Annotated in this window: 57 protein-coding genes and 1 riboswitch (2 of these 58 only partly in view); of the genes, 30 read left to right on the top strand and 27 right to left on the bottom strand. The window is 54.9% G+C overall.

Features of this window, described 5'->3' with window-relative positions:
* The 6 genes from hscB to sseB form a co-directional block, all read left to right on the top strand.
* Positions 1-6, top strand: the final stretch of a protein-coding gene (hscB, locus tag FDP13_RS07605) for a co-chaperone HscB (RefSeq protein ID WP_012768857.1). The gene continues 513 nt to the left of window position 1, outside the view; the window shows 6 of its 519 coding nt (coding positions 514-519); the start codon falls outside the window, past its left edge; the stop codon is at positions 4-6.
* A 74-nt stretch (positions 7-80) separates the two neighbouring features.
* A complete protein-coding gene (gene hscA, locus FDP13_RS07610) occupies positions 81-1,931 on the top strand; it encodes a Fe-S protein assembly chaperone HscA (RefSeq protein WP_012768858.1) in 1,851 nt (616 codons plus the stop codon).
* A 1-nt stretch (position 1,932) separates the two neighbouring features.
* A complete protein-coding gene (gene fdx / locus FDP13_RS07615) occupies positions 1,933-2,268 on the top strand; it encodes an ISC system 2Fe-2S type ferredoxin (protein ID WP_012768859.1) in 336 nt (111 codons plus the stop codon).
* Positions 2,269-2,279: 11 nt separating this feature from the next.
* Complete coding sequence (gene iscX, locus FDP13_RS07620) at positions 2,280-2,480, top strand: Fe-S cluster assembly protein IscX (RefSeq protein WP_012768860.1); 201 nt, start codon at positions 2,280-2,282, stop codon at positions 2,478-2,480.
* Between the two features lie 100 nt (positions 2,481-2,580).
* Complete coding sequence (pepB, locus tag FDP13_RS07625; protein WP_143839131.1) at positions 2,581-3,876, top strand: aminopeptidase PepB; 1,296 nt, start codon at positions 2,581-2,583, stop codon at positions 3,874-3,876.
* A 92-nt stretch (positions 3,877-3,968) separates the two neighbouring features.
* Positions 3,969-4,763, top strand: a complete 795-nt coding sequence (sseB, locus tag FDP13_RS07630) for an enhanced serine sensitivity protein SseB (protein ID WP_143839132.1) — start codon at positions 3,969-3,971, stop codon at positions 4,761-4,763.
* A gap of 116 nt (positions 4,764-4,879) precedes the next feature.
* Here the strand turns inward: sseB and sseA are convergent, their stop codons facing one another.
* Positions 4,880-5,734: a 3-mercaptopyruvate sulfurtransferase gene (sseA, locus tag FDP13_RS07635; RefSeq protein WP_143839133.1), complete on the bottom strand. Its 855-nt coding sequence runs from the start codon at positions 5,732-5,734 to the stop codon at positions 4,880-4,882.
* Between the two features lie 405 nt (positions 5,735-6,139).
* Here sseA and ndk point away from each other — a divergent pair, with 405 nt between their 5' ends.
* The 10 genes from ndk to FDP13_RS07685 all read left to right on the top strand — a co-directional run bounded on the left by ndk (position 6,140) and on the right by FDP13_RS07685 (position 16,251).
* On the top strand, positions 6,140-6,571 hold the full coding sequence (gene ndk / locus FDP13_RS07640; protein ID WP_012768864.1) for a nucleoside-diphosphate kinase: 432 nt from the start codon (positions 6,140-6,142) through the stop codon (positions 6,569-6,571).
* Positions 6,572-6,739: 168 nt separating this feature from the next.
* Positions 6,740-7,918, top strand: coding sequence for a bifunctional tRNA (adenosine(37)-C2)-methyltransferase TrmG/ribosomal RNA large subunit methyltransferase RlmN (locus FDP13_RS07645; RefSeq protein WP_012768865.1), 1,179 nt, complete (start codon positions 6,740-6,742; stop codon positions 7,916-7,918).
* A 202-nt stretch (positions 7,919-8,120) separates the two neighbouring features.
* A complete protein-coding gene (gene pilW / locus FDP13_RS07650; protein WP_012768866.1) occupies positions 8,121-8,876 on the top strand; it encodes a type IV pilus biogenesis/stability protein PilW in 756 nt (251 codons plus the stop codon).
* Entirely contained in the window at positions 8,866-9,843 is a 978-nt protein-coding gene (rodZ, locus tag FDP13_RS07655) for a cytoskeleton protein RodZ (protein ID WP_143839134.1), read from the top strand. The genes pilW and rodZ overlap by 11 nt, the downstream gene beginning before the upstream one ends.
* A 36-nt stretch (positions 9,844-9,879) precedes the next feature.
* The gene (ispG, locus tag FDP13_RS07660; RefSeq protein ID WP_012768868.1) at positions 9,880-11,001 is read left to right on the top strand and encodes a flavodoxin-dependent (E)-4-hydroxy-3-methylbut-2-enyl-diphosphate synthase; all 1,122 of its coding nucleotides are present in this window, start codon (positions 9,880-9,882) and stop codon (positions 10,999-11,001) included.
* Positions 11,002-11,153: 152 nt separating this feature from the next.
* On the top strand, positions 11,154-12,428 hold the full coding sequence (gene hisS, locus FDP13_RS07665) for a histidine--tRNA ligase (RefSeq protein WP_012768869.1): 1,275 nt from the start codon (positions 11,154-11,156) through the stop codon (positions 12,426-12,428).
* 13 nt (positions 12,429-12,441) lie between these two features.
* Positions 12,442-13,062, top strand: a complete 621-nt coding sequence (locus FDP13_RS07670) for a YfgM family protein (protein ID WP_143839135.1) — start codon at positions 12,442-12,444, stop codon at positions 13,060-13,062.
* A 10-nt stretch (positions 13,063-13,072) separates the two neighbouring features.
* Positions 13,073-14,254, top strand: coding sequence for an outer membrane protein assembly factor BamB (gene bamB, locus FDP13_RS07675; RefSeq protein WP_012768871.1), 1,182 nt, complete (start codon positions 13,073-13,075; stop codon positions 14,252-14,254).
* Between the two features lie 140 nt (positions 14,255-14,394).
* Positions 14,395-15,888 (top strand): ribosome biogenesis GTPase Der, encoded by a 1,494-nt coding sequence (gene der / locus FDP13_RS07680; RefSeq protein ID WP_143839136.1) that lies wholly within the window; start codon positions 14,395-14,397, stop codon positions 15,886-15,888.
* Positions 15,889-15,972: 84 nt separating this feature from the next.
* Positions 15,973-16,251 carry a zinc ribbon domain-containing protein gene (locus FDP13_RS07685; RefSeq protein ID WP_012768873.1) on the top strand — a complete coding sequence of 93 codons (279 nt, stop codon included), beginning with the start codon at positions 15,973-15,975 and terminating at the stop codon, positions 16,249-16,251.
* A gap of 3 nt (positions 16,252-16,254) precedes the next feature.
* On the opposite strand, the gene FDP13_RS07690 is transcribed toward FDP13_RS07685, so the two are convergent.
* From FDP13_RS07690 to xseA, 3 genes are all read right to left on the bottom strand, one after another.
* A complete protein-coding gene (locus FDP13_RS07690; protein ID WP_012768874.1) occupies positions 16,255-16,623 on the bottom strand; it encodes a protealysin inhibitor emfourin in 369 nt (122 codons plus the stop codon).
* On the bottom strand, positions 16,604-17,653 hold the full coding sequence (locus tag FDP13_RS07695) for a M4 family metallopeptidase (RefSeq protein ID WP_012768875.1): 1,050 nt from the start codon (positions 17,651-17,653) through the stop codon (positions 16,604-16,606). Before FDP13_RS07695 ends, FDP13_RS07690 begins: the two co-directional genes overlap by 20 nt.
* 89 nt (positions 17,654-17,742) lie before the next feature.
* A complete protein-coding gene (gene xseA / locus FDP13_RS07700; RefSeq protein WP_143839137.1) occupies positions 17,743-19,128 on the bottom strand; it encodes an exodeoxyribonuclease VII large subunit in 1,386 nt (461 codons plus the stop codon).
* A gap of 171 nt (positions 19,129-19,299) precedes the next feature.
* Between xseA and guaB the strand changes: the two genes are divergently transcribed.
* Together guaB and guaA are read left to right on the top strand one after the other, a co-directional pair.
* Entirely contained in the window at positions 19,300-20,763 is a 1,464-nt protein-coding gene (guaB, locus tag FDP13_RS07705; RefSeq protein WP_143839138.1) for an IMP dehydrogenase, read from the top strand.
* An 87-nt stretch (positions 20,764-20,850) separates the two neighbouring features.
* On the top strand, positions 20,851-22,428 hold the full coding sequence (gene guaA, locus FDP13_RS07710; protein ID WP_012768878.1) for a glutamine-hydrolyzing GMP synthase: 1,578 nt from the start codon (positions 20,851-20,853) through the stop codon (positions 22,426-22,428).
* Positions 22,429-22,823: 395 nt separating this feature from the next.
* On the opposite strand, the gene FDP13_RS07715 is transcribed toward guaA, so the two are convergent.
* A complete protein-coding gene (locus FDP13_RS07715) occupies positions 22,824-23,471 on the bottom strand; it encodes a TetR/AcrR family transcriptional regulator (protein WP_033576862.1) in 648 nt (215 codons plus the stop codon).
* Positions 23,472-23,841: 370 nt separating this feature from the next.
* Here FDP13_RS07715 and FDP13_RS07720 point away from each other — a divergent pair, with 370 nt between their 5' ends.
* The gene (locus tag FDP13_RS07720; RefSeq protein WP_143839139.1) at positions 23,842-24,735 is read left to right on the top strand and encodes an NAD(P)/FAD-dependent oxidoreductase; all 894 of its coding nucleotides are present in this window, start codon (positions 23,842-23,844) and stop codon (positions 24,733-24,735) included.
* A gap of 96 nt (positions 24,736-24,831) precedes the next feature.
* Entirely contained in the window at positions 24,832-25,209 is a 378-nt protein-coding gene (locus FDP13_RS07725) for an antibiotic biosynthesis monooxygenase (protein ID WP_033576865.1), read from the top strand.
* Positions 25,210-25,483: 274 nt separating this feature from the next.
* Here the strand turns inward: FDP13_RS07725 and FDP13_RS07730 are convergent, their stop codons facing one another.
* Positions 25,484-25,870 (bottom strand): thioesterase family protein, encoded by a 387-nt coding sequence (locus tag FDP13_RS07730; RefSeq protein WP_027711325.1) that lies wholly within the window; start codon positions 25,868-25,870, stop codon positions 25,484-25,486.
* 288 nt (positions 25,871-26,158) lie between these two features.
* Positions 26,159-26,572 carry a helix-turn-helix domain-containing protein gene (locus tag FDP13_RS07735; protein ID WP_027711326.1) on the bottom strand — a complete coding sequence of 138 codons (414 nt, stop codon included), beginning with the start codon at positions 26,570-26,572 and terminating at the stop codon, positions 26,159-26,161.
* A gap of 89 nt (positions 26,573-26,661) precedes the next feature.
* Between FDP13_RS07735 and FDP13_RS07740 the strand changes: the two genes are divergently transcribed.
* Positions 26,662-27,522, top strand: coding sequence for an SDR family oxidoreductase (locus FDP13_RS07740; protein ID WP_033576866.1), 861 nt, complete (start codon positions 26,662-26,664; stop codon positions 27,520-27,522).
* A gap of 136 nt (positions 27,523-27,658) precedes the next feature.
* Here the strand turns inward: FDP13_RS07740 and FDP13_RS07745 are convergent, their stop codons facing one another.
* The 8 genes from FDP13_RS07745 to FDP13_RS07780 all read right to left on the bottom strand — a co-directional run bounded on the left by FDP13_RS07745 (position 27,659) and on the right by FDP13_RS07780 (position 34,998).
* Entirely contained in the window at positions 27,659-28,294 is a 636-nt protein-coding gene (locus FDP13_RS07745; RefSeq protein WP_012768917.1) for a carbonic anhydrase, read from the bottom strand.
* A gap of 138 nt (positions 28,295-28,432) precedes the next feature.
* Entirely contained in the window at positions 28,433-29,392 is a 960-nt protein-coding gene (locus tag FDP13_RS07750; RefSeq protein ID WP_143839140.1) for a DUF523 and DUF1722 domain-containing protein, read from the bottom strand.
* Between the two features lie 148 nt (positions 29,393-29,540).
* Positions 29,541-30,761 carry a cyclopropane-fatty-acyl-phospholipid synthase family protein gene (locus FDP13_RS07755; protein WP_143839141.1) on the bottom strand — a complete coding sequence of 407 codons (1,221 nt, stop codon included), beginning with the start codon at positions 30,759-30,761 and terminating at the stop codon, positions 29,541-29,543.
* Complete coding sequence (locus tag FDP13_RS07760; protein WP_012768920.1) at positions 30,758-31,501, bottom strand: DUF1365 domain-containing protein; 744 nt, start codon at positions 31,499-31,501, stop codon at positions 30,758-30,760. Before FDP13_RS07760 ends, FDP13_RS07755 begins: the two co-directional genes overlap by 4 nt.
* Complete coding sequence (locus FDP13_RS07765) at positions 31,494-32,756, bottom strand: NAD(P)/FAD-dependent oxidoreductase (protein WP_143839142.1); 1,263 nt, start codon at positions 32,754-32,756, stop codon at positions 31,494-31,496. Before FDP13_RS07765 ends, FDP13_RS07760 begins: the two co-directional genes overlap by 8 nt.
* Positions 32,753-33,472: an SDR family NAD(P)-dependent oxidoreductase gene (locus tag FDP13_RS07770; protein ID WP_143839143.1), complete on the bottom strand. Its 720-nt coding sequence runs from the start codon at positions 33,470-33,472 to the stop codon at positions 32,753-32,755. Before FDP13_RS07770 ends, FDP13_RS07765 begins: the two co-directional genes overlap by 4 nt.
* On the bottom strand, positions 33,469-33,903 hold the full coding sequence (locus tag FDP13_RS07775; protein WP_143839144.1) for a nuclear transport factor 2 family protein: 435 nt from the start codon (positions 33,901-33,903) through the stop codon (positions 33,469-33,471). The genes FDP13_RS07770 and FDP13_RS07775 overlap by 4 nt, the downstream gene beginning before the upstream one ends.
* A gap of 366 nt (positions 33,904-34,269) precedes the next feature.
* Complete coding sequence (locus tag FDP13_RS07780) at positions 34,270-34,998, bottom strand: MerR family transcriptional regulator (RefSeq protein ID WP_012768924.1); 729 nt, start codon at positions 34,996-34,998, stop codon at positions 34,270-34,272.
* 247 nt (positions 34,999-35,245) lie between these two features.
* Between FDP13_RS07780 and FDP13_RS07785 the strand changes: the two genes are divergently transcribed.
* The 5 genes from FDP13_RS07785 (at position 35,246) to FDP13_RS07805 (ending at position 39,634) form a co-directional block, all read left to right on the top strand.
* Entirely contained in the window at positions 35,246-36,025 is a 780-nt protein-coding gene (locus FDP13_RS07785) for a DUF3750 domain-containing protein (RefSeq protein WP_143839145.1), read from the top strand.
* Positions 36,026-36,306: 281 nt separating this feature from the next.
* Positions 36,307-37,026: a DUF969 domain-containing protein gene (locus FDP13_RS07790; RefSeq protein WP_033577439.1), complete on the top strand. Its 720-nt coding sequence runs from the start codon at positions 36,307-36,309 to the stop codon at positions 37,024-37,026.
* Entirely contained in the window at positions 37,023-38,009 is a 987-nt protein-coding gene (locus FDP13_RS07795; protein WP_012768927.1) for a DUF979 domain-containing protein, read from the top strand. The genes FDP13_RS07790 and FDP13_RS07795 overlap by 4 nt, the downstream gene beginning before the upstream one ends.
* Before the next feature lie 52 nt (positions 38,010-38,061).
* Positions 38,062-39,081 (top strand): DUF2891 domain-containing protein, encoded by a 1,020-nt coding sequence (locus FDP13_RS07800; RefSeq protein WP_143839146.1) that lies wholly within the window; start codon positions 38,062-38,064, stop codon positions 39,079-39,081.
* Positions 39,082-39,241: 160 nt separating this feature from the next.
* Positions 39,242-39,634: a VOC family protein gene (locus FDP13_RS07805; RefSeq protein ID WP_012768929.1), complete on the top strand. Its 393-nt coding sequence runs from the start codon at positions 39,242-39,244 to the stop codon at positions 39,632-39,634.
* Positions 39,635-39,650: 16 nt separating this feature from the next.
* Here the strand turns inward: FDP13_RS07805 and FDP13_RS07810 are convergent, their stop codons facing one another.
* From FDP13_RS07810 to FDP13_RS07825, 4 genes are read right to left on the bottom strand one after another with little or no spacing between them, the layout of a single operon-like run.
* Positions 39,651-40,319 (bottom strand): amino acid ABC transporter permease, encoded by a 669-nt coding sequence (locus tag FDP13_RS07810; RefSeq protein WP_143839147.1) that lies wholly within the window; start codon positions 40,317-40,319, stop codon positions 39,651-39,653.
* 1 nt (position 40,320) lies between these two features.
* Positions 40,321-41,046, bottom strand: a complete 726-nt coding sequence (locus FDP13_RS07815; RefSeq protein WP_012768931.1) for an amino acid ABC transporter ATP-binding protein — start codon at positions 41,044-41,046, stop codon at positions 40,321-40,323.
* A complete protein-coding gene (locus FDP13_RS07820; RefSeq protein ID WP_143839148.1) occupies positions 41,024-41,725 on the bottom strand; it encodes an amino acid ABC transporter permease in 702 nt (233 codons plus the stop codon). Before FDP13_RS07820 ends, FDP13_RS07815 begins: the two co-directional genes overlap by 23 nt.
* Before the next feature lie 6 nt (positions 41,726-41,731).
* Positions 41,732-42,490, bottom strand: coding sequence for a transporter substrate-binding domain-containing protein (locus FDP13_RS07825; RefSeq protein WP_143839149.1), 759 nt, complete (start codon positions 42,488-42,490; stop codon positions 41,732-41,734).
* 742 nt (positions 42,491-43,232) lie between these two features.
* Positions 43,233-43,329: riboswitch (TPP riboswitch) on the top strand.
* Positions 43,330-43,363: 34 nt separating this feature from the next.
* Between FDP13_RS07825 and thiM the strand changes: the two genes are divergently transcribed.
* The 3 genes from thiM to FDP13_RS07840 all read left to right on the top strand — a co-directional run bounded on the left by thiM (position 43,364) and on the right by FDP13_RS07840 (position 46,246).
* The gene (gene thiM, locus FDP13_RS07830; protein WP_033577942.1) at positions 43,364-44,158 is read left to right on the top strand and encodes a hydroxyethylthiazole kinase; all 795 of its coding nucleotides are present in this window, start codon (positions 43,364-43,366) and stop codon (positions 44,156-44,158) included.
* Positions 44,155-44,958 carry a bifunctional hydroxymethylpyrimidine kinase/phosphomethylpyrimidine kinase gene (thiD, locus tag FDP13_RS07835; RefSeq protein WP_143839150.1) on the top strand — a complete coding sequence of 268 codons (804 nt, stop codon included), beginning with the start codon at positions 44,155-44,157 and terminating at the stop codon, positions 44,956-44,958. The genes thiM and thiD overlap by 4 nt, the downstream gene beginning before the upstream one ends.
* A gap of 433 nt (positions 44,959-45,391) precedes the next feature.
* Positions 45,392-46,246 carry a sugar phosphate isomerase/epimerase gene (locus tag FDP13_RS07840; RefSeq protein ID WP_033577943.1) on the top strand — a complete coding sequence of 285 codons (855 nt, stop codon included), beginning with the start codon at positions 45,392-45,394 and terminating at the stop codon, positions 46,244-46,246.
* A gap of 493 nt (positions 46,247-46,739) precedes the next feature.
* Here the strand turns inward: FDP13_RS07840 and FDP13_RS07850 are convergent, their stop codons facing one another.
* From FDP13_RS07850 to FDP13_RS07870, 5 genes are all read right to left on the bottom strand, one after another.
* Positions 46,740-47,720 carry a LacI family DNA-binding transcriptional regulator gene (locus FDP13_RS07850; RefSeq protein ID WP_143839151.1) on the bottom strand — a complete coding sequence of 327 codons (981 nt, stop codon included), beginning with the start codon at positions 47,718-47,720 and terminating at the stop codon, positions 46,740-46,742.
* Between the two features lie 123 nt (positions 47,721-47,843).
* Entirely contained in the window at positions 47,844-48,998 is a 1,155-nt protein-coding gene (locus tag FDP13_RS07855; protein WP_143839152.1) for a Gfo/Idh/MocA family protein, read from the bottom strand.
* On the bottom strand, positions 48,995-50,065 hold the full coding sequence (locus FDP13_RS07860; RefSeq protein ID WP_143839153.1) for a sugar phosphate isomerase/epimerase: 1,071 nt from the start codon (positions 50,063-50,065) through the stop codon (positions 48,995-48,997). The genes FDP13_RS07855 and FDP13_RS07860 overlap by 4 nt, the downstream gene beginning before the upstream one ends.
* A gap of 21 nt (positions 50,066-50,086) precedes the next feature.
* Positions 50,087-51,334, bottom strand: coding sequence for an MFS transporter (locus FDP13_RS07865; RefSeq protein ID WP_143839154.1), 1,248 nt, complete (start codon positions 51,332-51,334; stop codon positions 50,087-50,089).
* A gap of 227 nt (positions 51,335-51,561) precedes the next feature.
* Positions 51,562-52,341, bottom strand: coding sequence for a TIM barrel protein (locus FDP13_RS07870; RefSeq protein ID WP_143839155.1), 780 nt, complete (start codon positions 52,339-52,341; stop codon positions 51,562-51,564).
* Positions 52,342-52,611: 270 nt separating this feature from the next.
* On the opposite strand from FDP13_RS07870, the gene psiE reads away from it, so the two are divergent.
* Positions 52,612-53,019 (top strand): phosphate-starvation-inducible protein PsiE, encoded by a 408-nt coding sequence (gene psiE, locus FDP13_RS07875; RefSeq protein WP_012768942.1) that lies wholly within the window; start codon positions 52,612-52,614, stop codon positions 53,017-53,019.
* 185 nt (positions 53,020-53,204) lie between these two features.
* Here psiE and yegQ read toward each other — a convergent pair whose 3' ends face one another.
* From yegQ to baeR, 3 genes are all read right to left on the bottom strand, one after another.
* On the bottom strand, positions 53,205-54,581 hold the full coding sequence (gene yegQ, locus FDP13_RS07880) for a tRNA 5-hydroxyuridine modification protein YegQ (protein ID WP_012768943.1): 1,377 nt from the start codon (positions 54,579-54,581) through the stop codon (positions 53,205-53,207).
* Between the two features lie 168 nt (positions 54,582-54,749).
* Positions 54,750-55,712, bottom strand: coding sequence for a glutathione S-transferase family protein (locus FDP13_RS07885; RefSeq protein ID WP_143839156.1), 963 nt, complete (start codon positions 55,710-55,712; stop codon positions 54,750-54,752).
* 127 nt (positions 55,713-55,839) lie between these two features.
* On the bottom strand, positions 55,840-56,340 hold the 3' portion of the coding sequence (gene baeR / locus FDP13_RS07890) for a two-component system response regulator BaeR (protein ID WP_027711357.1). The gene runs 231 nt beyond the window's last position; 501 of the gene's 732 nt are visible here — the last part of the coding sequence; the start codon falls outside the window, past its right edge; it ends in the stop codon at positions 55,840-55,842.

The raw sequence follows: 56,340 nt of genomic DNA on the forward strand, positions 1-56,340 counted from the left end.
CGATAAGTCACATTCAATCCGGTAGGGCAATCATGGCCTGATGTCAGATTTGCCCGCCCGCCAATTGATGGAAGCTCAATATGGCCTTATTACAAATCAGCGAGCCAGGGCTGAGTGCGGCACCGCATCAGCAGCGTCTGGCCGTCGGCATTGATCTGGGAACGACCCATTCTCTGGTCGCCACCGTTCGCAGCGGTGAGGCACAAACGTTGCCTGACCATGACGGGCGCCACCTATTGCCGTCCGTTGTGCATTACGACGCCGACGGTCATACCGTTGGCTGGGACGCTCGCCGGCAGGCGGCGACCGATCCGGTCAATACGGTCAGCTCCGTCAAGCGATTGATGGGGCGTTCGCTCTCCGATATTCGTCAGCGCTATCCCCATTTGCCTTACCGGCTTGAAGCCAGTGAGAATGGCCTGCCGGTGTTGCAGACAGCCGGTGGTCCACGTAATCCGATTCAGATATCGGCCGATATTTTGTCGGCGTTGACCCGGCGTGCCGAAGAGGCGCTGAATGGGCTGCCTGACGGCGTTGTGATCACCGTGCCGGCCTATTTTGATGATGCACAGCGTCAGGGTACCAAAGATGCGGCTCGTCTGGCTGGTTTGCATGTATTGCGGCTGCTTAACGAACCTACCGCGGCGGCGATTGCCTATGGGCTGGATTCCGGCCAGGAAGGCGTAATCGCCGTGTATGATCTGGGCGGCGGCACCTTTGATATTTCCATCCTGCGTCTTAGCCGCGGTGTATTTGAAGTGTTGGCTACCGGCGGCGATTCCGCATTGGGCGGTGACGATTTTGACCATCTACTGGTCGAATGGATTCGTGAACAGGCCGGGATTACCGTACGCGACGATCATCAATTGCAGCAGGTGCTGCTGAATACCGCCATACAGACCAAGATTGCCTTGAGCGATGCGCAAACCGTGCCGGTATCGGTGGCGGGCTGGCAAGGCGAGATGACCCGCGAACAGTTCAACACCTTGATTGCGCCGCTGGTAAAACGCACGCTGCTGTCCTGTCGCCGTTCGCTGAAAGACGCGGGTGTCGATATGGATGAAGTGAAAGAGGTGGTGATGGTCGGCGGTTCCACCCGCGTGCCGCTGGTGCGTGAGCAGGTTGGCGAATTCTTTGGCCGTACGCCGTTGACCTCTATCGACCCGGATAAGGTGGTGGCTGTCGGCGCGGCTATCCAGGCGGATATTCTGGTGGGCAACAAACCCGACAGCGAAATGCTGTTGCTGGACGTGATTCCGTTGTCGCTGGGGCTGGAAACCATGGGGGGGCTGGTCGAGAAAGTGATTCCGCGTAATACCACTATTCCGGTGGCGCGCGCGCAGGAGTTCACCACCTTCAAAGACGGCCAGACCGCGATGATGATCCATGTGTTGCAGGGAGAGCGCGAACTGGTGCAGGATTGCCGTTCGCTTGGGCGCTTCACGCTGCGCGGTATCCCATCGATGCCTGCCGGCGGCGCACATATCCGGGTGACATTCCAGGTGGACGCCGACGGGCTGTTGAGCGTGACCGCGATGGAGAAATCTACCGGGGTGGAGGCTTCCATTCAGGTGAAACCGTCTTATGGTTTGAGCGACGATGAAATCGCCACCATGATCACCGATTCCATGCAGAACGCCCAGCACGATATTAGTGCGCGCCGGTTGGCTGAGCAGCGCGTGGAAGCTACGCGCGTGCTGGAAAGTCTCAACAGCGCGCTGGCGACGGATGCCGCTTTGCTGAACGATGAAGAGCGGGCGGCGATCGACGCTGCCAGCCTTCAATTGCAGCAGGCTGCACAAGAAACCGACGCCTCAGCCATTGAGGCCGCGATTAAAAAATTAGACCAACAAACCCAGGAATTCGCTGCCCGCCGGATGGATGAATCTATCCGCCGTGCGTTGGCGGGGCATTCCGTGGACGAGGTATAACATGCCCAAGATTGTTTTTCTGCCGCATCAGGATTTGTGTCCGGAAGGGGCGGTTTTGGAAGCGAACAGTGGTGAAACCATTCTGGACGTGGCATTGCGCAATGGTATTGAAATTGAACATGCCTGTGAAAAGTCCTGTGCCTGCACCACCTGCCACTGCATTGTTCGGGAAGGATTTGATTCGTTGCCGGAAAGCACCGAAGACGAAGACGACATGCTGGACAAAGCCTGGGGGCTGGAGCCGGAAAGCCGGCTGGGTTGCCAGGCACGCATCACCGATGAAGATCTGGTGGTGGAAATTCCGCGTTATACCATTAACCACGCACGCGAGCATTGACGGGATAACTCATGGGACTGAAATGGACCGATAGCCGTGAAATCGGCGAAGCGTTGTACGACCTGTATCCTGATACCGACCCAAAAACCGTGCGTTTCACCGACCTGCACCGCTGGATTTGCGAGCTGGATGAGTTTGACGATGAACCGGAGGCGTCAAACGAGAAGATTCTGGAAGCCATCCTGCTGGTATGGCTGGACGAAGCCGAATAACCGAATTAGTCAACGGGCTGCCTTGGGGTGGCCCGTTTTCTCTTTTTTCATCATGGCGATAGCGGGCTGATAAAAACAAAGCCCGATTTGGAGTAGATGTATGACAACTGAAGCGATGCTGATTACCCTTTCCCATCAGCCAGCGGACGCACGCTGGGGTGAGAAAGCCTCGTTAACCGCCAATGAGCAGGGATTTACCATCCATCTGTCCGGCGACAAGCCGCAGACCATTATTCAGCGTGCGGCCCGCAAAATCGACGGGCAGGGTATCAAACACGTCAAACTGGCAGGCGAAGGCTGGGATCTGGAAAGCAGTTGGGCGTTCTGGCAGGGGTATCGTGGTCCGAAGGGCAAGCGCACGGTAGAGTGGGCCACGTTGCCTGAATCACAGCAGCAGGAACTGAGTCGCCGCCTGAAGATCGTTGATTGGGTGCGCGATACCATCAATCTTCCGGCAGAAGATCTGGGGCCGGAACAACTGGCGACTCGGGCCATCGATCTGCTGTGCAGCGTGGCGGGCGAAGCGATTTCCTATCGCATTACCAAAGGCGAGGATCTGCGTGAGCAGAACTACGCTGGTCTGCATACCGTCGGTCGCGGTTCCGAACGTTCGCCGGTATTGTTGGCGTTGGATTATAACCCGACCGGCAAGGCAGACGCGCCGGTGCTGGCCTGCCTGGTTGGTAAAGGCATCACCTTTGATACCGGCGGTTATAGCCTGAAGGGCAGCAGTTTCATGGATTCCATGAAGTCCGATATGGGCGGTGCGGCGACGGTGACCGGCGCGCTGGCGCTGGCGGCGGCTCGTGGCTTGCAGCAGCGTGTGAAACTGTATCTGTGTTGCGCAGATAACATGGTCAGCGGCAATGCGTTCCGTCTGGGCGATATCATTCGTTATCGCAATGGTAAAACCGTTGAGGTTATGAATACCGATGCCGAAGGGCGTCTGGTGCTGGCTGATGGCCTGATTGACGCCGCCGAGCAGAACCCGCAGTGGATTGTGGATTGTGCGACCTTGACCGGGGCGGCCAAAACCGCGTTGGGTAATGATTACCACGCGCTGTTCAGTTTCGACGATGCAATGATTGACTCGCTGATGGAAAGTGCCCGCCGCGAAGGCGAGCCGTTCTGGCGTCTGCCGCTGGAAGAGTTCCATCGCCAGCATCTGCCGTCTAACTTCGCCGAGCTCAATAACGTGGCGGGTGCGGCACACACCGCAGGCGCCAGCACGGCGGCGGCGTTTCTGTCTCACTTTGTGAAAAACTACCAGCAAGGCTGGCTGCATATCGACTGTTCCGCGACTTACCGCAAATCGGCGGTGGAGCAGTGGTCTGCCGGCGCTACCGGCCTGGGCGTGCGCACGCTGGCCGACTTCCTGCTGAATAAAGCGGGTTAACCGGGTTCTGGCAATGTGAAGATGAACAGGGAGCCGATGTTCCCTGTTGTCGTTACTGTGCTTACCGCTGACGTTAAGCGTTGAGGAGAGTTATGGAGTTTTCACCCCACAATCGGCTGGAAGAGGTGTTAAAGCTGGCCGCATCGGAGCCGGCGCATCGGCCTGAGTTTTTCAGCGAACTGCTGGAGGCGACGGTGTATGTGCTGGGCCACAGCGAAGAAGAGATGTCTGGCGAAAGCAGCCTGCTGGCAGGCGGCGGGCTGCAATTGCAGCACTGGGAAAAACCGGACGGTGATTCCGCCATTCCGTTTTTTTCTTCGCTGGAGGTATTGCAACTGGCGGTGACCGACGAACAGGCGTTTCTGGCGTTGCCAGTCAGAACCCTGTTCGATATCACCCGTGGCGCCACGTTGTTTCTCAATCCGAAGTTGCCATATGGCAAAGAATTTTTGCCGCAGGAGATCGAACACCTGTTGTCCAACGAGGGGAGTGGTCTGGTGCAGCAGCATCTGCTGGATGGCGATGCCGAACTAAAAATCGGCGTTCCGACGGAGATGCCGACCCAGATGATTGATTCCCTGACTCAGTTGTTCAGTAAGCACCGCAACGTAAAACGGGCGTTTTTGGCGCAGATCCAGGAGCCGGATGAAGATAGGCCGCACTTACTGATCGGTCTGGATGTGCATGGCGACGATCTGGACGAGTTGATTCAGGCAACCGGATCGGTGGCGACGGATACCCAGCCGGATGACCGCCCAATCGATATTTGTCTGGTGAATAATGACGAACCCGGCATCAGTCACTTTTTAATTCGCCACACCACGCCGTTTTATGAGCGTAAATGGGGAAGTTTCCTGCGCGAATTCAAGCATAGCGGCCAGGCATAGCGCGCGGTTAAAGGCAGAGCGAAACGAATAAAAAACGGCGCAGGCGGATTGGCCCTGCGCCGTTTTTTATTGTCAGACGTAAACCACCTCCTGATGAGATGGTGATTGTTGCCGACTCACCCGGTGACGACAGGCAAATCGTCGCGCGCCCCCCATTCGCTCCAGGAGCCGTCGTAGAGCGAAACCTGCGGCGCATTGAGCACAAACAACGCCAGCATCACCACCGATGCGGTCACACCGGAGCCGCAACTGGCGACAATCGGGCGTTGGATATCGACGCCAGCCTGATGAAAGATAGCCGCCAGTTCGTCTGCCGGTTTGAGCGCGCCATTTTCAACCAGCAGGCTCCAGGGAACGTTGACGCTCCCCGGAATATGACCGCGACGCAGCCCCGGCCGGGGTTCATCCACCTCACCGAGAAAGCGAGGCGCGGGGCGGGCATCAACAATTTGCTCATCGCCGGTACGGCAAAGTGCCAGCACGTCATTGAGAGAGCGAATAGCGCCGGCGGCAGGCGGTTGGGCGTGGAATACACTGGCGGTTGGCGACACATCGCCCTGTTCCAACGGCAGCCCTTGCTGCTTCCAGCCCGATAGTCCGCCACTGAGGATCGAAATGTGCGAAGCGCCCGAAAGCTTCAGCATCCACCAGGCTCGCGGCGCAGAAAACAGGTTGCCTTCATCGTAAATCACCAGATGCTGCCGTTCGTTGAGCCCCAGCTTGCCCAATGCGTCGGCAAAGGTGGTGATGTTCGGCATCATGTGCGGCAGCGCGGTGTGGTGGTCTGAAAGGGATTCGATATCAAAAAATACGGCGCCAGGCAGATGCTCCGCACGGTATTCGGCGGCGATATCGCGCGTATCATTGCCCGGCGGCAACATACGGGCATCAATCAGGGCGATATCATCATCGTGACGATGTGCATTCAGCCAGGACGCGCTGACAAACAGTCCGGCGGTAGATATAGACATAAAACCTCCCCGTATGAGCCGATTCTTCGACTCTGAATGAGCAATATAGGCCATTGTCTGGAATATTCCTGCCTCCGGCAAGACGTCTGGCATTGATGCACAGCCTGAACCCATCCTGTTATATATATACAGGACAATAGGCTAAATTTTTTTTACGAAAATGTTATTTTCCTGATGGGAAAGTCATGGCGGTGCCTCTATAATCTGCGCCACTTTACACTGGCTGGTATTATAATTTTATCTATACCCGTCATACTTCATGTTGCAGATGCGTTGGCTTTCCTTGCTCACCCTGGTCACTTACTTATGTAAGCTCCCGGGGATTCGCTGCGTCGCCGCCTTTCTGCAACTCGAATTATTTAGGGTATAACCAGCTGTTATGACATGTTGTTGGATGAGGCCAATATGACGGTAGAACGTACCTTCTCTATTATCAAACCGAACGCAGTTGCCAAAAACGCGATTGGTGCAATTTACGCCCGTTTTGAAAGCGCGGGTTTCACCATTATCGCGTCTAAAATGCTGCACCTGAGCCGTGAGCAGGCGGAAGGTTTTTACGCCGAGCACAAAGGCAAACCGTTTTTTGACGGCCTTGTTGATTTCATGACGTCCGGTCCGATCATGGTGCAGGTGTTGCAGGCTGAGAACGCCGTACAACGTAACCGTGACATCATGGGCGCCACCAATCCGGCCAACGCGCTGGCGGGTACGCTGCGTGCGGATTATGCCGACAGCTTTACTGCAAATGCGGTGCACGGTTCTGATTCTATTGAATCAGCCGAGCGTGAAATCGCTTACTTCTTCAGCGCGGATGAAATTTTCCCGCGTAGCCGCTAATTTGGGCGAAACATCCCTTCCTCGGTAAAAAATGCAACTGAGGTAGCGCCGGTGTTATAAAATTTGTACAATGCCGCGCCCCGGGTGAGCACGCGCTTAGCCGGGGCGTTTCTTTATCCGTTTCCCTTTCGCGCCATAACGTGTAACAACGAGGCCATGAGTCAAATTATGTCTGAGCAAACCGTATCTCCCGTCGTTGCTGTGTCCGACGCTATCGCCGTTGCCGCTAATAGCAATGAAAAAATCAACCTGTTGGATTTCAATCGTCAGCAAATGCGCGCTTTTTTTGCCGAACTGGGTGAAAAGCCGTTCCGCGCCGATCAGGTCATGAAATGGATCTATCATTACTGTTGTGATGATTTTAATCAGATGACCGACATTAATAAGGTGCTGCGCGGCAAGTTGCAGGCGATCGCGGAGATTCGGGCGCCGGAAGTGGTGGATGAGCAACGCTCTTCCGATGGCACCATCAAGTGGGCGATTCTGGTTGACGGCCAGCGTGTGGAGACGGTGTATATTCCGGAAGAAGATCGCGCCACACTGTGCGTTTCTTCGCAGGTTGGTTGCGCGCTGGAGTGCAAATTCTGTTCTACCGCGCAACAGGGTTTTAACCGCAACCTGCGTGTATCCGAAATTATCGGGCAGGTATGGCGTGCGGCGAAAATCATCGGCGCGGCTAAAGTGACGGGGCAGCGGCCTATCACCAACGTGGTGATGATGGGGATGGGGGAACCGCTGCTGAACCTGACCAATGTGGTGCCGGCGATGGAAATCATGCTGGATGATTTTGGTTTCGGCTTGTCTAAACGCCGCGTGACGCTGTCAACGTCCGGCGTAGTCCCTGCGCTGGATAAGTTGGGCGACATGATCGACGTAGCGCTGGCGATTTCCCTGCACGCGCCGACGGATGAAATTCGTAACGAAATCATGCCGATCAATAAAAAGTATGATATAGAAACCTTCCTGGCTGCGGTCCGTCGCTATCTGGATAAGTCCAACGCCAATCAGGGGCGGGTGACGGTGGAATACGTGATGCTGGATCACATCAACGACGGCACCGAACATGCCCATCAGTTAGCTGAATGCCTGAAAGATACGCCGTGTAAGATTAACCTGATCCCGTGGAACCCGTTCCCCGGCGCGCCTTATGGCCGCAGCTCCAACAGCCGTGTCGATCGTTTTTCCAAGGTACTGATGGAGTATGGTTTCACCACTATCGTGCGTAAGACCCGTGGCGATGATATTGATGCCGCTTGTGGTCAGTTGGCGGGTGAAGTGGTGGATCGTACCAAGCGTACGCTGAAGAAAAAGATGCAACGCGATACGATTGCGGTAAAAACCGTCTGAAAGTGATGTGAAATCAACCTGCTTTCTTCGGAAAGCAGGTGATAAATACGGTTGCGGGGCTTATCATACGGTATGGTCGATGATGACCTGCCGGTAAACGTGTCGCTCGGGTGTTATCGGCGGCAGGCTGTTACGACGAACGGATCTCGATGACATGCCGCGGATTTGACGTGCCGGGATGGCGCGTAAGGGAGTATCAGGGATGAAAGGGATGTCGCTGGGTAAGAACATAGCGCTGATGGCAATCATTGGGTTGTTGGTTGGGTGCGCGCAGTCGTCATCGCAGTCGAGCAGTCCAGCGGCAGCGCAAACGCGGTTGCAACTGGGGTTAGAGTATCTGGCCCGCAATCATCTTGATGCCGCGCGCGAGAATCTGCAAAAAGCAGAACAGCTTGCACCGGATGATTACCGCATTCAGCTAGGCATGGCGTTGTACGAGCAGCGTATTGGTGAGAATCAGGCTGCTGAAAAGCGCTATCGCCGCCTGTTGCGACAGGCGCCAGCCAATGGCGGCGTGATGAATAATTACGGTGCGTTTCTCTGTGGTTTAGGGCAGTATGTAACGGCGCAACAGCAGTTTGCCGCTGCCGTGCAACTCCCTGATTACCATCAGGTTGCTGATGCACTTGAGAATGCGGGATATTGTTTTCTCAAGGCCGGGCGACCCGATGATGCCGGTCAGTGGTTTCGTCGTGCGCTGAGGTACGATCCTGCTAAAGGAAATCGGCTTCTGGCGGAAGCGGATAGCCGTTTCGCCGCCGGGCGCCATGATCAGGTGCGATTGCTCCTGAATGTTTATCAGTCACAGCTTCCGGCAACGGCTGAAAGTTTGTGGCTACAGATTCGTTTCGCCGCGCTGGCGGGTCATCATGACGAAGTACAACGTTATGGAGGGGTGCTGGCGCGAAGTTTTCCACAATCCAAACAGTACCAGCAGTTCTTAGCTAATGAATACTGAAGCCACTCAAGATAATACTGCAGCAACAATAATGACCCCGGGCGAACGTTTGCGTGAAGCGCGCGAGCAGTTGGGACTCACCCAACAGGTTGTTGCCGAACGGTTGTGCCTGAAAGTATCGACCGTTCGTGAAATAGAAGATAACAATACGCCTGCTGGCCTTGCCCCCACTTTTCTTCGTGGTTATATCCGCTCCTATGCCCGACTGGTTCACCTTCCTGAAGATGAATTGCTGCCGATGCTGGAAAAGCAGGTTATGCCGAGCCGCGTTTCCAATGTCGCGCCGATGCAGAGCCTGGCATTAGGTAAAAGCCGTAAGAAGCGCGATGGTTGGTTGATGTTGTTTACCTGGTTGATTTTGCTCGGCGTGCTGGGCCTGACGGTGGCCTGGTGGTGGCAGAATCACCAGGCACAGCAGCAAGAAATTAATTCGATGGTGGATCACGCCAACGCGTCTCAGAACCGTAAAGACGGGCAGGCCGGCGATGCAAATAGTGATCCGGAGCCGGTAGATACCGACGACAATGTCGCAACCGGTGGGCAATCTATCGCATTGAACTCGCCTGCGGCGGTGCCGTCACAGTCGGCCGTTACCCCACAAGCGGACAGCGGCGCAGCGTCTTCGTCTCAGGCACCCGCGCAGGCTTCTGGACAGCCACTGCTCAACCAGGCGGCGATTGCACCGGCCAGCGCTGTGCCGGCAACGGATGCGTCAGGTGCGCCGGGGGCTATCGTGATGCGCTTTACCGCGGATTGCTGGCTGGAAGTGGTTGATGCGGCGGGCAAGAAGCTGTTTAGCGGCGTACAGCGTAGCGGTAATGTGTTGAATTTGACCGGCCAGGCGCCGTACCGGTTAAAAATCGGTGCGCCGGGCGCGGTACAGGTCGAGTTTCAGGGTAAACCGGTAGATTTGAGCCGGTTTGTCAAAAGCCATCAGGTGGCTCGTATTACGCTGACGGCAGAGTAACGGTGTCGTCGCGCTGGCAATTGTGGAGAAGAAGTGATGCATAATCCTGCACCCATCAACCGTCGCAAATCAACCCGAATTTACGTCGGCAAGGTGCCTGTCGGTGATGGTGCGCCGATTGCAGTGCAGTCGATGACCAATACCCGCACTACCGATGTCGACGCCACCGTCAGGCAGATCAAGTCGCTGGAGCGGGTTGGTGTGGATATCGTGCGGGTGTCGGTGCCGACAATGGATGCCGCTGAAGCATTTCGTCTGATTAAGCAGCAAGTGGATGTCCCGTTGGTCGCGGATATCCATTTTGATTACCGTATTGCGCTTAAAGTGGCGGAATATGGCGTCGATTGCCTGCGCATTAACCCCGGTAACATCGGCAGCGAAGAACGTATCCGTTCGGTGGTGGATTGCGCGCGCGACAAAAATATTCCGATCCGCATCGGCGTCAACGCCGGTTCGTTGGAAAAGGATCTGCAGGAAAAGTATGGTGAGCCGACGCCGGAAGCGCTGTTGGAATCCGCCATGCGTCATGTGGATATCCTTGATCGCCTTAATTTTTCTTCGTTCAAGGTTAGCGTTAAAGCGTCGGACGTGTTTCTGGCGGTGCAATCCTATCGTTTGCTGGCGTCTCGCATCGATCAGCCGCTGCACCTGGGGATTACCGAAGCGGGCGGCGCGCGCAGCGGCGCGGTGAAATCCGCCATCGGCCTTGGGTTGCTGCTTTCCGAAGGTATCGGCGACACTCTGCGGGTCTCGCTGGCGGCCGACCCGGTAGAAGAAGTCAAAGTGGGTTTCGACATCCTCAAGTCTTTGCGTATCCGTTCCCGCGGCATCAACTTTATTGCCTGCCCGACCTGTTCTCGTCAGGAATTCGACGTGATCGGCACGGTGAATGCGCTGGAACAGCGGCTGGAAGACATCATTACACCGATGGATGTGTCGATCATCGGTTGTGTGGTCAATGGTCCCGGCGAAGCGCTGGTGTCGACATTGGGCGTGACCGGCGGCAACAAAAAAAGCGGCTTTTACGAAGACGGTGTTCGTCAGAAAGAGCGCTTTGACAACGATAATATGATCGATCAACTGGAAGCCCGGATCCGAGCCAAGGCTTCTATGCTGGATGAGAAACAGCGTATCGCCGTCAATATGGTGGATAAGTGATCCATTCGGCCTGGACGCTGTCCGGTACGAATTCCTGAACTGAAGCACCCGATGATAGCGGCAACGACATTGAAGAGATTGCGTCGCTGCTTCTATAATCGGGTCTATTTTTTAACAGCGCATTACTTTCTGAAAACGCATAGAGAACTGACGTGGCAAAGAATATTCAAGCCATCCGCGGCATGAACGACTACCTGCCAGCCGAAACGGCACTGTGGCAGCGTATTGAAGATAGCCTGAAACAGGTACTCCGCGGGTACGGCTATAGCGAAATTCGTACACCGATCGTTGAGCAGACTTCGCTGTTCAAACGTGCAATCGGCGAAGTGACCGATGTGGTTGAAAAGGAAATGTACACCTTTGAGGATCGCAACGGCGATAGCCTGACTTTGCGTCCTGAAGGTACCGCAGGGTGCGTGCGCGCCGGGATTGAGCACGGCATTTTGTACAATCAGGAGCAGCGCCTGTGGTATACCGGGCCGATGTTCCGTCATGAGCGTCCGCAGAAAGGGCGTTATCGCCAGTTCCATCAGTTGGGTTGTGAAGTGTTTGGTCTGAAAGGGCCGGATATCGATGCAGAAATGATCCTGATGACCGCTCGCTGGTGGCGAGTGTTGGGGATTGATCAGCATGTCAGTCTGGAACTGAACTCGATCGGCTCGCTGGATGCGCGCGCCCGCTACCGTGAAGCGCTGATTGCCTTCCTGGAACAGCATAAAGATCAACTGGATGAAGATTGTCTGCGCCGCATGTATACCAATCCGTTGCGCGTACTGGACTCCAAGAACGCGCAGGTACAAGCGTTGCTGGATAACGCACCGGTGCTGACTGATTATCTTGATGACGACTCGCGCGCGCATTTCGATGAATTATGTGAACTTTTAACCGAGTCTGGCATCCCATATAAGGTTAATTCGCGGCTGGTTCGTGGGTTGGACTACTACAACCGGACGGTTTTTGAGTGGGTGACCAGCAGTTTGGGATCTCAGGGAACGGTGTGTGGCGGCGGTCGCTATGACGGCATGGTTGAACAGCTTGGCGGCTCAAGCACCCCGGCGGTGGGATTTGCCATGGGACTGGAGCGTCTGGTGCTGTTGGTGCAGACGGTCAATCCGGCGTTTGCCGCGCAATCTGGTGTGGATGCGTATTTGATTTCATCCGGTGTCGGCACGCAACATGCGGCGATTAAACTGGCGGAAAAAGTGCGCGATGCGTTGCCGCAGTTGACGTTGATGACTAACTATGGCGGCGGTAATTTCAAGAAACAGTTTGCTCGTGCGGACAAGAGTGGGGCGCGGGTCGCGCTGGTACTGGGTGAAACCGAAGTGGCTACCGGGCAGGTAGTACTGAAAAACCTGACCAGCGGCGAGCAGGAAACCCTGTCTCAGGCGGACGTAGCAGCGCGTCTGGCGGCGTTACTGAATTAAGGAGAAAGGCAGCGTGGAAGTTTATACCACTGAAAACGAACAAGTAGAGGTGATTCGCCGCTTCTTCGTCGAGAATGGCAAGGCGTTGGCTATCGGTGTTGTGCTGGGAATCGGCGCTCTGGTCGGCTGGCGTTTCTGGCAGAATCATCAGGAAAGTAGCGCGATGGCGGCTTCCGCCGCCTACCAGCAAGCCACCGAAGCATTGTCTGCCGGTACGCCGGAAGGTATCAATAGCGCCGAAAAATTTATCACCGGCGATCATGGCAATTATGGCGCATTGGCTTCGTTGGCGTTGGTGCATCAGTTCGTTGAAAAAAACGATATCGCTAAAGCCGAACAGCAGCTTCGTCAGGCGTTGGGCCAAACCAAAGACGGCGATTTGCAGGCGATGATCAACCTGCGTCTGGCTCGTGTGCTGTTGCAGCAGAAGAAGCCTGATGAGGCGTTGAAAGCGCTTGATGCTATCAAGCTGGAAGGTTGGGTGGCGATGGTGTCTGATGTCCGTGGCGATGTATTGGCCAGCAAAGGCGACACTCAGGGCGCACGCGACGCTTATAACAAAGGCATGGCAGCGAAACCCGCTCAGGGATTGCAATCTCTGTTGCGTCTCAAACTGAATAATCTGCCCAGCTAAGAGGGACTTCATGCAATTGCGTAAAACACTTTGGGTCGGACTGGTTTCCATCACGTTGCTGAGCGGCTGTTCGCTGTTCGATCGCGAGGAGGATGTCGTCAAAATGTCTCCTCTGCCGCAGGTAACTAACCAGTTTACCCCTACCAAAGTCTGGAGTCGTTCCGTTGGCGGCGGCACGGGGGAGTTTTACTCCAACCTACGCCCGACCTGGCAGGATAGCCGTGTCTATGCGGCTGATCGTCACGGTACGGTGAAAGCGCTGGATATCAATAGCGGTGAAGAGAAGTGGCGTGCCGATCTGGCGGAGAAAACCGGCCTGCTATCCAGCAATCGTCCGGCTTTGTTGTCGGGCGGTGTTTCCGTATCGGGTAACCATGTTTATGTCGGTAGCGAACGGGCGCAGCTTTTTGCTCTGAACGCTGACGACGGTTCCTTGCAGTGGCAAACCAAAGTCGCGGGTGAAGTGTTGTCGAGCCCGGCGGTCAGCGACGGCGTGGTGATTATTCACACCAGTAACGGTATGTTGCAGGCGCTCAGTGAGTCCGACGGCACCATCAAGTGGACCGTAAACCTGGATATGCCGTCGTTGTCGTTGCGCGGCGAATCGTCGCCGATAGCGGCGTTTGGGGCGGCGATTGTCGGTGGCGATAATGGCCGCGTGAGCGCGGTGATGATCAATCAGGGGCAGTTGATTTGGCAGCAGCGTATCTCCCAACCGGGCGGTGCGACGGAAATTGCTCGTCTGAACGATGTCGACACCACGCCGGTCGTGGCGGGCAACGTGGTATATGCTCTGGGTTATAATGGTAATCTGACGGCGCTGGATCTGCGTTCCGGACAGATTACCTGGAAGCGCGAAATTGGTTCGATAAACGATTTTATTGTTGATGGCGATCGTATTTATCTGGTGGATCAGGATGATCGCATCACTGCGCTGAACACCAACGGCGGTGTTGTTATCTGGCGGCAGGGCGACCTGTTGCATCGGAACCTGACGGCGCCGGCGTTGTACAATGGCTATCTGGTCGTCGGCGATGCCGAAGGCTATCTGCATTGGGTGAATACCACCGACGGTCGTTTTGTGGTTCAGCAGAAAGTGGACGGTTCCGGTCTGTTGAGTAAACCGGTGGTTGCCAGCGATAAACTGTTGGTGCAAGCCAAAGATGGCGAGGTTTACGCCTTTACTCGTTAACCGTTCCGCATGATCGGGACAGGCGGTGAATCCGTCGTCCCTATAACGGCTCCTGATGCTGTCAGGGGCCGTTTCGTCTTTTATCATCAGCAGATCTTTCTGCTGTAACGAATTGAAATATAAGCAATGAGGTTGCAACAATGATACCTGTCGTCGCGCTGGTCGGGCGCCCGAATGTGGGGAAATCCACGCTGTTTAATCGCTTAACGCGTACCCGTGACGCATTAGTGGCGGATTTCCCAGGGCTGACGCGTGACCGCAAGTATGGTCGTGCCGAGGTGGAAGGGAATGAGTTCATCATTATCGATACCGGCGGTATTGACGGTACTGAAGATGGTGTGGAAACACGCATGGCCGAACAGTCGCTATTGGCGATTGAAGAAGCGGATATCGTGTTGTTCCTGGTGGACGCCCGTGACGGCCTGATGCCGGCGGATCATGCCATTGCCCAGCATTTACGTACGCGGGAAAAAGACACGTTTCTGGTTGCCAATAAGATTGACGGTATTGATATCGATACGGGGACGGCCGATTTCTATTCGCTTGGTTTGGGTGAGGTCTATCCGATTGCGGCGTCGCATGGTCGTGGCGTGACTGCGTTGCTGGAAAAAGTGCTGTTGCCGTTTGCCGTTGAGCCGGCGCAGGAAGCGCGTGAATTAACTGAAGAAGAAGCAAACGCGGCTTACTGGGCGGAACAACTTGGCGAAGGTGATGACGACGACATTGACGGTGTCGACGGTGACGCGCCTAATCTGGAAGGATTGCCGATCAAGCTGGCTATCGTCGGCCGCCCGAATGTCGGCAAGTCAACGTTGACCAACCGTATTCTTGGGGAAGAGCGAGTGGTGGTGTTCGACATGCCGGGCACCACGCGCGACAGTATCTATATCCCGATGGAGCGTGATGGTCGCGATTACGTGTTGATCGATACCGCCGGGGTACGCAAACGCGGCAAGATTACCGATGCAGTCGAGAAGTTCTCGGTGATCAAGACGTTGCAGGCGATCGAAGACGCTAACGTGGTGCTGCTGGTGATCGATGCCCGCGAAGGGATTTCGGATCAGGATCTGTCGCTGCTGGGTTTTATCCTCAACTCCGGCCGTTCGCTGGTGATTGTGGTAAATAAGTGGGATGGGCTGTCGCAAGAAGTGAAGGAGCAGGTGAAGGAAACCCTCGATCTGCGTCTTGGATTTATCGATTTTGCCCGTATCCACTTTATTTCGGCACTGCACGGTAGCGGCGTGGGTAACCTGTTCGAATCCGTCACCGAAGCCTACGACTGTTCCACCCGCCGTGTGGGAACCGCGATGCTGACCCGCATCATGCAGATGGCGGCGGATGACCACCAGCCGCCGTTAGTGCGGGGCCGTCGTGTGAAGCTGAAATACGCTCATGCCGGGGGCTACAATCCGCCGATCGTGGTGATCCACGGTAATCAGGTCAAAGATCTGCCGGATTCCTACAAGCGCTACCTGATGAATTACTACCGGCGTTCGCTGGACGTGATGGGAACGCCGATTCGCATTCAGTTCAAAGAAGGGGAAAACCCGTTCGCCGACAAACGCAATACGCTGACGCCGAATCAGCTGCGCAAACGTAAACGCCTGATGCAGCACATCAAGAAAGGCAAGTAAGCATCGGCAGCGGTGAAATCAGTTGTTATATCGGGGCAGAAGCGATTCTGCCCCGTTTTTCATGGTGTGATCCGGAGGAGGAAGATGGACGCTTATTGTCCAGAATGTCAACAGCCGATGGTATGGCGCGGCAACGATCAGCATAACAGCGACGATCAGCACAACCGCAATGATCGACATACCAGCAATCAACAGTATTACTGCGATGCGTGTCGGCGCTATTTCCTGCGTCTGGCGCTGTGCCCGGAATGCGAACAACCATTGCAAGTGTTGCGAGCCTGTGGATCGGAAAGTTATTTGTGCGCCGGCGGTCATGGGCTGATTTCACGCACCCGCGTGACCATCCGTTACCAGCCGCAGTAACCGTCAGGATGTTTGAACGTCATCCAGCCCATTGCGCCATAAAGCCTCCAGCTCGGATGGCGCGCTCTGTTCGGGGATCAACAATACCCAGTCGGTTTGGCGGTTATCTTGCGTATTGCAGTAGTGAATGTGGATTCGGTAGTAAAACTGATCGCCGCGGCCGGGGGAGTCTGGCTGGCCGGGCTCTTGTGCTGCGGGTAAAGCATCGTGCAGTACGGCTCGAATTTTCTCTTTTTGCGAAGCGGGTACTTCCGCCAGCGTAAAACGACGCAGGCCAGCCAGCCTGGGGATCCAGGCAAAGCCGCCTTCGCGAGCCAGTTCAATGATCACATCATCCGTCAAGTCCGGCAGGTTATTCCTGTTCGTGCTCATTGAGAATTCCCGTATCAACCCCAACTTGATGCCAGGCCCGCAGTACCGCGTCGGCAACCGCTTCATTGAAGCGTCTTTTGGCGTGTTCTACGGTGAATTTGGCGAAGATGGAGAAATCTGCATTCTGCGGTAGCTCTTTGTCACACAAGGTGTCATACCAGATATGACCGGCTTTTTCCCAGGAATAGCCGCCCAGCGCCATTGCGGCCAGATAAAAAGCACGGTTGGGAATGCCGGAATTCAGATGCACGCCGCCGTTATCTTCACGGGTATTGACGAAATCCCGCATATGGGCCGGTTGCGGGTCGGTGCCCAGCAACAGATCGTCGTAAGCGGTCCCTGGGCGAGCCATAGAGCGCAAGCCTTTGCCATCGATATCTTCGGCCAGTAACCCTTCGCCAATAATCCAGTCCGCCTGTTGTACTTTCTGATTGCGGTAGTATTGTTTGACCATTGAGCCAAATACATCCGCGAGCGATTCGTTGAGTGCCCCTGACTGACGGAAATACAACAGATTGCTCTCGCTTTCTATTACGCCGTGCGACAGTTCGTGAGCAACGATATCCAGTGCGATCGTGAAGCGATTGAAGATTTTACCGTCGCCATCGCCAAATACCATCTGCTGACCGTTCCAGAATGCGTTCTGGTAATCCTTGCCGTAGTGCACGCTGCCGACTAGCGGTAATCCTTTGTTATCCAATGAATTACGACCGAAGATTTTCCAGAAGAAGTCATAGGTGATGCCCAGATAATTGTAGGCCTCTTCGGCAGTGATATCGCCGTTTCCCGGCTGGCCTTCCGCCCGAATCCGCTTACCCGGTAATGCTTGTTGGTGCTCAGCATCGTAAATGTCGCGCTGTATATTGCCTGCAGGGTGTTCCTCATGTTCGTCAGGATGAGTGACCGGAGCCACCATCAGCGATTGCACGTGCATCAGAGTGTGTTGCGCGCAACGTCGTTCTTCATCCGAACCATTGTTAATGATGCGGTGCAGAATGTAGGGCGGAATGATGCTACGAGCGGATTGCATACTTCATCTCCTTATGCCTGGCAGTATGGTGCAACATATTATCAACATTGATCTACCACAGTTACGACACGATAAGTATAGCCTAACCATTAAATATTTTTTGTCTGGCGTTTGGTGCGTGATTTAGTAGATTCTTTTTTTATTTCAGTTACCTGACTCTCGACCCAGCCATCCTGCAACCGGGTTTTCAGGATATCGCCCTTGGTAATCTGAGCGGTTTGTTTCATGACCTTGCCATCCGGGGCGGTGGTAACACTGTAGCCGCGGGCCAGCGTAGCCAATGGGCTGACCGCTTCGAGATGAGAACAGGCTTCGCCAAATCGCTGTTTATGCTGATTAAGTTGTTTTTCCAGCGCGTGTTGTATGCGATAGCGTAATTGTTGTACCTGTTGTTGCGCCCGGTGCAGCCGTGATTGCGGCTGATGTTGTTGCAGCCGCTGGACGAGGCGTTCCTGACGGCGCATCCGCAAGCGCAGTTGCAACTGGATGGCTTCATCCAGACGTTGGCGCAGACGAATCAACTGGGTTTGCTGGCGGGCCAGACGCAGTTGCGGGTGTTGCTGATGCAGCCGATGCTGCAGCCTGACGAATTGCTGCTGGCGATGCGCCAGATAATAGTCCATCGCCATTTCCAGCCGCTGGCGTTGGGATTGAATTTGCCGCAGCAACTCCATTTGGTTACGGCTAACCAGTTCCGCTGCAGCGGAAGGCGTCGGCGCTCGCAGGTCCGCCACAAAATCGGCGATAGTGACATCGGTTTCGTGACCGACTGCGCTGACAATCGGGATACGGCTGGCAAAAATAGCCCGAGCCACCCGTTCATCGTTGAAACTCCACAGGTCTTCCAGCGAGCCGCCGCCGCGGCCGACGATCAGCACATCACACTCTTCGCGCAGATTAGCCAGTTCAATGGCCCGCACAATCTGACCCGGTGCATCCACGCCTTGCACCGCCGTCGGGTAGATAACCACAGGCAGGGACGGATCACGGCGTTGCAGGATATGCAAAATATCATGCAGCGCGGCGCCGCTGGCTGAAGTAATGACGCCAACCTGACGCGCCGGCTTGGGCAGCGATTGCTTATATTGCTGGTCGAATAATCCTTCCGCTGACAGGCGCTGTTTCAACTGCTCGAACTGTTGTTGCAGCAGGCCATCGCCTGCCGGGTGCATACTTTCCGCCAGCAACTGGTAATCGCCACGCGGTTCATACAACGTAATGGTGGCGCGAATCAGCACTTGCTGGCCGTTTTGCGGCCGAAAGGTAACGCGCCGGTTGCTGGTGCGGAACATGGCGCATCGCACCTGAGCGCGTTCATCTTTTAGCGTGAAATACCAATGGCCGGAGGAGGGCTGAGAGAAATTGGAGATTTCGCCGGAAAGCCAAACCTGGCCCATTTCACCTTCCAGCAACTGTTTTACCGTCTGATTCAGGCGGCTGACGGTAAATATGGCGGATGACGGCAATGAAGACATTGTGACCCGGATCAAAGAGTAAAACAGAGAGTGAATCTATCAATACTACCGGGCGATGTGCTGTTCGCAAGCATTTTTATAAAAAAATGCTGGAGGCAATCGATTTCGGCCTGTATAATGCCGCGGCAATATTTTATCTAATTCCCATCCTAATTCCGGTGAGATATTGCCATGCTACGTATCGCTAAAGAAGCTTTGACCTTCGATGATGTTCTTCTCGTCCCTGCCCATTCTACCGTTCTGCCCAACACGGCCGATCTGGGTACTCAACTGACTAAACGTATCCGTTTAAACATTCCTATGCTGTCCGCCGCGATGGATACCGTGACCGAATCCGGGCTGGCGATCGCGCTGGCGCAGGAAGGCGGTATCGGTTTCATTCATAAGAACATGCCCATTGAGCGTCAGGCGGAAGAAGTCAGCCGCGTGAAGCGCCATGAAAGCGGCGTGGTGGTTGACCCGCAGACGGTAACGCCGGAAACAACGCTGCGTGAAGTGAAAGCGCTCACCGAACGTAACGGTTTCGCCGGTTACCCGGTGGTTACGACGGGCAATGAGCTGGTCGGCATCATTACCGGCCGCGACGTCCGTTTCGTCACCGATCTGGACCGCCCGGTCAGCGCGGTAATGACCCCGAAAGAACGTCTGGTGACGGTCAAAGAAGGTGAAGCCCGCGACGTAGTGCTGCAAAAAATGCATGAGCGCCGCATTGAAAAAGCGCTGGTGGTGGATGAGCAGTTCCGTCTGGTCGGGATGATCACGGTAAAAGATTTCCAGAAAGCCGAGCGTAAGCCGAACGCCTGTAAAGACGAACACGGCCGTCTGCGCGTGGGCGCGGCAGTAGGCGCCGGCGCGGGTAACGAAGAGCGTATCGACGCACTGGTCGCTGCCGGTGTCGATGTATTGCTGATTGACTCCTCCCACGGCCACTCTGAAGGCGTGTTGCAGCGTATTCGCGAAACCCGCGCCAAATATCCGGATTTGCAGATCATCGGCGGTAACGTAGCGACTGGCGCCGGTGCGCGCGCACTGGCCGAAGCCGGCGTCAGTGCGGTGAAAGTGGGGATTGGCCCGGGTTCTATTTGTACGACTCGTATCGTAACCGGTGTGGGTGTACCGCAGATTACGGCGATTGCCGATGCAGTCGACGCGCTGGAAGGCACCGGCATTCCGGTGATTGCCGACGGCGGCATCCGTTTCTCCGGCGACATCGCCAAAGCGATCGCAGCAGGCGCTGCCTGCGTGATGGTCGGTTCCATGCTGGCCGGTACGGAAGAATCGCCGGGCGAGATCGAACTGTATCAGGGCCGTGCGTTCAAATCTTACCGTGGTATGGGGTCACTGGGCGCGATGTCCAAAGGTTCGTCCGACCGTTATTTCCAGTCTGACAATGCGGCCGACAAACTGGTGCCGGAAGGTATCGAAGGTCGCGTGGCTTATAAAGGCCGCCTGAAAGAGATAGTGCACCAGCAGATGGGCGGCCTGCGCTCCTGTATGGGTTTGACCGGTTGCCCGACTATTGATGCGCTGCGCACCAAAGCCGAATTTGTGCGTATCAGCGGCGCCGGTATTCAGGAAAGCCATGTCCATGATGTGACCATCACCAAAGAGTCGCCGAACTATCGCATGGGCTAAGCGCGTTAACGGCTGATTTACTGTTACGAACCCGGTAAACTTACCGGGTTCAATTTTTCTTTCGCTCCGTAGTGGAATACGCCTCTCATGACAGAAAACATTCATCAACATCGCATTCTTATTCTGGATTTCGGCTCGCAATACACGCAACTGGTGGCACGTCGCGTACGTGAACTGGGCGTATACTGCGAACTGTGGGCATGGGATGTCACCGAAGCGCAAATTCGCGAGTTCAACCCGAATGGCATCATCCTTTCCGGCGGCCCGGAAAGTACCACCGAGTTTAATAGCCCGCGTGCGCCGGAGTATGTTTTCCAGGCTGGTGTACCGGTACTGGGCGTCTGTTATGGTATGCAGACCATGGCGATGCAGTTGGGCGGTAAAGTGGAAGGCTCCAGCGAGCGTGAGTTCGGTTATGCGCAGGTGGAGGTCAAGACCAACAGCGCGCTGGTCCGCGATATTCAGGATGCCGTCAGCGCCAGTGGTGCTCCGCTGTTAGACGTATGGATGAGCCACGGCGATAAAGTGACTGCCATCCCGGCGGATTTCGTGACCGTTGCCAGTACCGATACTTGCCCGTACGCCATCATGGCGAACGAAGAAAAACGCTTCTACGGCGTGCAGTTCCACCCGGAAGTGACCCACACTCGTCAGGGCCAGCGTATGCTGGAACGTTTTGTCCGTGATATTTGCCAGTGTGAAGCACTGTGGACCCCGGCCAAAATCATCGACGACGCGGTTGAACGTATGCGCGTGCAGATAGGTAAGGATAAGGTGATTCTTGGCCTGTCCGGCGGGGTCGACTCTTCGGTGACGGCGTTGCTGTTGCACCGTGCCATTGGCGATCGCCTGACCTGTGTGTTTGTGGACAACGGTCTGCTGCGCCTGAACGAAGCCGAGCAGGTGATGGAGATGTTCGGCGACCAGTTCGGCCTGAACATCGTACATGTTCAGGCGGAAAACCGTTTCCTGTCGGCGCTGGCGGGTATTGATGACCCGGAAGCCAAGCGTAAAACCATCGGCCGCGTCTTCGTTGAGGTATTTGATGAAGAAGCCGGCAAGCTGACCGATGTGAAATGGCTGGCGCAAGGCACCATTTACCCGGACGTGATCGAATCCGCCGCTTCCGCTACCGGCAAAGCGCACGTCATCAAATCGCACCATAACGTCGGCGGTTTGCCGGACGACATGGCGCTGGGGTTGGTTGAGCCGCTGAAAGAGCTGTTCAAAGACGAAGTGCGCAAGATTGGTCTGGAATTGGGCCTGCCGTACAACATGCTGTATCGTCATCCGTTCCCAGGGCCGGGTCTGGGTGTGCGTGTACTGGGCGAAGTGAAAAAAGAGTATTGTGATTTACTGCGTCGCGCCGATGCTATCTTCATTGAAGAACTGCACAAAGCAGAGCTGTACGATAAAGTCAGCCAGGCGTTCACGGTGTTCCTGCCGGTACGCTCCGTCGGCGTGATGGGCGATGGCCGCAAATACGATTGGGTTGTGTCGCTGCGTGCAGTCGAAACCATCGACTTTATGACTGCGCACTGGGCGCACCTGCCGTATGAGTTCCTTGGTCGCGTTTCCAACCGCATTATCAACGAAGTCGACGGCATTTCCCGCGTGGTGTACGACGTCTCGGGCAAGCCGCCGGCAACGATCGAGTGGGAATAAGTTTTTAGCATCCACTGACATCCGCTAACGTCTAAAATCGCCAGCAAAATCATAGGATTTACTGGCGATTTTTTGTTTTCTGACGGCTATCGACTCCCACTTTGTTCCAGCCATTTTTACTGTGAAAAAATAACGGTAAAAACAGAGCGGACAGAAGGGGGCAGCCCCTAACTGAGAGTTCAAGCTCCAACAACGGGTTGCGTGTCAACAGCATCACATTCTCTCTGTCCATGAGTGCCCTTGACTGGCCTGATTATCGGCGTCCGTCATACACCGTGGACTCATGTGACCGAGTTTGCACATGTCCAGATTATCTTTACGCTTGAAACCTACGTCTTTCATGCAATAGCAGCGCATTAGCCTCACATCGATTGGCAATGCGTCTGCTACTTATCTTATCCGCCCGAGTGATTGTTGCCACCGTGGGCAGCGATGAACATCTCGACGGCCGACCGGCAGTAGGATTCGATTTCGTTGTCGCCCTCTACTCTCGCCTCATCGAACAGGGCGATTGTCAGGAGGTCGGATCCTTTGATAATCGCACCAAACAAGCGGGCGGACCGGAGAGGATCAGGCACGTTCAGCAGCGCTTTCGCGTGCAACTGACGCAACAGGGCCTCGATCTGGGCGATGACATAGGCGGCGCCGGCTTCGTAATGGAGCTTGCTTAACGACTTTTGATTCGTCTTGTCGGCCATGATCATGGCTTCGACACTGCGGACTTCCGGGCTCAACAGCGTGCGAAGCAGGGATGATCCCACCGCGATGAGCTGATCTTCGGCCGAACCGCCGACGCTTTCAATAAGGGTCAGTGGTGCAAATTGATGGCAGTGAGCCGCGATGGCTGCGCTGAACAGCGCCTCCTTGTTCTCGAAGTGCCGATAGATGCTTAGCTTGGATATCTTCGCCCGTTGGGCGACCTTGTCCATTGTCGTCGCTTGAAAACCCAGTTCCACAAAGAGTTCGCTCGCGGCGTCGACTATCGTTTGGCCGAGCGCCTCGTTGGCGGGCCGGCCGCGCCGCCCCTGCTTTTTTTCGGTCATGTTAATTCCAGTACTTGACAGTATCTTAATTTCTTAATTATGATACCGCATAGTATCTAAAATGTGCAAGCCGATGAGTGCCAATGAGTAGGTTTCAACATGTTCTTCAAGCACGTTTCCACGGCCTACCCGGCGATATTGAAGGCAGCGTTGTCCTGTTGGTTAACGCAGTGATGGTAACTCGCCGATGCCGAAGCCCTGCTCGCGGCGTGTATCGCATGACGATAACGCGCCGGCCTACTAAACAAGGAGATTTCCATGAAACGACGATCCTTATTGAAGCTGGCCGTGCTGCCCACCAGCGGCTTCGCCCATGCACAGTCCACCACTAAGCCCAGCACCTTCCATCAATAATACGGAACCCATTACCATGAATGACGTTATCATCATCGGCGGCAGCTTCGCCGGCCTCGCCGCCGCGCTGCAACTCGGCCGTGCCCGCCGCAAGGTCACCGTTCTCGATACCGGCCTGCCGCGCAATCGCTTCGCGGATCGCTCGCATGGCGTGCTCGGCCATGACCACAAGCTGCCGCAGGACATCCTGACCGAGGCTCGGCAGCAACTGACGCGCTATCCCACGATCAAACTGGTGAGTGCCCGGGCCGAGAGCGTCTCCGGCGCCATCGACGATTTCTCTGTCCTCACCAGTGATGGTGAAAGCCTCAAGGCGCGCCGCCTGATACTGAGCTATGGCGTCGCCGACCAGATTCCCGCTGTTCCGGGCTTTGCCGAAGGCTGGGGTTCGAGCATCGTGCCTTGTCCCTATTGCGACGGCTTTGAAGTCGCCGGCCGGCATTGGGGCCTCATCTGGTCCGGCCCAATGTCGCACAACTACGTCAGGCTGTACCACGACTGGACCGACACGCTGACGGTCTTTGCCGATGGTCATGACATTCCAGCCGATATCCGGGTGGATCTGGCGCACCGCGGCATTCCCGTCATCGATGGACGGATCACCGAAATCGACTATGACGTGAGTCATAACGCCACCATCAGGCTCGATGTCGCACCCCCTGTCGCGGTCGACATCCTGTTCGCGCATCCGCGCAACAAGCCGTCTGCACGCTTGCACGAATCGCTGGGCCTCGCCACGGTCGATACGCCCCAGGGTATTGCCCTCAAGGTCGACGAGCACCGTGAAACCAGTATGCCCGGCATTTACGCCGCGGGCGACCTCGCCAACCCCTCCATGCATTCGGTCACCACGGCGGCATGGCAAGGCGCCATGGCGGGGATCTTCGCCCAGCAGTCGATGCTGGTTTGAGAGCACTGATTACCTTCTCCGGTTAGCAGGCTTCTGAAGCCTGCTAACCGCATCGATCACCCCAGTTTCGATTTCACCATAGATGGGAGTACTACCATGGAAGTTTTAAAGAAATTCAAGCCGCTAGACGATGAATTCCCGCTTGAGCGCCAACTGGGTATCTCGGCCGCGCCAATCGTACTCATCAACATATTCACGGTCGGTTCCGCCGACGAAGCGGGCTTTCTGGATGCCTTTACGGCGGCTGCCGGAATCCTGACGAAGCAGCCGGGCTACATTTCCACCCAACTGCACCGGGCGATCGGCGATAGCCCGATCTTCCTGAACTATGTGGAGTGGGAGTCCACTGAGACGCTCCGCGATGCCTTCTCTCGTCCCGAGTTCATGGCGAAGGTTTCGGCCTATCCGCCATCCGTTTCAGCCACGCCGCACCTGTTTCAGAAGATAGCCGTCCCCGGCTTTTGCACGGCCTGACGCCAGGTACGCGCCGCACATCCATCCCTTCGCTGCATGGAGCGGAACCTTTATTCCGGTTTCTTTGAAGCTGTATCGCTCGCGCGTCGCCGGTAACAGGCCGCCTGCGTTTCAGCCACGGTCTTAGCGAGCGGTCGGTGATGATCAAGGGGGAGGCGTGGATAGTCATGGCTCGCCATCCGGCGCGCTGACAAGAATTAACCGGGGAGACATCCGGTTCGGCTGTTTGTACCTCGATGCACCCGTTCCGGCGGCATGGAGGTACTATGCGGCTTTACAGCGCTAGCGCATTGGTCACGGCTTCTGGCATGGAAGGGCGGCCATTGATCAGGCAAGTCGCCACAAATGTGGCTTCTGCGTAAGTGATGCCGTCAACTTTTATCTGTTGAACGAAGTTAACGCGATTGCGTTTTTCGTTTTTTTCTACCTGACAGGTAACCTCTAACCGATCGCCTTTTTGCAGGCTTTTACGAAAGCGCAGGGAGTATTCAAGCACCATATAGACTTTCCCTTGCTTAAACTCTTCTTCAATATCAATGCCTAACGCTTCTCTCATGAACGCATGGCGCGTCCATTCCATATAGAACGGGTAGTAGAGACCGTCGACCACGCCCTGGAAATCGATATGGCTATCCTCGACGTCATAGTGTTTTGAAAACATGTTTGCATCCTATCCGATTGTTACGTTACTAAATCCATTGGTATCTATCACTCAACCGGTATGGTAAAGGCGAAAAGGTATCAGCACCATAAAAAAACAAGGGGTTGAATGGTCACTTCATGAGCAGTCGTCATCCAGCCGCTGTGTCTGTATCTATTTTCTCACGGGTTAGTCGCCCATTCCCGCGTCAGCCAGTCCATCACGCTGTGTTCGCGCGGTTAGACTAAATGTAGGGGGCGTGAAAACGCCGGTTCCGTGTGATAGCTGGTGCCGGCTCGCTCAGCGTCTTCATGGCCCTTTTTTGCTTATACCGCTGAGTGGGCAGGTTGGCGCTTGTTGATGTCGGAGGCGGTCTGTTTCTCCCTCGCTCTCCTCTTCTGCGATCACCTCATCAGGCACCAGATCGCCCCATGTCCGCATGGCTTCCAGAACATCTCGCAGCCTTTCGCCCAGCGGGGTGAGTGCATAGACAACGCGAGGCGGCGTTTCGGCGTACGCGGTTCGTGTGACCAGCCCATGACGTTCAAAGCGTTTTAGCCGATGCGTTAAGGTATGCGCACTAATACCGGGAAGCGCATCGCGTAATTCGGTGAATCGCCTGGGGCCGGGCAGCAGTTCACGGATGATCAACGTAGCCCACGGCCCGTCCAGCAGGACCAGAAAGCGTGCGACGCCACAGCACGGCACTTTTTTTTCATTCATCGTGAAATATTCCCAATAGTGCATTTGACGTAACCAGTTTAATCAAAGCACCATTAAAACTCCATTAATTGCACTATTGAGGATGTTCGATGACTTTTGTGATCCATGGCGCTACCGGTGCTCAGGGCGCCCCGTTATTCAATCGTTTACACCGCTCAGGTAAACCCGCGGTCGCTGCCGTACGTAACACCGCGGCAGTTAAAGATAGGCCCGCTCTTGCCGTCGATAATGCTGTGGTCGCATCGCTGGTGGCGGCTTATCGGGATGCCGAAGGGGTATTCTTTCATCTGCCGCTGGCTTCAGAGGCCGAGCGTACTCAATACGCACACAACTTCGCCCAGGCGATAGCCCAGGCCAAACCGAAGCGAGTGGTTCTTTCCACCAGCGGCTATATTGCCGATGAACCGCTGGACGCGATGCCGGCAGAGTCAGACAGTGCGGTAGCGACCCTCATCAGAGAAGTGGCGAAGACCGGCGTCTCTTTTGCCGTGATTGCGCCGCATCTTTATCTGGAAAACCTTCTGCTGCCGATGGTGCTCGAATCCGTCAAGTCCGAGGGGATTCTGCGTTATCCGTTGAGGGCTGACTACCCTGTGTCATGGAGTTCCCATTTAGATATTGCCGAGGCGGCCGAGCGGTTGTTAACCGACGCATCGGTCACCGGCGTGGTCGGGGTGGGGGCATTGCCCGGTCTGACCGGTATCGACCTGGCGAATGGTTTTTCGCAGCATTTTGGCCGGGAGGTAAAATTCGAGGGCATCAGCCCCGAAGCATTCGGTGAGTTGTTGCTGCCCTGGATCGGTGCAGACGCTGCGGCCGGCGTAGTCGCCGGATATCAGGCTAAGGCGCGTACATCCGGCAGTGTTATCCAGCAGGCGACAAGCGGGCAGAAACTGCTGGGTTTGACGCCGCGTTCAGTACAACAGTGGCTGGCGGATGTCTCTGCCTGATGGCGCAATGATGGATAAAGGTAACGCCTGTGCGGTTCGGCCATGAACGGCCGCTCAGGGTAGCGTACGGTTATTGGTAGTGCGCGTTTACGGCCCTGCCGCCGATAGGGCAGGGCCGTATGTTGACCAGGAAGGATTACTCGAAATAAACCTGTGGGTTCTCAGCCAGTGAGACGAACGTTTTGCTGTTTTTATCCAGCGCGCGTATCGCTCCGCTTTCAATGTCGTATACCCAGCCGTGCAGGCGCAATGCGTTATCACGCAACCCGACGGCGACGGAAGGATGTGTTTTGATGTTGTTCAACTGGGCGATGACGTTCTCTTCCACCATGGCGTTGACTTTATCGGTTTCATTATCCCAGCATTTTTTCTCTACGACGGCTTTCGCCGCATCGGAATAACGTAACCAGTGCGCGACTGCCGGCATCGGATCGAGGCACTGGCAGGAAGCAATGGCTTTCATCGCCCCACAGTTGGAATGGCCACAGATGACGATATCGGTCACGCCCAGCGCGACGACCGCGTATTCAATGGTAGCGGAAACCCCGCCGGGCTCCGGGCCGAAAGAGGGCACGATATTGCCGGCATTGCGGATAACAAACAACTGCCCGGGTTCCTGCTGAGTGATAAGTTCCGGCACCAGACGGCTGTCTGAGCAGGAAATGAACAACGCTTTAGGATTCTGGCTGGATGCCAGGCTGCGGAAGAGTTCCTTACGTTGAGGAAATATCTCTTTTTGAAAGCTGAGGAAACCCTCAATGATATGTTGCATAGCACGTTCTCTTTTTTGGCAGTGATCACGACATCATATACCCGTCATGTTTCAAATTGCAGGTGCTGTTGACGGTGTTAATGGATGGATTGCAGAGTCTTGCGACATCAGCGGCAGCGCCTCATTTTCGAGTGATAATCAAGCCACCGCTAAGCGTAGCCCCAGAACTTCGGGGTACGGGTCAAAATAGTTTTGCGTCAGCAGGTACTCGTCCGGGTGTTCCGCCAGATAGTGCTTCAGCAGCGTGAGCGGCGCAAGAATCGGCAGGCGTCCTGCCCGGTAGCCGATAATCACCTCGCGCAGTTCCGCCCGCTGGCGGTTATTGAGCTGTTTACGGAAATACCCCTGAATATGCATCAGCACATTGGTGTGGTTTTTACGCGAGGCCGGTTGCCTGAGTATCGCCATCAGTTTGTGGCGATAAGCAATGAAAAAGGCCTCAAGATCGTCCCATTCGTGAAGACGGGCGACGAAAGGGCCGATTTCACGGTAGCCGGCCTGATGGTGCGCCAGTAGCTGGAGTTTGTAGCGGCTATGAAACGCCAGCAGGGTTCGACGGGTTAATCCGTTATCGCGCAGTGTGTTCAGTTCATGCAGCGCAAACAGGCGTTCCACAAAGTTTTCGCGTAATACCGGGTCGTGCAGGCGGCCATCCTCTTCAACGGGAAGCCACGGGTAGGTTTTCAGCAGGGCGGCGGTAAACAGCCCGACGCCTTCTTTGCGGCCGCGATTACCCTGTTCATCGTACAGCCGCACGCGCTCCAGGCCGCAACTGGGCGATTTTGCGCAGACGATAAACCCGGCAAGGCGGCCGACGCCAGGCAGATAATCGTCGGCGAAAGCGTTCATTTTTTCCGTCATATCCTGTTGCGGCGCATGGCTCATGCGCATACGGATATCACCATTGGCGGCCTGGATAAGGCGTAACGCCGGGCGAGGGACGGGCAGGCCGATAGCCATCTCCGGGCAGACCGGCTGGAAAGCGACCCACGGCGACAGTTCATCCATCACGAAGCGCATACGTTTATGCCCGCCGTCAAACCGAATGGCCGAGCCGGTCAGACATCCGCTAATACCGATTACCGGTTTACTGTTCATGACGTTGCCCCTTTACTGAAAAACAGCGTGACGTAGCCTGCGGTAATGCCGTGAATAACGACGTGAAAGCGGCGATAAGCCCGACCAGCAAGCGTACCCGGCGCTTCATTTGCCTCTGCGCTTTCCCGTCATCAGCCGCGTCGGCATGTCACACCCGCTCAGCGGTCAATTGCACCACACTGATGGTGCGCGCGTTAAAACCGGCTTCGCAGTAGCCAAAGTAATACAGCCACATGCGGCGAAAACGGGTATCGAACCCAAGCCGTTCGATATCCGGCCAGGCATGTAGGAAGCGCTGCCGCCAGTGCGCCAGCGTCTGGGCATAATGCGGGCCCATATCGAACAGATTGCGCAGCACAAAATCGGTATGGCGCGTCATCAGGTCGCTGATGGCGGTGACGCTGGGCAAAAAGCCGCCCGGGAAAATATAACGTTGGATGAAATCGACGCTTTTGCCGTAGTCGAGGTAGCGTTGATCCTGAATGGTGATCGCCTGAATCGCCATTTTGCCGCCGGGGCGCAGGCGTGCCTGGCAAGTCTGGAAAAACTGCGGTAGAAACGCTTTTCCGACCGCTTCGATCATTTCTACCGATACCAGCTTGTCGAACTGGCCGGTGAGGTCGCGGTAATCGCACAAGAGCACCGTTACCTGCTCTTGCAGGCCGGCGCGGGCAATACGCGCCTGCGCATAATCATACTGCTCGCGGGACAGGGTGGTGGTGGTCACCCGGCAGCCGTAGTGGCGTGCGGCGAATTCCGCTAGTGCGCCCCAGCCGGTGCCGATTTCAAGCAGGTGATCGTCGGGCGTGAGTGTCAGCTCGTCACACAATCGCCGCATTTTCGCCTGCTGGGCGCCGGCGAGATCCGGTGTGTCGGGGGTAAAGAGCGCGCTGGAGTAGAGCAACGCCTCATCGAGAAAATACTGGTAAAACTGATTACCCAAATCGTAATGGGCGGCAATGTTGGCACGCGCCTGCCGGCGGTGATTGCGCCTTGTCCAGTGCCGCAGGCGCTCGAACGGTTGACTCAATAAACGGAAGCCGGACTCCAGCCGGCTCAGTACCCGGCTGTTGGCCGCCATGATGTGCAATAACGCGGTTAACTGATCGGTTTCCCATTCGCCGTCCATCCATGACTCTGCCGCGGCGAGACTGCCGCCGGTCAGCAGGCGTCGGTAAACGTCAGGCGAAAGGATGCTGACTTCGGCACGCAGGGACGCGGCGGTATCGCCAAAATGGAAGGTTTGGCCGCCTTCGCGAACCGTCAGCGAACCCTGTTGTAAACCTGCCAGCAGGCGAAAAAGCAGCCGACGCGCAAAACGAATCGTGCGCGGTACATCGGGTTCAAGCGCAAAAACGGGCTCGGTCATGAACGTTCACTCCTGCCGGCGGGGTGATGATAAATAGGAACGCGTTTGAGCCACAGTAACAGCGCCTGCCAGTAAATAGCCGCGACGGTTTTGACGGTCATCAATGGAATGCCGAGCTGCATTTGGCGCAGATGCAGGCGCGTTAATGGCTTACGCGACAGCGTCAGTGTGGCGTCGAACACTTTTTCATCCTGATGGTTTTCACTGTGCATCTGATGGTTTTCGATGTGCATATGCAACGTTTTGTCGGGGCGATTAAACCGCCAGTGATAGTCCATATTCATCGGGTTGAACGGCGAGACGTGGAACGCCTTGGCGATAGGTCGCGTATCCTGAGCGTTAACCGCGTAATAGTGGCGTTCATTCCACGGCGTATTGCGCACTTCGGCCAGCACCCAGCGCAGGGTCTCGTCGGTATCAAAGCAGTAGTAAAAATTCACCGGGTTAAAATGAAACCCCAGGTAGCGCAACTGCGTTAACAGCATCACTTTGCCGTCAGGGCGCTCGCCGGTCAGTGTCGCCAGCCGGTCGAGGACGTTTGCTTTCAGCGGCGTGCCCAGCGGGTAGTCGCTGTCGTAAAAGGCGACGGCGGCAAAGCGGTTACGGCGAATCCCCAGCGATGGCAGGTTATCCAGATCGTCAAGATCCAGGTAAGCCATAAATACGTCATAGCTAAACTGATGTTCGCGGGGGGATACGCGCCGGTGACGCAATACGCCCCGATAGAGACAGTTATTCATTGTTCCTCCAGTCGGCAATTCCCTTGACCACATCCAGCGCGCTGCGTACCCCATCTTCGTGAAAACCGTTGTACCAGTAAGCCCCGCAAAACCAGCTGTGCCGCCGGCCGTTAATCTGTGCGCGCCGTGACTGCGCACGCCAGCTTTTCGGGTTAAACAGAGGGTGTTCGTAGACAAAACGCTGCCAGATATAACGCTCATCGATAGGGGTATCGGGATTGAGCGTGACGCAGAATAAGGGGCTCCCCTCGGGCAGCCCTTGTAATATGTTCATGTTGTAGGTGACGCAGGCGCTGGCTTGATCATCGCGATGCAGCCGATAGTTCCAACTGGCCCAGGCGCCAGGCCGTACCGGTAGCCAGCGTTTATCGCTATGCAGAACCACCTCGTTACGCTGCCAGCCGATATCGCCCAGAATCTCCGTCTCTTCGCGGCTGGGGTTATCCAGCAGGGCAAGCGCCTGCGAAGAGTGGCAGGCGAAAATCACCTGATCGACTTTGAGAGTGCTGTCCGCCAGATGGATATCCGCCCCCTGAGCGTGGCGTACCACCTTTTTCACGGGCGTGTTGACGCAAAGCGTGAAGCGATTTTCCAACTGAGTGAGCAAGGCGCGCACGTATTCCCGTGAACCGCCGGGCACCACATACCACTGCGGACGTTGCGTGATGTCCAGCAGGCCGTGGTGGTCAAAAAAGCGCAAAAACAGCGCGAGCGGGAAGCGGCGCATCTCCTGCAATGAGGAAGACCAGATCGCCGCGCCCATAGGCAAAATATAGTGGCGGGCGAAAAAAGCGCTAAACCGGTGGCGCGACAAAAAGGTCTGTAACGTCTCATCATCGCCGACCGGTTGGGCAACCGCCTGTTTCGCCAGACGATTAAAGCGGACAATATCTTTCAGCAGCCCCCAAAAACGGGGATTAACCAGATTGCTGCGCTGCGCAAACAGCGAACGGAGCGAGTGGCCGTTATATTCGAGCCCGCTCGCCGGATTATGCACCGAAAAACTCATCTCCGTTTTTTGCCCGTGGATACCCAGCTCGCTCAGTAGCCCCATAAAGCGTGGGTAGGTGCGATCGTTATAGACGATGAATCCGGTATCGATGGCATAGCTGCCGGAAGGCGTGGTGATATCTACCGTAGCGGTATGGCCGCCCGGCGTAGCCGCGGCTTCCAGCATGATTACGTCATGGTGCCCTGCAAGCCGCCACGCGCAAGTCAACCCGGCAATGCCACTACCGATAATAGCGATTTTCATGGTCTTACCATCCTGCGCAGGAGTGCGCGTTGAGCGATACCGGGAAGCCACGACAGCAGTCGCAACAGTGCGCCGAATCCGGCTGGAAAGGCGATATGTGATTTGCCCGCCGTGATGCCGCGCCGTATCGCCGCCACCGCCTGTTCTACGGTGACGATGCCCGGCATCGCAAAGTCGTTGTTACGGGTAAGCGGGGTATCGACGAAGCCCGGCGAAACGACGGTGACGGCAATGCCTTTGGGCTCCCAGTCGAGCCGCAGGCTGTCGGCAAACCAGCTCAGCGCGGCTTTCGATGCGCCGTAAGCCTCTGCGCGTGGGAAGGGCAGCCAGTGAGCCATGGAACTGACCAGCACGACGCGGCTGCCAGGCGCCAGTTGCGCCTGCAAGGCCGCCAGACAATTGATCGGGCCGATAAAATTGGTGTTGATGACTCTGGATACCCGTTCCGGGTCGATAACGCCGTGGTCGATATATTCACAGGTTCCGGCGCACAGCACGGCCAGATCGACGCGGCAGTCGGCCAATGCGCTACGGCAGGCCTGGCTATCCGTCATATCAAACTGGCGAATGACGATATGCGGGCTGTACCGGCTCAGCGCTTCAAGCCGTGCGGCATGTCTGCCGCAGGCGATGACGGTATGGCCTTCGTCGGCCCAGGATTTCGCCAGCCCTTCGCCAATGCCCGAGCTGGCGCCGGTGATAAGCACCGTCATCATGCGCATACCCTCCTTTTCACGTGGCGAACCGCCCACCCCAGCACCGGCAGATGTTCATAAATCATTTCACCGGCATCGTAGAAATCACGCTGGTGGGTGATGTGCGTTTGTTGCACCTCGACGATAGAGCATCCCGACAGCGACAACGGCTTGCCGCCGGCAATACGAGGATGTGACCAGTGCATCGTCCAGCTCATGGCAAAGCGATGGGTATCGCAGACGGGATCGTCGACGGTGAAATAGCATTGCGCGGTGTTTTCCAGTAAATGGGCGAAATAGCGTTGTATGGCGGGCAACCCTTGATGCTGGCCAAACGGATCGACGAGCAGGGCGTTTGGGTGATAGAGCGCAGACAGTCTCTCCAGCGGCTGGGTATCCAGCCCGGCATAAAAGCCGGCGACGTCGTCGAATACGGTTCGTAGTGTGCTCATGGGCGTTACCCTTGCAACGGGCAATTCTGAATCAAAACGGTATAATTAAAACTTACACAAACTTTGTTTTTTGTCTAAGTTTTTCGAGGGTAATTTTGTATAGTTTTTTAAAATCATGAGATTAGTGTGGTCTTTGAGGGGCGATAATACGGCTTGAAAAAGTGTACCGGCATTGACGGCGTCGGTGCGAATAGCAAATAGCAAATAGCAAATAGCGGTGTGGTTCAGCGTTTGCCGGGCGTGGTATCTGGCGATGCGTGCGTTGAGGTGCGAGCGTTGAGGGGCGGGCTGGCAGCAAAGGAAATTCAGTCTCGGCGCGTTGACCGGCAAGGCTTATTCAGCGCTCAGGCAGCGTACTGCGGGTGTTTACAATAAGATAATTTCCAGCGAGGCAACCTGCTCGCGCCACTTTTCGATTTGTTTTTTGCGTGCCGCCGTGAGTTTCCCACTGGTGACCAGCAGCCATTGCCTGTCCGGGAAAATTTCCGGCGCAGGCGTGGCAGGGGAAAGCGGCAGCACATGAATGCGATGGCCTTGCCCGGTGCGTTTCAGCGCTTCCAGCCAGATTTCACAGGGGTCGGTCAACTGCCAGCCGCCGATCAGATAGTTGTCTCCAGGCGCTTTCCGGTCGCCTTCAAGACAAAACGAGGTGTAGGAAATAATGAGGCCGTCGAGTATCTCCCGCAGCGTCATCATCGCGGGAATATTCGCCGACACGTGGCGTCGCAGCGGGCGTAACACCTCATTGACGACTTCCGGCCGGGGGTATTCGCGGCCGGTGTTGTAGATAAGCTGGCGCAGCGATTCAATGCGGCCTTCTCTGAGACGCTGGAGCATGGTTTCCTGCAATGTCGCCCAGTTATTGCTGCGTCGCGTCTCTGGGCGTTCCAGCAGCGGTTTAATCTGGCTGACGGGAACCCCTTTTTTTACCCAGTCGAGAATTTTCAACGCCTGTTGGACATCCGCGTCGCTATACAGACGATGTCCCCCATCGGTACGCAGCGGTTTCAGCAGGCCGTAGCGACTCTGCCATGCCCTGAGCGTCGTGGCGTTAATACCGCAGAGTCTGGCAAATTCGCCGATGGAGTAAGGCATATAGAGTGCATCCGCTGAAAACTATTTTGTTTGATATATTACGAATATTTTAGCGCTGAATGAAGTGTCGGACAGGCGGGCGCGATTGGCACGGCGCGTGAACCGCGCTAATGACCAGGCTTTGCCTGACAGATAACGCCGCCTCGGTATTCATGCATGATCTTTCTCTTGGTTATCGCTGCCCGGCGCACTATTTTATCGTAATTATCATTGAACTTATCCGCATATTCAGGAGAAAACCGAAGCGATGAGTTACCTCAAGGTAGTGGGTATCGTTTTTATCGGTGTGTTGATTTTGTCATTTGGGCGCAGCCTGGCGCAGGCCACATGGCGTGAGGATAAGGCGAACGTTTCAGGCCAGAGTATTTGGACGGCGCGGCGCGACTCTGCCGGTATCGCGCCGGATCCGGCGGCTCTGAGCAATATTGCGATTGTGCAGGTTTATACCGCGCCTACCTACGGCTGGCGCGGGCTGGTGGCGGTTCACCCCTGGATCATCATCAAAAAAGCGGGGGAAACCCGTTTTCAGCGTTACGAGGTGATGGGCTGGGGCGGCGATGATGTTATTCGCCGTAACTATAGCGTGCCCGACGGATTCTGGTTCGGCTCAACGCCGCGGTTATTGGTTGAACATCGCGGGGCGAGTGCCGCCGCCATGATCCCGAAAATAGAAGAGGCGATCAGCAGCTACCCCTGGCCGCACACCTATCACGCCTGGCCCGGCCCGAATAGCAATACGTTTATGGCGCATATCGGCCGGGAAGTGCCGGAATTGAAACTGGACCTGCCGGCGAATGCCATCGGTAAGGATTTTCGCTCGTTAACCCACCCGGTGGGATTGCCGCCGTCGGGAAGAGGCGTACAGGTTTCACTGCTCGGTGTGCTGGGCCTGACGCTGGGAGTGGAAGAAGGGGTTGAAGTCAACATTCTGGGGGCGAACCTGGGGCTGGATTTCAACCCGCCAGCGCTGCGTTTGCCGTTTATCGGCCGCCTGGGCTATGACAATACGACAACGCATGAGAGGTGAGTGATACGCCCCGCCGTGAGAGGGCAGACCGTTTAGCCGTTGTCTGCCTTTCACGCATTCCCATCAATTCGGCATTATTTTTTCTTATTCTGATTCCTGCCTTGTCGTATTAACTTCTTGAAAATCCATTACTGAATTCCAGTCTGAAGGGAATATTCAACATATTGAAATACAATTGCATTTCCCTGTCTTCACAAAGCCGTTGACACACTTTTCGACCTATTATATTCCTGAAAAGAATAACAAGCACACATCACATAAAATAATCATAAGGGTGAATTATGGAAAGTACGAGCATCGTCCCGTTGATCGGGATTCCGATAGTCGTTATCGGATTTGCGTTGCGTTTCAATCCGCTGCTGGTTGTGGTGGTGGCGGGGCTAACCACCGGTCTGGCGGTGGGGATGGATTTTGGCTTGCTGCTGGAAACGTTCGGCGAGAAGTTTCTTAACAGCCGTTCGCTCGCCACCTTTATTCTGATTCTGCCGGTCATCGGCCTGCTGGAATATTACGGTCTGAAGGAGCGAGCGCAGTCATGGGTGTCGCGCATCGCCAGCGCCACGTCGGCGCGCATTCTGATGGTCTATTTTCTGGTACGAGAAGGCACGGCGGCGCTGGGGCTGATGTCGCTGGGCGGCCACGCTCAGACCGTCCGCCCCTTACTGGCGCCGATGGCAGAGGGAGCGGCGCTCAATCAGTACGGCGATTTGCCGCCATCCATTCGCGATAAGATCAAGGCGCACGCCGCGGCCTGCGATAACATCGCGGTGTTTTTCGGCGAAGACATTTTCATCGCGTTTGGTGCGGTGCTGCTGATTGATGCTTTTCTGCGTGAGAACGGCATCAGTGGTATCGAGCCGTTGCATATTGGATTGTGGGCGATTCCTACCGCGCTGTCGGCGCTGGTAATCCACCTGTTTCGTCTCACCCGGTTGGATGCCAGCATCCGCCGCGACGTCGTAGCCTGGAAGCAGCAGTCCACCAAAGAGGTGACAAAATGAGCGCCTTACTGACTATCAACCGGGTGTATTACCTGATTGGTCTGATCGTGATGCTTCTGGTGGCGATGACGTTGCGCGACAAGGGCAACCCGAAGCGTTATACCACCGCCTTGTTTTGGTTTCTGTTTGGCGCAGTGTTCCTGTTTGGCGATCTGATGATTGAGAGTTTCGGTAAGTCGCTGGCTTATCGGATCGTCGGGGTGATGGTGATCGGCATGGCTTTGCTGGCCGGCACCGGTCAGGTGGCGATGGGACGCTACCGGATGTCCTCCGAGAGTGAGCGCCGGGCGTCGTCCGAACGGCTGAAAAACTGGCTGTTTCTACCCGCGGTGCTGATCCCGCTCATCACGGTGCTGGGCACGCTGTTTCTCAAAGGCGTGTCGGTGGGGGGCAGCTATCTGCTGGATCAAAAACAGCTGACGCTGGCGGCGTTGTGCGCGGCCTGCGTGCTGGCGATTTTGGTCGGCTGGGGGCTGACCAAGGGTACGCCGCTACACGCTATCCGCCAGTCACGACGGCTGGTCGATACCATTGGCTGGGCGATTATCCTACCGCAAATGTTGGCGATGCTAGGCGGCGTGTTTGTGGCGGCCAAAACCGGCGACGCCGTGCAGCACATCGTTAGCCAGTTTGTAAACCCGGATAATCGCTTCATGCTGGTGGTCATCTACTGTATCGGTATGGCGCTATTTACCATGGTGATGGGGAATGCGTTCGCTGCGTTTCCGGTCATGAGTGCCGGTATTGCGCTGCCGTTCCTGATTATCCAGCAACATGCCGACCCGGCACCCCTGATGGCGATTGGTATGTATGCCGGGTATTGCGGCACGCTGATGACGCCGATGGCGGCCAATTTCAATATCGTACCGGCGGCGTTGCTGGAGCTGAAAGACAAGTATCAGGTGATCAAGGTGCAGATCCCAACGGCGCTGACATTACTGGCGGTGAACGTTTTCCTGATGTATTTCCTGGCCTTCCGATAATGATGACCCCGGTGGATGCTGTGCCGCAGACACCGGGCGACAAGGAGTTAATATGCAACTGACCCTCACTCTGGCGGACGCCTTTGCGCGTATGCCGCTTACCTATCTTCGTCAAGAATATCCCAACCATATCATGCACCTGCTGAACGGCGATGGCGATGCGCTGACGCCACGCGAACTGCATCCGGTATTTTATGGCTGCTTCGATTGGCATTCGGCGGTACATGGTTACTGGCTCCTGTTGCGCTGTATCCGTCGGTTTCCGATGCTGCCGTGTTATGACGATATAACCCGGTTATTCGATGACCATTTCACCCCGGAAAATATGGCGCGCGAGCTGGCTTATTTCCAGGCGCCGATGCGGGCGTCGTTTGAGCGACCTTATGGTTATGGCTGGCTGCTGGCATTGACCGGTGAGTTGGCGCAGTCGTCGCATCCGGCGGCGGCCCGTTGGTTGGGATGCTTGCAACCGCTGACACAGGAGATTCGCCGGCGGCTGCTTGGTTATCTGGACAAGCTGACTTATCCCATCCGGGTCGGCACCCATTTTAACACCGCGTTTGCGCTTGGTTTGTCGATTGATTATGCGCGTACAGTCGGCGACAGCGAGCTGGAAAATGCAATTGTTCCGGCGGCGCACGGATATTTCGGGCGCGACGGTGCTTATCCGGCACATTATGAACCGGCGGGGGACGATTTCCTCTCCGGTGCGCTGACGGAGGCGTTGCTGATGAGCAAGGTGTCGGGAAGCGCGTTTCCTGCCTGGTTCGATGGTTTCTTGCCGAGTCTTGCTGCGGTATCAGTGCTGGTTAATCCGGCACAAGTCAGCGATCGGGCTGACCCGAAAATCGCGCATCTGGACGGCCTGAACCTCAGCCGTGCTTGGTGTATGCGGCAGATCGCGCAGCAATTACCGCCCACGCATCCTGCCCGGCCGGTTTTGCTGGCGGCGGCTGAACGGCATCTGGCAGCCAGCGTGGACCATGTGGTGGGGAGCCACTATAGCGGTGGTCACTGGCTGGCTACATTTGCCTTACTGGCGCTGGAAGACAGGGACGTTACACCGATGTGATTTAATAAAAAATCACTTTTAATGAATAAATAAGCGTTATCTTATAGATCTGGATCATCTTTTCCCGCCGCCAACGCGATTATGTTGGTCATTCCACTGCGCGAACGTGATGCGAACCGGAGTGGAAAACCACAGAATTCAATCGCCAGAAGGAGGGAACATGCTGGATCATTTAAGTATTCCGGTGTCTGATCTGAGTCGCAGTCGGCGGTTTTATGAGCAGGCGTTAAAGCCATTAGGGTTCGAACAGGTTAAGGACATGAAATTCGCCGTGAGCTTCGGCGTGTTGATGGGATACGGCCTGTCTTCCGATCCGGGCGGCGAATTCTGGATTTTTCAGGGTGAGGTGCCATCACACCCACCGGCGCATTTTGCTTTCAGCGCCGAATCGAGAGCGGAAGTGGATGCGTTTTTTGCTGCGGCGGTAGCGGCGGGCGGGGTGGATAACGGCCAGCCCGGCGTGCGTACGCAATATCACCCTGATTACTATGCCGCCTTTGTCCGTGACCCGGATGGCTACAACATCGAAGCGGTGTTTCACCGGGCGCCGTAACGGACCAGGCACCGGTTTATTCCGCGATACCCAGTTTGCGTTCAATGACTCTGGATAGAATGACGATAAAAGTAATGAATACCAGATAAATCAACGCGGCAAATAGATAGGCATTGAAAAATTCAAAGTTCGTTGAAGCGACTTCCTGGATGCGGGAAAAAAATTCAGTGTACTGGATAAGGAAAGCAATGGTGCTGTCCTTAATATTATTGATGACTTGGTTAGTCAGCGCAGGTACTGAGGTGATGAGCACCTGCGGTAATATTATTAAACGGAAAATCTGCCAGTTGCTGAATCCTTGGACGACGGCAGCTTCAGTCTCGTGTTTGTTCAGGGCGTTGTAGGCTGTGGTCATATAGGCTGCATTATAGGCTCCGACATTAAGTGTAAAACCGCTGACTGCCACCGTGAAAGGCGACAAATGGATACCCGTCTGCGGCAAGCCATAATAAATAACAAATAAAATAAGAATTAATGGTGTGCCTATGAAGAAGTCCATATATATCTTGGTCAGATGTTTAATCGCCGGTTGACTGCTGATACTGAGAAAAAAAATAACAATACCCCATAAAAAACCTGATAAGGAGACAATTGCCGCAAGTTTAAATGTCCCAACAATTCCGTTAAGCACCAACGGGAGTTGCTCCATCAAATCATGATAAAAATTATTCCATCCATCGAACATATTATTGATCTCCAAAAAAACCATGGATATCCGGATCGGCCTCAAGCGAGGAGAGCACGGAAAACGACCCTTCGGCACGGAGCCTGCCATCATTTAAGAATGTCACGCGGTCACACAGTTGTTTAGCAAGACGTATGTCATGAGTCACACATAATATGGTCACTTTTCGCCCGTTAAGCTGTTTTATGAGTAACCCCACTTCACGCGTCATCAGTGGGTCAAGGGCCGATGTGGGCTCATCGAACACAATGATTTCCGGGTCTGTAACCAGCGCGCGAATCAGTGCAACGCGCTGCTGCTGCCCACCAGAGAGCTGTGAAGGATATTTCATGCTGTGTTCAGCCATATCCAGCTTTTCCAGTTCGGATAAAGCCTTACGCCTGGCCTCGTTATGAGGGATATTAAAGACCTTGCGAAGAGCCAGAGTAATATTGTCCATAACATTAAGGTGACGATACAACGCGTAATTCTGGAAAACAAAACCCACTTTTTTCCGGAACTCAAGAATATTGAATTTTTTATTATTAACATCTATGCCATGGAAAAATATATTCCCTGAGTCTGGTTTTTCAAGTTGGGCCAGGCAACGTAACAGGGTGGTCTTGCCGCACCCAGACGGACCCATAACGACTTTTATCTCTCCGTACTCAATCTTTAAACTGATGCTATCCAGCACCTTTTTATTGCTGAACGTTTTACTGACCTCACTTAATTCTATCAATGCCATACATTTTCACCTTGATTTTTTCTAATTCATCGCTTGTCATCTTGAATTTTATTTCAAGCTGTTTTGCTGCGAGAATAGATAGCTTGTAAATGAGGAAATATAATATTCCTGCGAGAGTATAAATCACCAACCCATTCATCGTGGTCGCGGTCAGGGACATGGCTTGTTTGGTGATTTCGGAAATACCTACAGTATAGGCAAACGGCGAAGATTTTAATACCGATGAGAATTCGTTTAATATTCCAGGTACAGAAAAGCGGAACATTTGAGGAACTTCGATATATCTTATAATTTGTAGTTTACTTAAACCGGCGGCTTTAGCTGCTGTAATTTCTGAAGGCTCAACCAGTTGAAGCGCGCCGCGGAATACTTCGGCAAGATAACCGCCGCTGATTAATCCAATGCTAATATTCATGGCCAGCAGTGGAGAAATACTCAGGCCGGTTGCCGGCAGACCAAAATAGACCAGAAAGACGGCGATTAACACCGGGATGCCGCGAAAAATGAAAACCAGGAAATCCAGCGTTTTCTTTATGAATGGAAAAACCAGTCGCCGTAAAACGGCGACTGTCAGCCCGATAACCAATGCTGAGGTAAAACACGTTAATGTCACCATTAACGTGTTTGCGATGCCCTCAAGCAAAAAATAGCCTGCATTTATGATATCTTGCGATGACATATGCTGCTATTTCATCCATTTATCTACGATGCCCGCTATTTTTTCTTCGCCCTGCTCATTGAGCCAGGCGTTAAAATCATCCCGCGCTGGTGAGCCTTTTTTAAAGGCAAACCCCAGATGATCGACATTCTTAAATACGTAACGGCTTTCAATCGGCATTTTTTGTTTGTTTTTATAGTCAAAATAAACCGGGTCTTCGATGAAGGCCAGGTCTAGATTCCCATTTTTCAAGTCAGTAATGGTTTCATTATAAGAGGGATAAAGCTTTACGTTGCTTAATGAGTAATACCCTTTGGGTTCGAGATCGGTTTTGATGAGGTCGGCATACGCCATGCCGCGGGGAAATCCGACGGAATAATTTTTTAACTTGCTCAGATCGCTCAAATCTATTTTATGACTGTCCAAACTGACCAGGTTAAATGAATTAACGTAATATGGAGATGAAAAATCCATGACTTTCTTACGCTTATCCGTTATTGATATGCCGGAGAAGGCCACATCCGCCTGGCCGCTAGCCACCGCGCCCAGCATACCGTCCCATGAGTACTCCGTTATTTTGAGTTTGCACTTTCTTTCCTGACAATATGACGAGAACAGTTCCAGATCGATCCCTTGTAGTTTTCCATCCGCAGTTTTGAATAGCATGGGGGGAGAGGCCGGCGATACGGCGATATTGAGTGTCTTTCCCGTTACCGGGCTATTTGCGAAAACAGTAAATGAGGTTATTCCTAAAATCATGGCTAAAAAAATATTTCTTGATAACATACAGGGCTCCTGAATTTAATAAGAGGATACATAAGTATTTTGAATTAACCATAATAAGAAAAGCACTGTCGCCCTGCCGCCAGAAAAGAGAGGGGCAGCATTTTAGCCAGAGGGAAGACATCGCTAACATACCGGAAATCAGTATGTGCTTTGTTACTCTTAATTTTATCTTATATGATAAGAGGATGAATATTTCAGCGTCGTGGATATCAATGACGCTATTATCACCTTACCCGATTGCTAAATAATCAATATAAACACCAATTTCGCGTTGTGCAAATTTTGTTCACTCCTTGTGTCTGGTGGGGGATGTTATAATCCGTGGTATGGATAGTTATTTTATACCCAAAATAATTCGAGTTGCAGGAAGGCGGCAAGAGAGAGAATCCCGATGAGCTTACTCAGGTAAGTGATTCGGGTGAACGAACGCAGCCAACACACCTGCAACTTGAAGTATGACGGGTATAGTTGCCTGTTGCCCACGAGGCTTAATCCGGCAACGGCTCTGGTTAACGCAGAGGCTAATTGTAGTGACAACCATCGGGTATTCCAATTATGGCTGGAATATATTCGAATAATGGTCTTTTCTTCTTTTCAAGAAGAAATCTCTTAATTGAATTCATATGTTTTTCTAATGTTATTTCAGCGATAAGTTGGTGAATTCATTTCTTTGAACGTTGGTAGCGACTACCCACGTTTTTTCTGCTGTTGACCTTTTTGTCCAATACTTCCAATAATGGCGTTCGTTGACTCGGGGTGCCCTTCTGCGTGAAGGCTGAGAAAAACCCGTATTACCTGATCTGGATAATGCCAGCGTAGGGAAGTCACGGTATCCCACCGGTACCGCCTTCTTTCACGCCGGTTGGGAGGTTTATGAACACTCGACCTGTACTTTTCCCTGCCGCGTCCGTCGCGGATTCCCTTGACGCTTTCCGTTTGCGCGCACCGCTGGTGCACTGCCTGACCAATGAGGTGGTGCAGGGGTTTACCGCCAATGTGCTTTTGGCGCTGGGTGCCTCGCCTGCCATGGTGGTGGATGTCGGTGAAGCGGCGCAGTTCAGTGCGCTGGCTGACGGGCTACTGATTAATCTGGGTACGCTTGAAACCGACCGTGCCCAGGCGATGCGCGCGGCGGCGGCAAGCGCCATCGAGACCGGTACGCCGTGGGTGCTGGACCCGGTAGCCGTGGGCAGCCTGCGTTTTCGTACCGAATTTGCGTTTGAGTTACTGGCGATGCAGCCGGCCGCGATCCGTGGTAACGCTTCGGAAGTGATGGCGCTGGCGGGCGAACGTTCGGCCGGGCGCGGTGTGGATAGCGGTAACGATGTGTTGGCGGCGCTGCCTTGCGCTATTGCGCTGGCGCGCCGTTGGGCCACCTGCGTGGCGGTAACCGGCGAGGTGGATTACGTGACCGACGGCGAGCGGGTGCTGGCCGTGCCCGGCGGCGATCCGCTGATGACGCGGGTGGTCGGCACCGGGTGCGCGTTGTCGGCGGTGGTAGCCGGTTTCTGTGCGCTGGAAGGGGACCGCCTCAGTCATGTCGCCGCCGCGTGTGCGGTGATGGCCCGCTGCGGGCGACAGGCTGCGGCGCAGGCGCGGGGACCGGGTAGCTTCATCCCCGCGTTTCTGGATGCGCTCTATACCCTGAACCGGGAGGCGCTGATATGAAACGCATCAACGCGCTGACCATCGCCGGCACCGACCCGAGCGGCGGCGCCGGTATTCAGGCCGACCTTAAAACCTTCTCGGCGTTGGGCGCTTATGGCACCAGCGTCATCACCGCGCTGGTGGCGCAGAATACACGCGGCGTGCAGTCGGTTTATCGCATTGAACCGACGTTTGTCGCCGCCCAACTGGATTCAGTGCTGAGTGATGTACGCATTGATAGCGCCAAAATCGGCATGTTAGCGCAGACGGATATTGTGGAAGCGGTGGCGGACAGGCTACAGCGCTATTCGTTGCCGTATGTGGTGCTGGACACGGTGATGCTGGCGAAAAGCGGCGATCCGTTGCTGGCGCCGGAAGCGGTAGAGGCGGTACGCCAGCTACTGTTGCCGCGGGTGTCGCTGATCACCCCCAATCTGCCGGAGGCGGCGGCGCTGTTGCAGTGCTCGCCCGCCGACGATGAGCGGGGTATGCGCCGGCAGGGGGACGCATTACTGGCGATGGGGTGCCGGGCGGTGCTGATGAAAGGCGGCCATCTAAGCGACAGCGAAAGTCCGGACTGGCTATTCATGCCGGATGCGGAGCCGGTGAGGTTAAGCGCGCCGCGCATCAATACCCGGCATACGCACGGTACTGGCTGCACGCTGTCGGCGGCGCTGGCGGCGTTACGCCCGCGTTATGACAACTGGCCGGATACGCTGTCCGCCGCGCGGGCCTATCTACAAGGGGCGCTGGAACAGGCGGATTCGCTGGAAGTCGGCCACGGTATCGGCCCGGTGCACCATTTTCACCGCTGGTGGTGACGCGTTGACGGATTGCCGGCGGCGGGCAGAGCCGTCGGCAACGAACACGCCATGCTCAGGAACCCTTCTTGAGAGTGCGATGGTCGTAAAAAGAAATGCGTATCGGCTGAAATACACATCGGCTGAAAAGAGCATGTTATTGCGGCCAGATAAAAAAGTATGGCGATAGATACCGTCTTATTCTGAATAACATCGAAAGAGTATTAACGGCGATGCGGGTATGTCGATACGCCTGCTTTTCTGTTTTTGTGACGCAGACAGCTAATTGATAATACCTTGTTGATGAAATTTTTCTTTCTGATTAACATAAAAAGTAATCGATTACTTTTTATGAAAAACCCTACGGTTCCTGCCGGAACATGATGTCTGGCCGACATGAAGTAATCGAGACGGAATAAAAAAAAGCAAGGAACATCTATCTGTGGAGAATCTCATGTACCTGAAACGATTTTGGCGTTTATCGTTACTTATCGCGTTGTTTACCTTAAATGTCCTGCCATCACTTGCCAGGGCGGATCTTGAAGCGGGAAAAGGGAATATGCCTATTGCCCTGCAAATGTATACGTTGCGTAATGTCGGTTCGCTGGAAGAGCAGTTTGCGATGGCGAATAAGGCGGGTTTTAATGCCGTAGAATTGGTTGGCGACCATAATGTGTCGTCCGATGAGATGAAAACGCTGCTTGAGAAATATAACCTGAAGGCGATATCGGCGCATGTCCAGCTCGCTAATTTGCGCCAGGACAGTCAGAGTATTGTCGCATTTAACCATGCGATCGGTAACCGTGTGCTGATTGTTCCCTGGCTTAATCCGGAAGACCGTCCGGACAGCGCGCAGGCATGGAAAGAAATGGCGCAGGAGCTGGATAATCTGGCCCGCTATCTTAAAAAGCAGGGGATGACGCTCGGGTATCATAATCATGATTTTGAGATGAAAAAATATAACGGCAAAACAGCGCTGGAAATTCTTTTTGATCATGCCCCTAATCTGGCGATCGAACTGGATATGGCCTGGGTGACGCGCGGGGGCCAGGACCCGGCGCGTCTGCTGAAAAAATATAAAGGACGGGTATTTGCCGTTCATGCCAAGGATCACGCACCGATTGGTATTCGTGATGATGAAATGAATTTTGCGCCGGCCGGGGAAGGCATTCTGACCTGGGATGAAATATTCCCAGCGGCAGAAAAAGCAGGGAAAGTCTGGTTTATCGTCGAACACGATGCCGCGAAAGACCCTTACGCTATTATCACTACAGCCAGGAAGTTTCTGTTAAAAAACGTCAATCGCTAAGATGACATAAGACGGCTACAGGCAGCCTATTATGGGCTGCCTCAGACTGCTGACAAACGCATTAACTACAGGATGAAGCATCTTTCCGGCGTCAAAAACTGCGCTGAGGTGGGCGACTTCGCCGGGTGAGCGACAGGACGTCGCGAAAGCCCGTGCCGTGTTGGGAACACGTCACGGGCGGCCCGAACCGCGAAGTCGAACGCCGAAGGTAGCGCGTAGCGCCGCAGTTTAGCCACCAGCCAGTGGTCAAGGAGAGGTGGCGCTTGCACCTCTCCTTGTCGTGCGTGCGATGAAATAGCGGAGGAACCACACCGTTTACCCCGCACGAAACCATTCACTGAATAGGCAGACTTCACCGTTCACAAGACAACCCGGCTGTTTGTCAACAGCCTCAGGCAGCCTATTATGGGCTGCCTGTACCACCGCCAGCGTTAATCAACCAGAATGCTAGTGCTTTTCAGCGCGTCGGCAAATTATCGTGTAACACAATACCTTAACCGGATGCCCGGGAAATAAATTGCCAGTCGAGGATTCTTTTTTCTGGCGGGCTATCAGGATCATCGATTCTTTGCAGCAGCAATTTTACGGCCTGCCGACCAATTTCCTGTGAAGGTTGTTGGATAGTACTTAATTGCGGTGAGGTGATATAGCTTAATTCCGTACCGTCAAAACCAATCACGGCAATATCTTTTGCTACCTTCAATCCGGCGTCTTCAATTGCTCTTAACGCACCGGCTGCCAGCGTGTCTGAGACGGCAAATACCGCATCGGGTCGTATTTCCTCATTCAGCAGCGCTAGCATCGCTTTTTTCCCTGCCTCGTAACTGAGCGCGCTGGCATAAATTACCGAAGAATAAGAGTGCGTGTGCTCGGCGATCATTTCACGATAACCCTGTTCCCGCAGTTGGGCATATTTATAATTAAGGTCGTGATTGATCATGGCAATACGTCGGCGATTATTTTGCAGCAGATGTTCGAACACGAAACGAGAGGCCAGCCGGTCATCAATACCGACGCTGGAAACCGCCGCCGCATCGGCGTATTCGGCACACTGTACCCAGGGCGCATCGCCGATCATCGTGGTCAGTTCCGGCAAGCGGGATAATGCATCCATGGTAATCACTCCATCGACCATTTTCCCGGATAATAACGACAAGCTGGATTTTGCCCGCGCGGTATCCGAACCGGAATTACATAACAGAATGCGGTATCCATTCTGTTCCGCTTCGGATTCAATGCCTTTTACCACATCGGCGCAGAAGGGGTTGGCGATATTGGACACCATAACCAGCAGCATATGACTTTTCGCCGTGCGTAATTGCCTGGCGAGTAAATTGGGTTGGTAATTGCTTTGCTGGATGGCGTTGAGTACGCGTTCACGATTTTGGGGTTTGACCGAGTCCTGATTATTCAGCACCCGCGATACGGTTGCCACCGAAACGCCGGCAAGTCGTGCGATTTTTTGAATCGACATAATGGGAAAACATTCCTGAACATAAGCGCTGCAAACAGGCTACCACAGTTTGTTTTCTCGAAAAAATCGCTTGTTTTCTCGAAAAAATCGCCGGTCCGGCCGGGTTGACCGAACCGGCGAAGATTATGCCGGTATGGCGACCCAGCGTTGTTCCCGGTGGCTGCGCATGATCGCATCAATGATAAACATAATCGTCGCGCCGTCATGGAACGTGGCGAATTCACAAGGGTCGATCTGCGGCTGTTTCCCTTCCCGAATATAGGTATAAAAACGCAGCATCATGTTTTTAAACGCATCGGGCCAGCCTTCGATGTGGCCGCCGGGAAAATGGGCCTGGCCGGACACATCTGCATTCATTAATCCCGGATCATCGCTCAGGAGCTGGTTGGGGCGGTCCCGATGTCCGATCCATAAAGTTTGCGGCAATTCCTGATCCCAGGCCAGAGACGCCTGAGCGCCATTGATTTCAAAGTGCAGGCGGTTCTTTCTGCCGGCGCTTACCTGAGATACCGTCAGGCTGCCGCGGCTGCCATCGTCAAAACGCAGCAGAATGGCGGCGAAGTCTTCGGTCGTCACCGGCTTGTCCTCATATTCCACCGTTGCGGCATCGGCACCGCCGAAGGTGGTTGCCGCATGGCGGCTGGCCTTCCGCGTGGGGTAGACGGTGGAGAGGTCCGCCATCACTTCAACGATTTTGCGGCCGGTGACGAACTGTAGCGTGTCGCACCAGTGGGAGCCGATATCGGCGACGGTACGCGACAAGCCGCCTTTATCGGCATCGACGCGCCAGTTATAGTCGGTTTCGTAGAGCATCCAGTCTTGCAGGTAACTGCCGTGTGCGGCAAACAGACGGCCCAGCGCCTGCTGGCGGATCATGCTGGCTGCCTGCTGCACCATCGCGAAATGGCGGTAAACAAAGCTGACGCCATGAACGATGCCTTTTTCCTCAGCCAGCGCAACCAGCTCGCGGGCTTCCTCACTGGTCATACAGAGTGGTTTTTCGGAAAAAATGTGTTTACCCGCCAGCATCGCTTTGCGGTTGATGGCGGCATGAAGGTGATTGGGCGTGCAGTTGTGCACCACATCCAGACCGGGATGGTTCAGTAGCGCGTCAACATCGCCATAGGCGTGGGGGATAGCCAACTGACGGGCTTTTTCCTGCGCCAGTTCGAGGGTGCCGTCGCATAACGCCACCACATTGACAAACCCCAGACGGCGGATAGCTTCGATATGTGCAGGCCCGATGAAACCTGAACCGATAATACCGACATTGATCATGACGCGTTTTCTCCTTTCAGCCCCAGCATGTTCCTGATGGTCTGGCGGTCGTTGGTGGTGGCGGCAAAGTCATCAAACGCTTTGCCGGCCACAGGAATGATGTGACGGCGGATGAATTCAGCCCCTTCCCGCGCACCGGTTTCGGCCTCTTTCAGGCAGCACTCCCATTCCAGCACCGCCCAGCCTGGGTAGTCGTATTGCGCCAGCTTGCTGAAAATAGCTTTGAAATCTATTTGGCCGTCTCCCGGTGAGCGGAAGCGCCCGGCGCGTTCTGTCCAGGGCTGATACCCACCGTAAACACCGCTTTTTCCATTAGGGGTAAATTCGGCGTCTTTCACATGAAAGGCCCGGATTCTGTCGTGATAAATATCGATAAAAGCGAGGTAATCCATCTGCTGTAGCAGCATGTGGCTCGGGTCGTACAGCACGTGGCAACGCGAGTGGTCGCCAACCGCATGGAGAAAACGCTCGAAACTGACGCCATCGTGCAGGTCTTCCGACGGGTGTAATTCGTAACAGACGTCAACGCCGTGGTGATCAAAAACGTCCAGAATCGGGCGCCAGCGCCGGGCCAGCTCGTCAAACGCTTCTTTGATTAACGCTTCCTTGCGCGGCGGCCACGGGTAGAAATAGGGCCAGGCCAGCGCGCCGGAGAAGGTGGCATGGGCGCGTAATCCCAATTTTTCCGACGCGGCGGCCGCGTTTTTTAAGGCATTGACCGCCCATTGTTGCCGCTCCTCGTGGTGGTGGCGAACCGCGGGCGGGGCGAAATCGTTAAAGGCGTGGTCGTAAGCCGGGTGGACGGCAATCAACTGGCCTTCAAGATGAGTGGAAAGCTCGCTAATCACCAGCCCGTATTCCGCCAGACGCCCGGCCACGTCGTCGCAATAGGTTTGGCTGTGGGCCGCGGTTTCCAGATCAAACAGATGCGGGTGATTACAGGGGATCTGGAGCGCCTTGAAACCGAGGCCGGCCGCCCAGCCGGCCAGCCCTTCCAGTGAGTTAAAGGGCGCCTGTTCGCCAATATACTGCGCGAGAAATAACCCCGGCCCTTTTATTGTTTGCATTCTGCCTCCCAATGTAATGGCTTAACGGTTGTCTTGCTCTTGATATTTAAAGGAAATAAGGAAAATAAACGCGATGACGGCGGCCATCACGGCCGGGATCCACCAGAAAGTAACCCAGTTATGTACCTCGGGCGGCGTGGTCTGGCCGAGCAGCCGGTTATACAGCGCACCGGAGATTTGCGAGCCGAGCAACATGCCGATGCCGTAGGTAAACATGACGATCAGGCTTTGCGCCTGGCCTTTGACCTTGTCGCCGGCGACGCGATCGGTATAGATGAACCCGATGACAAAGAAAAAATCGTAGCAAATGCCATGCAGCAGAATGCCGAGATACAACAACCCGCGCCCACTCTCGCTGACGCCAAGGGCAAACAGCGCATAGCGGAGGAACCACGCCAGCATACCGATCAGCAGCATGTATTTAATGCCCAGGCGGCGGAACAGCAGCGGAATAATCAGCATGAAAAAGATTTCCGACATCTGGCCGAACGACATCGCCGTGCTGACGTCTTTCACGCCGAGATCCGCAAGGAATGACGCGGTGTAGGCGTAGTACGTGCCCAGTGGAATGGAAATCAGGGTGGCGCAGACGGCAAAAATCAGAAAATGGCTTTTCTTCAGCAGGGCGAAGGCGTCGGCGCAAAACAGATCGCGCAACGCCAGCGGCTGGCCTTTAGCCGGTGCCGGCGTGTGGGGGAGCGTCAGGCTATAGGCGGCCAGAATCACAGAGCACACCGCGGCAAGCTGGAAAATCATCACGCTGGCGGCCATACCGGTGACGCCGATAAAGACGCCGGCGACAATCCAGCCTATTGTGCCGAACACGCGGACCACCGGAAAGGTTTTTTCCGCACTGGCCAGACTGTGGAAGGCAATGTTGTTGGTCAGCGCCAGCGTCGGCATGTAACACAAGGTATAGGCGAACAGTAATGCGATCAGCTGTGCGCCGTTTTCACTGGCCAGCGCCTGCGGAACACACCACAGGATTACCGCGCCGGCCAGATGCATCACCGCCATCACTTTCTGCGAAGGGAAAAAGCGGTCGACCAACATGCCGAGCACAAAAGGGGACAAGATGGACGCGATAGGCCCGGCTGAGAAGGCATCCCCAATCAGCGAGGACATGTTGTGCTGCGTCATCACCAGCCCCAGCGTGACCGACCAACTTCCCCAGATAAAAAATTGCATAAACATCATCAACGACAGCCGGGGAACGAGCCATTTATGCGGTGATGTTTTTAGTTCGGTACTCATGATTGAAGAATTCATACTCTCCAGCCTTTTAAAAAGTAATCGATTACAAAATATCTTCAGGTATAAAGTAATCGATTACTTTAACGAACTCTCTGGGTTCGTTTTGGAAATGCGAGATTTATCACAGGAAACCGTGTGTCACAGGAGATATACCCGGCATACTGCACGTTGCAGGTGTGTTGGCTTTATTACCCGACCCATCTTTGGCCTCCCCTTGTCGGGCCCCGCAAGCTGCGTTCAACTCAGTCCAGCGTGAAATGCGCCCGAAACTGCGCCAGCGCCGCTGCGTCGTCTCCCAATGCCCAGCCTTCCAGTGCAATCGGCCCACGGTAATCCACGTCGCGCAATGTTCTGGCGATGTGCCGGTAATTGATCTCGCCGGTTCCCGGCTGGTGACGGCCCGGTACGTCGGCTACCTGAATTTCCCCGATGAAAGGGTGACAGCGGCGAATCAGCTCGGTGAGATTGCCTTCGCCAATTTGTGCGTGGTAGAGGTCGAGATTCATCTTCAGGTAAGGGCTATTGACGGCGAACACCAGCGCGAACGTTTCGCTGGCTTTGGCAAACGGCGTTCCTGGGTGGTCGACAGCCACATTGAGGTTTTCCAGCGTAAAGACGCGGCCATATTGTTCACCCAGTTGGGCAATGTCATGCAATGCGTTGGCGGCGTTTAACCACATACTGCCGGTGAGGGTACCGACCGGCGTGACCGGCAATCCGCCGGCATCCAGCGCGCTACCGGTAAGATTCAGATTCAGGCAATCCAACTTGTCGGCGGTGACCAGCGAGGCCCGTGCGGTTTTTAATAGCATACGGATCCCTTCGCTGTCGGTCAGGTTGCCGGCCAGAAAACCGGACATGGAGGTAAAGCGAGCGCCGGTGGCGGCCAGTGCGTCGATGTCTTTGTGCTCCCAACTCCACATTTCAACACCGAAGCCCAACGCATGAATATGCCTGACACGTTCGATGAAGGGGAGTTCAGGGAAAACCATTTCGGCACAAACGGAAAGCGGATTGTTCATGTGGTTGCGTGACCTCACGGCGGTATAGCGCATGTCATATGCCATGCATACAGGTTGATATTGGGCGGCGCTTGCTCATCACCGGCGTAACTTCGCGGATAAATTGGCGAATGGGTAAAAATATTGCATAGACAGCCCGTTCATGACCCGGTAATTTTGTGATCTGCGTCAGATTATTGCCCGTGTGGCAGGGTTAACGCTTACCGGATTTTAGGAGATTTTTTTCTGAGTCGTATTTTTTCTCTGAATAATATTGTTGGGGAGATGCTCATGGCGGGTTCAGCGCGCGCAGTCATGATTGCCAAAGGGTTACAGACTATACTCAATTTCGGCCTGTTGATGCTGGCGGTGATTCTGGTGATTTTTCTGGGCAAGGAAACCTGGCATTTAGCGACGGTGCTGCTGGTCAGCAATGAAAAAGAATCGTCGTATATGCTGATCGAAAGCCTGGTGATTTACTTTCTCTATTTTGAATTTCTGGCGCTGATCGTGAAGTATTTTCTGTCCGGTTATCACTTCCCGCTGCGCTATTTTATCTACATCGGTATTACCGCCATCGTGCGGCTGATTATCGTCGATCATAAAAACCCGGCGGATACCTTCACCTATGCCGGGGCGATCCTGATTTTGGTGATCACGCTCTATCTGGTGAATAGCCCACGCCTGAAGCGGGAATAACCCGAAAAGAAAAAGCCAGCTCAAGGGAGATTGAGCTGGCCAAGGAGGTGGTTCCTAGTAGCATTACTACGCTTATTTTTCGTTTTCTATTTTCTCAGCGCTGCAATAGTAACCAGTTAGTGATGCCATTGATGTGATCTGATTCTAAAAAAAGTCACAATTGGCACGATTTTGTCACCTTTTTGTTATTTTGCATGTGGATTACGGGTGTTGGTCCCCGGAAGATTACGCAGTAATAACGCGTATTCCAGCGCAACGTCATCCGGCACCGGCAGATACACGGTATGGCCGTCGCCCGGCGCGACATCGACAGCCTGACCTTTTTTGTTGAGCAGGGTATCGATAGTGAACCGGATGTTGCCGCCCGGCGTCATCATTTCCACGCTGTCGCCGCGGGAGAACTTGTTCTTGACCGCCACTTCCGCCAGTCCGTCGCGGCGCTCGCCGGTAAATTCCCCGACAAACTGTTGCTGGTCCGATACCGAGTAACCGTAGTCGTAATTCTGGTAATCCTCGTGGACATGGCGACGCAGGAAACCCTCGGTATAGCCGCGGTGCGCCAAGCCTTCCAACGTTTGCAGCAGCGTCGGGTCGAACGGTTTGCCGGCAGCGGCATCGTCGATGGCGCGGCGATACACCTGCGCGGTGCGGGCACAGTAGTAGAACGACTTGGTGCGGCCTTCGATTTTCAGCGAGGCAACCTGCATGTTAGTCAGGCGTTCTACGTGCTGAATGGCGCGCAGGTCGCGCGAATTCATGATGTAGGTGCCGTGCTCGTCCTCAAACGCGCTCATGTATTCGCCCGGGCGCTGCTTCTCTTCCAGCATGAAGACCTTGTCGGTAGGCGCGCCGATGCCCAGCGTCGGTTCCGGTCGGGTGTCGTCGAGTTGTGTGACCGCAATCGGTTCATGGATGTGCACGATGTTACCCACCGTGTCTTCTTTGCCTTCCTGCACGTTGTATTCCCAGCGGCAGGCATTGGTGCAGGTGCCCTGATTCGGGTCACGCTTATTGATATAGCCCGACAACAGACAGCGGCCGGAATAGGCCATGCACAGTGCGCCGTGGACGAAAATTTCCAGCTCCATGTCCGGCACCTGGGTGCGGATTTCCTCAATTTCTTCCAGCGACAGCTCGCGCGACAGAATCACCCGGCTTAGTCCCATCTGTTGCCAGAATTTCACCGTCGCCCAGTTTACTGCATTAGCCTGTACCGACAGGTGGATGGGCATCTGCGGGAAGTTTTCCCGCACCAGCATGATCAACCCCGGGTCGGACATGATCAGCGCGTCCGGATTCATTTCGACCACCGGCTGCAGGTCGCGCAGGAAAGTTTTCAGTTTGGCGTTATGCGGCGCAATGTTCACCACCACGTAAAATTTCTTGCCCAGCGCATGGGCTTCATTGATGGCTTGCGCCAGCGTCTGGTGGTTGAATTCGTTATTGCGCACACGCAGGCTGTAGCGAGGCTGGCCGGCATAAATTGCGTCAGCGCCATAAGCAAAGGCGTAACGCATATTTTTCAGCGTACCGGCCGGAGAGAGTAATTCCGGTTTAAACATGGTGTTTTCTCGAGTCTGATCACAGGTCAGGCTGTTCCCGGTTGGGAACAGTAAAGGCGGCAGATTCTAACGCCAACGGCAGGAAAAATCAGTAGTCGGCTTACAGAAAGTGCGACTATTGGAAACCGGGTCTGTTGCGGCCGGCGGTGCGCCGGCCGTCAAGGGCGATTATGCCGTGCGGATACCGGCTGATGAGCCTACCTGATAGCGCAAGTGCGGGCGCTCAAAATCCGTGTACGGCCCCTTCGGCACGATACCCGTGGGGTTGAGCCAGCGGATACTGTAATACCCGGCTTTGATATCATCCAACCTGACCGTGTCTTTGACCCCCGGCCACTGGTACAGCTCGCGCAGGTAGCCGGAAAGGTGCGGGTAATCTTCCAGCCGACGGATGTTGCATTTGAACGCGCCGTGATAAGCCGCATCAAAGCGCACCAACGTCACGAACAGGCGCCAGTCGGCTTCGGTCAGCGTGTCGCCTGCCAGATAGCGATGATGCGCCAGATGCGCTTCCACCGAATCCAGCGCTGCAAACAGGTTCGTTACCGCCTGGTCATAATGCGCTTGTGTTTTGGCGAAACCGGTTTTGTACACGCCGTTGTTGATGTTGTCGTAAATCAGGCTGTTCCAGCGGTCGATCTCCGGTTGCAGCTCCGGCGGGTAAAAGTCCAGCCGGTTGCCGGTCAGGTCATTGAACGTGTGGTTGATCAGGCGAATGATCTCCGCCGATTCATTATTGACGATACGGCCTTCTTTGCGGTCCCACAGCACCGGTACTGAAACTTTGCCGGTGTAGTGCGCGTCGCTGGCGGTATAGAGTTGGTGCAGGTAGCGTACCGGCGCGATGGTGTCGCCGGCATCCTGCGGAGTCCTGAACTCCCAACCCTGTTCGCCGATGCGGGGTTCCGCGACCGACAGGGCTATCACATTTTGCAGTTCTTTCAGGTTGCGGTAGATAATCGTGCGGGATGCCCACGGGCAAAGGTATGAGACGAATAACTGATAGCGTCCTGCTTCCGGTATGAGCGCTGTTGCACGAAACAGCGTTTCCTGACGGTGAAAGGCGCCGCTTTTGATTTCCTCGGCCGCTACATCGCCCTCGACCCATTTGCCATTGACTAATCCCGACATGCTTACCCTCATCATCATTATTATGTTGAGTGATTATGCTAGCAGCCGGTAGCGGAGAGAAAATCGCAAATTTTTAACCGAGTCGGACAGTTTCTTTGACGACGTGCCGCAGTACGCGGCGAGTCGTCTATATTTCCTGGCTGGCGGCGGCTTCCCAACGGTAGCCGATACCATAGACCGTACGGATGAACGAGGTTTCCCGGTCGAACATTTCCAGCTTGCGGCGCAGGTTTTTGATGTGGCTGTCGATGGTGCGGTCGGTCACCACCCGGTAGTCGTCATACAGATGATCGAGCAGTTGTTCGCGTGAAAAGACACGCCCCGGTTCGGCAGAGAGGGTTTTCAGCAGCCTGAATTCAGCGGGCGTCAGTTCCAGGTGGCGGCCGAGATAACTGGCCTGATAGCGATTCTGGTCGATCAGCAACGCGGGTAAGGCGTCATTCGGCAGCGGTTCGTGTTGCCAGCGGCAGCGGCGCAGCAGGGTCTTCACTCGCGCGACCACTTCACGCGGGCTGTAGGGTTTGCAAATGTAATCGTCGGCGCCGATTTCCAGCCCCAGCAGCCGGTCGATTTCGTCGGAGCGGGCGGTCACCATGATGATCGGCACGTTGGAAAAGCCGCGAATGGC

This window comes from Dickeya sp. ws52, assembly GCF_007210685.1.
In the GTDB taxonomy this organism is placed as follows: domain Bacteria; phylum Pseudomonadota; class Gammaproteobacteria; order Enterobacterales; family Enterobacteriaceae; genus Dickeya; species Dickeya chrysanthemi.

Coding starts and splice junctions, on each gene's coding strand:
- sseB (WP_143839132.1), top strand. CDS start 3,969: ATGGAGTTTTCACCCCACAATCGGCTGGAAGAGGTGTTAAAGCTGGCC.
- FDP13_RS07770 (WP_143839143.1), bottom strand. CDS start 33,472: ATGATGACGGTGCTTATCACCGGCGCCAGCTCGGGCATTGGCGAAGGG.
- thiD (WP_143839150.1), top strand. CDS start 44,155: ATGAAACGCATCAACGCGCTGACCATCGCCGGCACCGACCCGAGCGGC.
- rodZ (WP_143839134.1), top strand. CDS start 8,866: ATGAATACTGAAGCCACTCAAGATAATACTGCAGCAACAATAATGACC.
- FDP13_RS07850 (WP_143839151.1), bottom strand. CDS start 47,720: ATGTCGATTCAAAAAATCGCACGACTTGCCGGCGTTTCGGTGGCAACC.
- FDP13_RS07735 (WP_027711326.1), bottom strand. CDS start 26,572: ATGAATGAAAAAAAAGTGCCGTGCTGTGGCGTCGCACGCTTTCTGGTC.
- FDP13_RS07750 (WP_143839140.1), bottom strand. CDS start 29,392: ATGAACAGTAAACCGGTAATCGGTATTAGCGGATGTCTGACCGGCTCG.
- FDP13_RS07820 (WP_143839148.1), bottom strand. CDS start 41,725: ATGTCATCGCAAGATATCATAAATGCAGGCTATTTTTTGCTTGAGGGC.
- psiE (WP_012768942.1), top strand. CDS start 52,612: ATGGCGGGTTCAGCGCGCGCAGTCATGATTGCCAAAGGGTTACAGACT.
- xseA (WP_143839137.1), bottom strand. CDS start 19,128: ATGTCTTCATTGCCGTCATCCGCCATATTTACCGTCAGCCGCCTGAAT.
- yegQ (WP_012768943.1), bottom strand. CDS start 54,581: ATGTTTAAACCGGAATTACTCTCTCCGGCCGGTACGCTGAAAAATATG.
- FDP13_RS07745 (WP_012768917.1), bottom strand. CDS start 28,294: ATGCAACATATCATTGAGGGTTTCCTCAGCTTTCAAAAAGAGATATTT.
- FDP13_RS07685 (WP_012768873.1), top strand. CDS start 15,973: ATGGACGCTTATTGTCCAGAATGTCAACAGCCGATGGTATGGCGCGGC.
- FDP13_RS07870 (WP_143839155.1), bottom strand. CDS start 52,341: ATGAACAATCCGCTTTCCGTTTGTGCCGAAATGGTTTTCCCTGAACTC.
- ndk (WP_012768864.1), top strand. CDS start 6,140: ATGACGGTAGAACGTACCTTCTCTATTATCAAACCGAACGCAGTTGCC.
- FDP13_RS07645 (WP_012768865.1), top strand. CDS start 6,740: ATGTCTGAGCAAACCGTATCTCCCGTCGTTGCTGTGTCCGACGCTATC.
- FDP13_RS07740 (WP_033576866.1), top strand. CDS start 26,662: ATGACTTTTGTGATCCATGGCGCTACCGGTGCTCAGGGCGCCCCGTTA.
- pilW (WP_012768866.1), top strand. CDS start 8,121: ATGAAAGGGATGTCGCTGGGTAAGAACATAGCGCTGATGGCAATCATT.
- ispG (WP_012768868.1), top strand. CDS start 9,880: ATGCATAATCCTGCACCCATCAACCGTCGCAAATCAACCCGAATTTAC.
- guaB (WP_143839138.1), top strand. CDS start 19,300: ATGCTACGTATCGCTAAAGAAGCTTTGACCTTCGATGATGTTCTTCTC.
- FDP13_RS07785 (WP_143839145.1), top strand. CDS start 35,246: ATGAGTTACCTCAAGGTAGTGGGTATCGTTTTTATCGGTGTGTTGATT.
- FDP13_RS07715 (WP_033576862.1), bottom strand. CDS start 23,471: ATGACCGAAAAAAAGCAGGGGCGGCGCGGCCGGCCCGCCAACGAGGCG.
- thiM (WP_033577942.1), top strand. CDS start 43,364: ATGAACACTCGACCTGTACTTTTCCCTGCCGCGTCCGTCGCGGATTCC.
- FDP13_RS07795 (WP_012768927.1), top strand. CDS start 37,023: ATGAGCGCCTTACTGACTATCAACCGGGTGTATTACCTGATTGGTCTG.
- FDP13_RS07755 (WP_143839141.1), bottom strand. CDS start 30,761: ATGACCGAGCCCGTTTTTGCGCTTGAACCCGATGTACCGCGCACGATT.
- FDP13_RS07825 (WP_143839149.1), bottom strand. CDS start 42,490: ATGTTATCAAGAAATATTTTTTTAGCCATGATTTTAGGAATAACCTCA.
- FDP13_RS07725 (WP_033576865.1), top strand. CDS start 24,832: ATGGAAGTTTTAAAGAAATTCAAGCCGCTAGACGATGAATTCCCGCTT.
- FDP13_RS07810 (WP_143839147.1), bottom strand. CDS start 40,319: ATGTTCGATGGATGGAATAATTTTTATCATGATTTGATGGAGCAACTC.
- FDP13_RS07800 (WP_143839146.1), top strand. CDS start 38,062: ATGCAACTGACCCTCACTCTGGCGGACGCCTTTGCGCGTATGCCGCTT.
- hscA (WP_012768858.1), top strand. CDS start 81: ATGGCCTTATTACAAATCAGCGAGCCAGGGCTGAGTGCGGCACCGCAT.
- FDP13_RS07855 (WP_143839152.1), bottom strand. CDS start 48,998: ATGATCAATGTCGGTATTATCGGTTCAGGTTTCATCGGGCCTGCACAT.
- FDP13_RS07815 (WP_012768931.1), bottom strand. CDS start 41,046: ATGGCATTGATAGAATTAAGTGAGGTCAGTAAAACGTTCAGCAATAAA.
- FDP13_RS07690 (WP_012768874.1), bottom strand. CDS start 16,623: ATGAGCACGAACAGGAATAACCTGCCGGACTTGACGGATGATGTGATC.
- FDP13_RS07695 (WP_012768875.1), bottom strand. CDS start 17,653: ATGCAATCCGCTCGTAGCATCATTCCGCCCTACATTCTGCACCGCATC.
- fdx (WP_012768859.1), top strand. CDS start 1,933: ATGCCCAAGATTGTTTTTCTGCCGCATCAGGATTTGTGTCCGGAAGGG.
- FDP13_RS07780 (WP_012768924.1), bottom strand. CDS start 34,998: ATGCCTTACTCCATCGGCGAATTTGCCAGACTCTGCGGTATTAACGCC.
- bamB (WP_012768871.1), top strand. CDS start 13,073: ATGCAATTGCGTAAAACACTTTGGGTCGGACTGGTTTCCATCACGTTG.
- FDP13_RS07775 (WP_143839144.1), bottom strand. CDS start 33,903: ATGAGCACACTACGAACCGTATTCGACGACGTCGCCGGCTTTTATGCC.
- FDP13_RS07720 (WP_143839139.1), top strand. CDS start 23,842: ATGAATGACGTTATCATCATCGGCGGCAGCTTCGCCGGCCTCGCCGCC.
- iscX (WP_012768860.1), top strand. CDS start 2,280: ATGGGACTGAAATGGACCGATAGCCGTGAAATCGGCGAAGCGTTGTAC.
- pepB (WP_143839131.1), top strand. CDS start 2,581: ATGACAACTGAAGCGATGCTGATTACCCTTTCCCATCAGCCAGCGGAC.
- FDP13_RS07860 (WP_143839153.1), bottom strand. CDS start 50,065: ATGCAAACAATAAAAGGGCCGGGGTTATTTCTCGCGCAGTATATTGGC.
- FDP13_RS07865 (WP_143839154.1), bottom strand. CDS start 51,334: ATGAATTCTTCAATCATGAGTACCGAACTAAAAACATCACCGCATAAA.
- der (WP_143839136.1), top strand. CDS start 14,395: ATGATACCTGTCGTCGCGCTGGTCGGGCGCCCGAATGTGGGGAAATCC.
- FDP13_RS07885 (WP_143839156.1), bottom strand. CDS start 55,712: ATGTCGGGATTAGTCAATGGCAAATGGGTCGAGGGCGATGTAGCGGCC.
- FDP13_RS07730 (WP_027711325.1), bottom strand. CDS start 25,870: ATGTTTTCAAAACACTATGACGTCGAGGATAGCCATATCGATTTCCAG.
- FDP13_RS07805 (WP_012768929.1), top strand. CDS start 39,242: ATGCTGGATCATTTAAGTATTCCGGTGTCTGATCTGAGTCGCAGTCGG.
- FDP13_RS07790 (WP_033577439.1), top strand. CDS start 36,307: ATGGAAAGTACGAGCATCGTCCCGTTGATCGGGATTCCGATAGTCGTT.
- guaA (WP_012768878.1), top strand. CDS start 20,851: ATGACAGAAAACATTCATCAACATCGCATTCTTATTCTGGATTTCGGC.
- FDP13_RS07840 (WP_033577943.1), top strand. CDS start 45,392: ATGTACCTGAAACGATTTTGGCGTTTATCGTTACTTATCGCGTTGTTT.
- FDP13_RS07765 (WP_143839142.1), bottom strand. CDS start 32,756: ATGAAAATCGCTATTATCGGTAGTGGCATTGCCGGGTTGACTTGCGCG.
- FDP13_RS07760 (WP_012768920.1), bottom strand. CDS start 31,501: ATGAATAACTGTCTCTATCGGGGCGTATTGCGTCACCGGCGCGTATCC.
- sseA (WP_143839133.1), bottom strand. CDS start 5,734: ATGTCTATATCTACCGCCGGACTGTTTGTCAGCGCGTCCTGGCTGAAT.